Origin of the sequence: Pseudomonas sp. 22490 (assembly GCF_052044465.1) — a bacterium.
Taxonomy (GTDB): Bacteria; Pseudomonadota; Gammaproteobacteria; order Pseudomonadales; family Pseudomonadaceae; genus Pseudomonas; species Pseudomonas aeruginosa.
This window is the reverse complement of the sequence record NZ_JBQENS010000001.1, coordinates 395,161-452,068: the sequence shown is the minus strand read 5'-3', so window position 1 is coordinate 452,068 and position 56,908 is coordinate 395,161. Positions and strand designations below refer to the sequence as shown.

52 protein-coding genes (2 of these 52 running past the window's edge) are annotated in these 56,908 nt (G+C 64.7%); 26 read left to right on the top strand and 26 right to left on the bottom strand.

Annotated features, from left to right (window positions below):
* Positions 1-429, bottom strand: the 5' portion of a protein-coding gene (intI1, locus tag ACTJJX_RS02010) for a class 1 integron integrase IntI1 (RefSeq protein ID WP_000845048.1). 585 nt of this gene lie to the left of the window's left edge; the window shows 429 of its 1,014 coding nt (coding positions 1-429); its start codon is at positions 427-429; its stop codon lies beyond the left edge, outside the window.
* Between the two features lie 101 nt (positions 430-530).
* Between intI1 and sul1 the strand changes: the two genes are divergently transcribed.
* Complete coding sequence (gene sul1 / locus ACTJJX_RS02005) at positions 531-1,382, top strand: sulfonamide-resistant dihydropteroate synthase Sul1 (protein ID WP_000946487.1); 852 nt, start codon at positions 531-533, stop codon at positions 1,380-1,382.
* Positions 1,383-1,759: 377 nt separating this feature from the next.
* Here the strand turns inward: sul1 and ACTJJX_RS02000 are convergent, their stop codons facing one another.
* The 6 genes from ACTJJX_RS02000 to ACTJJX_RS01975 all read right to left on the bottom strand — a co-directional run bounded on the left by ACTJJX_RS02000 (position 1,760) and on the right by ACTJJX_RS01975 (position 7,938).
* Positions 1,760-2,596, bottom strand: coding sequence for an APH(6)-I family aminoglycoside O-phosphotransferase (locus ACTJJX_RS02000; protein ID WP_315050539.1), 837 nt, complete (start codon positions 2,594-2,596; stop codon positions 1,760-1,762).
* Entirely contained in the window at positions 2,596-3,399 is an 804-nt protein-coding gene (aph(3'')-Ib, locus tag ACTJJX_RS01995; protein WP_001082319.1) for an aminoglycoside O-phosphotransferase APH(3'')-Ib, read from the bottom strand. The genes ACTJJX_RS02000 and aph(3'')-Ib overlap by 1 nt, the downstream gene beginning before the upstream one ends.
* A 65-nt stretch (positions 3,400-3,464) precedes the next feature.
* Complete coding sequence (locus ACTJJX_RS01990) at positions 3,465-4,079, bottom strand: recombinase family protein (protein ID WP_000904906.1); 615 nt, start codon at positions 4,077-4,079, stop codon at positions 3,465-3,467.
* Positions 4,080-4,130: 51 nt separating this feature from the next.
* Entirely contained in the window at positions 4,131-5,324 is a 1,194-nt protein-coding gene (locus tag ACTJJX_RS01985) for a TniQ family protein (RefSeq protein WP_176600213.1), read from the bottom strand.
* 20 nt (positions 5,325-5,344) lie between these two features.
* Positions 5,345-6,253, bottom strand: a complete 909-nt coding sequence (locus ACTJJX_RS01980) for a TniB family NTP-binding protein (protein WP_000393453.1) — start codon at positions 6,251-6,253, stop codon at positions 5,345-5,347.
* Positions 6,254-6,255: 2 nt separating this feature from the next.
* Positions 6,256-7,938, bottom strand: coding sequence for a Mu transposase C-terminal domain-containing protein (locus ACTJJX_RS01975; protein WP_010791757.1), 1,683 nt, complete (start codon positions 7,936-7,938; stop codon positions 6,256-6,258).
* A gap of 313 nt (positions 7,939-8,251) precedes the next feature.
* Between ACTJJX_RS01975 and ACTJJX_RS01970 the strand changes: the two genes are divergently transcribed.
* Positions 8,252-9,082, top strand: a complete 831-nt coding sequence (locus ACTJJX_RS01970; protein ID WP_003157545.1) for a hypothetical protein — start codon at positions 8,252-8,254, stop codon at positions 9,080-9,082.
* Positions 9,083-9,195: 113 nt separating this feature from the next.
* On the opposite strand, the gene ACTJJX_RS01965 is transcribed toward ACTJJX_RS01970, so the two are convergent.
* From ACTJJX_RS01965 to ACTJJX_RS01940, 6 genes are all read right to left on the bottom strand, one after another.
* On the bottom strand, positions 9,196-9,879 hold the full coding sequence (locus ACTJJX_RS01965) for a hypothetical protein (RefSeq protein ID WP_143978178.1): 684 nt from the start codon (positions 9,877-9,879) through the stop codon (positions 9,196-9,198).
* Between the two features lie 579 nt (positions 9,880-10,458).
* Entirely contained in the window at positions 10,459-11,346 is an 888-nt protein-coding gene (locus tag ACTJJX_RS01960) for a ChaN family lipoprotein (protein ID WP_003141664.1), read from the bottom strand.
* Between the two features lie 10 nt (positions 11,347-11,356).
* The gene (locus tag ACTJJX_RS01955; RefSeq protein WP_003095098.1) at positions 11,357-12,124 is read right to left on the bottom strand and encodes a heme ABC transporter ATP-binding protein; all 768 of its coding nucleotides are present in this window, start codon (positions 12,122-12,124) and stop codon (positions 11,357-11,359) included.
* Entirely contained in the window at positions 12,124-13,107 is a 984-nt protein-coding gene (locus tag ACTJJX_RS01950; protein ID WP_003121063.1) for a FecCD family ABC transporter permease, read from the bottom strand. The genes ACTJJX_RS01955 and ACTJJX_RS01950 overlap by 1 nt, the downstream gene beginning before the upstream one ends.
* A gap of 50 nt (positions 13,108-13,157) precedes the next feature.
* Positions 13,158-14,051, bottom strand: a complete 894-nt coding sequence (locus ACTJJX_RS01945; RefSeq protein ID WP_003095100.1) for a hemin ABC transporter substrate-binding protein — start codon at positions 14,049-14,051, stop codon at positions 13,158-13,160.
* 9 nt (positions 14,052-14,060) lie between these two features.
* Complete coding sequence (locus ACTJJX_RS01940; protein WP_016852160.1) at positions 14,061-15,125, bottom strand: hemin-degrading factor; 1,065 nt, start codon at positions 15,123-15,125, stop codon at positions 14,061-14,063.
* Between the two features lie 180 nt (positions 15,126-15,305).
* Here ACTJJX_RS01940 and phuR point away from each other — a divergent pair, with 180 nt between their 5' ends.
* The 3 genes from phuR to ACTJJX_RS01925 all read left to right on the top strand — a co-directional run bounded on the left by phuR (position 15,306) and on the right by ACTJJX_RS01925 (position 18,643).
* The gene (gene phuR, locus ACTJJX_RS01935; protein ID WP_016852161.1) at positions 15,306-17,600 is read left to right on the top strand and encodes a heme/hemoglobin uptake receptor PhuR; all 2,295 of its coding nucleotides are present in this window, start codon (positions 15,306-15,308) and stop codon (positions 17,598-17,600) included.
* Positions 17,601-17,702: 102 nt separating this feature from the next.
* The gene (locus ACTJJX_RS01930) at positions 17,703-18,050 is read left to right on the top strand and encodes a Rieske (2Fe-2S) protein (protein WP_003121065.1); all 348 of its coding nucleotides are present in this window, start codon (positions 17,703-17,705) and stop codon (positions 18,048-18,050) included.
* An 80-nt stretch (positions 18,051-18,130) separates the two neighbouring features.
* Positions 18,131-18,643: a DUF4136 domain-containing protein gene (locus ACTJJX_RS01925; RefSeq protein WP_003100166.1), complete on the top strand. Its 513-nt coding sequence runs from the start codon at positions 18,131-18,133 to the stop codon at positions 18,641-18,643.
* Positions 18,644-18,646: 3 nt separating this feature from the next.
* On the opposite strand, the gene ACTJJX_RS01920 is transcribed toward ACTJJX_RS01925, so the two are convergent.
* The gene (locus ACTJJX_RS01920) at positions 18,647-19,096 is read right to left on the bottom strand and encodes a DUF4345 family protein (RefSeq protein ID WP_003095105.1); all 450 of its coding nucleotides are present in this window, start codon (positions 19,094-19,096) and stop codon (positions 18,647-18,649) included.
* A 248-nt stretch (positions 19,097-19,344) separates the two neighbouring features.
* Here ACTJJX_RS01920 and ACTJJX_RS01915 point away from each other — a divergent pair, with 248 nt between their 5' ends.
* Positions 19,345-19,794, top strand: coding sequence for a DUF411 domain-containing protein (locus ACTJJX_RS01915; protein WP_003095106.1), 450 nt, complete (start codon positions 19,345-19,347; stop codon positions 19,792-19,794).
* Between the two features lie 58 nt (positions 19,795-19,852).
* Here the strand turns inward: ACTJJX_RS01915 and alaC are convergent, their stop codons facing one another.
* Positions 19,853-21,088 carry an alanine transaminase gene (gene alaC, locus ACTJJX_RS01910; RefSeq protein ID WP_003100170.1) on the bottom strand — a complete coding sequence of 412 codons (1,236 nt, stop codon included), beginning with the start codon at positions 21,086-21,088 and terminating at the stop codon, positions 19,853-19,855.
* A gap of 169 nt (positions 21,089-21,257) precedes the next feature.
* On the opposite strand from alaC, the gene ACTJJX_RS01905 reads away from it, so the two are divergent.
* Positions 21,258-22,085, top strand: coding sequence for a PhzF family phenazine biosynthesis protein (locus ACTJJX_RS01905; RefSeq protein WP_440781862.1), 828 nt, complete (start codon positions 21,258-21,260; stop codon positions 22,083-22,085).
* Positions 22,086-22,152: 67 nt separating this feature from the next.
* Positions 22,153-23,046 (top strand): KPN_02809 family neutral zinc metallopeptidase, encoded by an 894-nt coding sequence (gene ypfJ / locus ACTJJX_RS01900; RefSeq protein ID WP_003095112.1) that lies wholly within the window; start codon positions 22,153-22,155, stop codon positions 23,044-23,046.
* 21 nt (positions 23,047-23,067) lie between these two features.
* Here the strand turns inward: ypfJ and ACTJJX_RS01895 are convergent, their stop codons facing one another.
* The gene (locus ACTJJX_RS01895) at positions 23,068-23,544 is read right to left on the bottom strand and encodes a SecDF P1 head subdomain-containing protein (protein ID WP_003100175.1); all 477 of its coding nucleotides are present in this window, start codon (positions 23,542-23,544) and stop codon (positions 23,068-23,070) included.
* A 412-nt stretch (positions 23,545-23,956) separates the two neighbouring features.
* On the opposite strand from ACTJJX_RS01895, the gene ACTJJX_RS01890 reads away from it, so the two are divergent.
* Together ACTJJX_RS01890 and trmA are read left to right on the top strand one after the other, a co-directional pair.
* Positions 23,957-25,252 (top strand): NCS2 family permease, encoded by a 1,296-nt coding sequence (locus ACTJJX_RS01890; protein WP_003095114.1) that lies wholly within the window; start codon positions 23,957-23,959, stop codon positions 25,250-25,252.
* Positions 25,249-26,340 (top strand): tRNA (uridine(54)-C5)-methyltransferase TrmA, encoded by a 1,092-nt coding sequence (gene trmA / locus ACTJJX_RS01885; RefSeq protein ID WP_003116071.1) that lies wholly within the window; start codon positions 25,249-25,251, stop codon positions 26,338-26,340. The genes ACTJJX_RS01890 and trmA overlap by 4 nt, the downstream gene beginning before the upstream one ends.
* A gap of 31 nt (positions 26,341-26,371) precedes the next feature.
* Here trmA and sfsA read toward each other — a convergent pair whose 3' ends face one another.
* Both sfsA and ACTJJX_RS01875 read right to left on the bottom strand, forming a co-directional pair.
* Positions 26,372-27,079 (bottom strand): DNA/RNA nuclease SfsA, encoded by a 708-nt coding sequence (gene sfsA, locus ACTJJX_RS01880; protein WP_003100180.1) that lies wholly within the window; start codon positions 27,077-27,079, stop codon positions 26,372-26,374.
* Positions 27,079-28,251: a pyridoxal phosphate-dependent aminotransferase gene (locus ACTJJX_RS01875; RefSeq protein ID WP_003113459.1), complete on the bottom strand. Its 1,173-nt coding sequence runs from the start codon at positions 28,249-28,251 to the stop codon at positions 27,079-27,081. Before ACTJJX_RS01875 ends, sfsA begins: the two co-directional genes overlap by 1 nt.
* A 192-nt stretch (positions 28,252-28,443) precedes the next feature.
* Here ACTJJX_RS01875 and dksA point away from each other — a divergent pair, with 192 nt between their 5' ends.
* The 16 genes from dksA (at position 28,444) to ACTJJX_RS01795 (ending at position 48,508) form a co-directional block, all read left to right on the top strand.
* Positions 28,444-28,890, top strand: coding sequence for an RNA polymerase-binding protein DksA (gene dksA / locus ACTJJX_RS01870; RefSeq protein ID WP_003095122.1), 447 nt, complete (start codon positions 28,444-28,446; stop codon positions 28,888-28,890).
* Positions 28,891-28,957: 67 nt separating this feature from the next.
* Positions 28,958-29,839, top strand: a complete 882-nt coding sequence (gene gluQRS, locus ACTJJX_RS01865) for a tRNA glutamyl-Q(34) synthetase GluQRS (RefSeq protein ID WP_016852162.1) — start codon at positions 28,958-28,960, stop codon at positions 29,837-29,839.
* A gap of 69 nt (positions 29,840-29,908) precedes the next feature.
* Complete coding sequence (locus ACTJJX_RS01860) at positions 29,909-30,085, top strand: hypothetical protein (protein ID WP_003095129.1); 177 nt, start codon at positions 29,909-29,911, stop codon at positions 30,083-30,085.
* A complete protein-coding gene (cbrA, locus tag ACTJJX_RS01855; RefSeq protein ID WP_003095132.1) occupies positions 30,069-33,020 on the top strand; it encodes a two-component system sensor histidine kinase CbrA in 2,952 nt (983 codons plus the stop codon). The genes ACTJJX_RS01860 and cbrA overlap by 17 nt, the downstream gene beginning before the upstream one ends.
* A gap of 26 nt (positions 33,021-33,046) precedes the next feature.
* Positions 33,047-34,483: a two-component system response regulator CbrB gene (gene cbrB, locus ACTJJX_RS01850; protein WP_003095138.1), complete on the top strand. Its 1,437-nt coding sequence runs from the start codon at positions 33,047-33,049 to the stop codon at positions 34,481-34,483.
* A gap of 900 nt (positions 34,484-35,383) precedes the next feature.
* Positions 35,384-36,787, top strand: a complete 1,404-nt coding sequence (locus ACTJJX_RS01845) for a polynucleotide adenylyltransferase PcnB (RefSeq protein WP_016852163.1) — start codon at positions 35,384-35,386, stop codon at positions 36,785-36,787.
* On the top strand, positions 36,784-37,272 hold the full coding sequence (folK, locus tag ACTJJX_RS01840; RefSeq protein WP_003095144.1) for a 2-amino-4-hydroxy-6-hydroxymethyldihydropteridine diphosphokinase: 489 nt from the start codon (positions 36,784-36,786) through the stop codon (positions 37,270-37,272). The genes ACTJJX_RS01845 and folK overlap by 4 nt, the downstream gene beginning before the upstream one ends.
* 249 nt (positions 37,273-37,521) lie before the next feature.
* Positions 37,522-38,322 carry a 3-methyl-2-oxobutanoate hydroxymethyltransferase gene (gene panB / locus ACTJJX_RS01835; protein ID WP_003095147.1) on the top strand — a complete coding sequence of 267 codons (801 nt, stop codon included), beginning with the start codon at positions 37,522-37,524 and terminating at the stop codon, positions 38,320-38,322.
* Positions 38,319-39,170, top strand: coding sequence for a pantoate--beta-alanine ligase (gene panC / locus ACTJJX_RS01830; RefSeq protein WP_003457159.1), 852 nt, complete (start codon positions 38,319-38,321; stop codon positions 39,168-39,170). The genes panB and panC overlap by 4 nt, the downstream gene beginning before the upstream one ends.
* A 93-nt stretch (positions 39,171-39,263) precedes the next feature.
* A complete protein-coding gene (gene panD, locus ACTJJX_RS01825) occupies positions 39,264-39,644 on the top strand; it encodes an aspartate 1-decarboxylase (protein ID WP_003095150.1) in 381 nt (126 codons plus the stop codon).
* 89 nt (positions 39,645-39,733) lie between these two features.
* Entirely contained in the window at positions 39,734-41,398 is a 1,665-nt protein-coding gene (pgi, locus tag ACTJJX_RS01820) for a glucose-6-phosphate isomerase (RefSeq protein WP_003100194.1), read from the top strand.
* A 193-nt stretch (positions 41,399-41,591) separates the two neighbouring features.
* Positions 41,592-43,529 carry an acetate--CoA ligase gene (gene acs / locus ACTJJX_RS01815; RefSeq protein WP_016852165.1) on the top strand — a complete coding sequence of 646 codons (1,938 nt, stop codon included), beginning with the start codon at positions 41,592-41,594 and terminating at the stop codon, positions 43,527-43,529.
* Positions 43,530-43,626: 97 nt separating this feature from the next.
* A complete protein-coding gene (locus tag ACTJJX_RS01810) occupies positions 43,627-44,508 on the top strand; it encodes an oxygenase MpaB family protein (protein WP_003113910.1) in 882 nt (293 codons plus the stop codon).
* 124 nt (positions 44,509-44,632) lie between these two features.
* Positions 44,633-47,899 (top strand): DUF748 domain-containing protein, encoded by a 3,267-nt coding sequence (locus tag ACTJJX_RS01805; RefSeq protein ID WP_320535452.1) that lies wholly within the window; start codon positions 44,633-44,635, stop codon positions 47,897-47,899.
* 4 nt (positions 47,900-47,903) lie between these two features.
* Entirely contained in the window at positions 47,904-48,197 is a 294-nt protein-coding gene (locus tag ACTJJX_RS01800) for a DUF2845 domain-containing protein (protein WP_003100541.1), read from the top strand.
* Positions 48,194-48,508: a DUF2845 domain-containing protein gene (locus ACTJJX_RS01795; protein WP_003100526.1), complete on the top strand. Its 315-nt coding sequence runs from the start codon at positions 48,194-48,196 to the stop codon at positions 48,506-48,508. The genes ACTJJX_RS01800 and ACTJJX_RS01795 overlap by 4 nt, the downstream gene beginning before the upstream one ends.
* A 59-nt stretch (positions 48,509-48,567) precedes the next feature.
* On the opposite strand, the gene ACTJJX_RS01790 is transcribed toward ACTJJX_RS01795, so the two are convergent.
* The 8 genes from ACTJJX_RS01790 to nusA form a co-directional block, all read right to left on the bottom strand.
* On the bottom strand, positions 48,568-48,765 hold the full coding sequence (locus ACTJJX_RS01790) for a CsbD family protein (protein WP_003095174.1): 198 nt from the start codon (positions 48,763-48,765) through the stop codon (positions 48,568-48,570).
* Between the two features lie 49 nt (positions 48,766-48,814).
* Positions 48,815-49,159, bottom strand: coding sequence for a BON domain-containing protein (locus ACTJJX_RS01785; protein ID WP_003095177.1), 345 nt, complete (start codon positions 49,157-49,159; stop codon positions 48,815-48,817).
* A 272-nt stretch (positions 49,160-49,431) separates the two neighbouring features.
* A complete protein-coding gene (pnp, locus tag ACTJJX_RS01780; RefSeq protein ID WP_003095181.1) occupies positions 49,432-51,537 on the bottom strand; it encodes a polyribonucleotide nucleotidyltransferase in 2,106 nt (701 codons plus the stop codon).
* Between the two features lie 173 nt (positions 51,538-51,710).
* Positions 51,711-51,980: a 30S ribosomal protein S15 gene (rpsO, locus tag ACTJJX_RS01775; RefSeq protein ID WP_003095184.1), complete on the bottom strand. Its 270-nt coding sequence runs from the start codon at positions 51,978-51,980 to the stop codon at positions 51,711-51,713.
* A gap of 95 nt (positions 51,981-52,075) precedes the next feature.
* Positions 52,076-52,990 carry a tRNA pseudouridine(55) synthase TruB gene (gene truB, locus ACTJJX_RS01770; RefSeq protein WP_003100522.1) on the bottom strand — a complete coding sequence of 305 codons (915 nt, stop codon included), beginning with the start codon at positions 52,988-52,990 and terminating at the stop codon, positions 52,076-52,078.
* Positions 52,991-52,992: 2 nt separating this feature from the next.
* Positions 52,993-53,382, bottom strand: a complete 390-nt coding sequence (gene rbfA / locus ACTJJX_RS01765) for a 30S ribosome-binding factor RbfA (protein WP_003095188.1) — start codon at positions 53,380-53,382, stop codon at positions 52,993-52,995.
* Between the two features lie 102 nt (positions 53,383-53,484).
* Positions 53,485-56,007, bottom strand: coding sequence for a translation initiation factor IF-2 (gene infB / locus ACTJJX_RS01760; protein ID WP_003113908.1), 2,523 nt, complete (start codon positions 56,005-56,007; stop codon positions 53,485-53,487).
* Positions 56,008-56,034: 27 nt separating this feature from the next.
* Positions 56,035-56,908: the 3' portion of a transcription termination factor NusA gene (gene nusA, locus ACTJJX_RS01755; protein WP_003095192.1), read on the bottom strand. Its footprint extends 608 nt past the window's final position; the window shows 874 of its 1,482 coding nt (coding positions 609-1,482); its start codon lies beyond the right edge, outside the window; the stop codon is at positions 56,035-56,037.

The following is a 56,908-nucleotide window of genomic DNA, read 5'->3' as shown; positions in this document are numbered from 1 at the left end:
CGTTCCATACAGAAGCTGGGCGAACAAACGATGCTCGCCTTCCAGAAAACCGAGGATGCGAACCACTTCATCCGGGGTCAGCACCACCGGCAAGCGCCGCGACGGCCGAGGTCTTCCGATCTCCTGAAGCCAGGGCAGATCCGTGCACAGCACCTTGCCGTAGAAGAACAGCAAGGCCGCCAATGCCTGACGATGCGTGGAGACCGAAACCTTGCGCTCGTTCGCCAGCCAGGACAGAAATGCCTCGACTTCGCTGCTGCCCAAGGTTGCCGGGTGACGCACACCGTGGAAACGGATGAAGGCACGAACCCAGTGGACATAAGCCTGTTCGGTTCGTAAGCTGTAATGCAAGTAGCGTATGCGCTCACGCAACTGGTCCAGAACCTTGACCGAACGCAGCGGTGGTAACGGCGCAGTGGCGGTTTTCATGGCTTGTTATGACTGTTTTTTTGTACAGTCTATGCCTCGGGCATCCAAGCAGCAAGCGCGTTACGCCGTGGGTCGATGTTTGATGTTATGGAGCAGCAACGATGTTACGCAGCAGGGTGACGGTGTTCGGCATTCTGAATCTCACCGAGGACTCCTTCTTCGATGAGAGCCGGCGGCTAGACCCCGCCGGCGCTGTCACCGCGGCGATCGAAATGCTGCGAGTCGGATCAGACGTCGTGGATGTCGGACCGGCCGCCAGCCATCCGGACGCGAGGCCTGTATCGCCGGCCGATGAGATCAGACGTATTGCGCCGCTCTTAGACGCCCTGTCCGATCAGATGCACCGTGTTTCAATCGACAGCTTCCAACCGGAAACCCAGCGCTATGCGCTCAAGCGCGGCGTGGGCTACCTGAACGATATCCAAGGATTTCCTGACCCTGCGCTCTATCCCGATATTGCTGAGGCGGACTGCAGGCTGGTGGTTATGCACTCAGCGCAGCGGGATGGCATCGCCACCCGCACCGGTCACCTTCGACCCGAAGACGCGCTCGACGAGATTGTGCGGTTCTTCGAGGCGCGGGTTTCCGCCTTGCGACGGAGCGGGGTCGCTGCCGACCGGCTCATCCTCGATCCGGGGATGGGATTTTTCTTGAGCCCCGCACCGGAAACATCGCTGCACGTGCTGTCGAACCTTCAAAAGCTGAAGTCGGCGTTGGGGCTTCCGCTATTGGTCTCGGTGTCGCGGAAATCCTTCTTGGGCGCCACCGTTGGCCTTCCTGTAAAGGATCTGGGTCCAGCGAGCCTTGCGGCGGAACTTCACGCGATCGGCAATGGCGCTGACTACGTCCGCACCCACGCGCCTGGAGATCTGCGAAGCGCAATCACCTTCTCGGAAACCCTCGCGAAATTTCGCAGTCGCGACGCCAGAGACCGAGGGTTAGATCATGCCTAGCATTCACCTTCCGGCCGCCCGCTAGCGGACCTGGTCAGGTTCCGCGAAGGTGGGCGCAGACATGCTGGGCTCGTCAGGATCAAACTGCACTATGAGGCGGCGGTTCATACCGCGCCAGGGGAGCGAATGGACAGCGAGGAGCCTCCGAACGTTCGGGTCGCCTGCTCGGGTGATATCGACGAGGTTGTGCGGCTGATGCACGACGCTGCGGCGTGGATGTCCGCCAAGGGAACGCCCGCCTGGGACGTCGCGCGGATCGACCGGACATTCGGGGGTCGTTTGCGGGAGAGGGCGAAATCCTACGCTAAGGCTTTGGCCAACGATATTCTCCGGTAAGATTGATGTGTTCCCAGGGGATAGGAGAAGTCGCTTGATATCTAGTATGACGTCTGTCGCACCTGCTTGATCGCGGCCGCGATAGCTAGATCGCGTTGCTCCTCTTCTCCATCCGCGTTCCAAGCTGCGGAAAGGCACCCATAAGCGTACGCCTGGTCGAGCAGGCGACGCGGATCGACGTCCAGCGCACGAGAGAATGCGTCCGCCATCTGTGCAATGCGTCTAGGATCGAGACAAAGGTCGTCTCTGTCAGCCGGATCGTAGAACATATTGGCGGCGCCAAAGCCCACTTCACCGACCAGACCGACGGGATCTATCACCAGCCAGCCGCGACTGGAGAACATGATGTTTTCATGATGCAGATCGCCATGTAGCCCACGCAGTTCCGAGGCATTGCTCATCATTTGATCGGCTATAATCGCCGCGTGGACGTAGTCAGCTTGACAACCTGCGTTTTGATCATCGCGCGCCCGCTGAAACAAAGCTGCAAAGCGATCCCGGATCGGGAGAAGGGCAGAAGGCAGGGGTTCCTCAGATGCGGCATACAGCTTCGCCATCAGTTCCGCTGCAATTTCGGTCGCCTGGTAGTCGCCGTGCTCGGCAACGATGTGAGAGAGCATTCGCTCCCCGGCATATTCGAGCAACATCAGATTGTTCTCACGACCGAGCAACCGGACTGCTCCCCTCCCATTGCGCCATACCAGATAGTCGGCCCCGCGCAGTTCATCAGCAACGTCTTCTATAGGTTTCAATCCCTTGACGATTGCAGGAGTCCCGTCTGGCAATGAAACTTTCCAAACGAGGCTGGAAAAGGTGTCCGCAATGAGAACAGGTTGCGAAACGTGCCAATGAGCAGGAAAAACAGGCGGCATGAACATCAACCCCAAGTCAGAGGGTCCAATCGCAGATAGAAGGCAAGGCGTTCGCGGTCGGGGGCTTCGATCCCCAATACATTGAATAGGACAGCGAAGGCGCGCTCTGCTTCATCTGGCGCTGCCCAGTTCTCTTCGGCGTTAGCAATCATGAGTGCCAAATCGGCATAGCGATCTGCTGTTCCGAGCCGCCCAAGGTCGATCAGACCCGTGCATTGAAGAGTTTTAGGGTCCACCATGAAGTTCGGCATGCAGGGATCACCATGGCAAACAACCATATCGGTGCGCTCTTGGTCGAGCCGCACCGGTAGCTCTCGTTCGACACGAGCCAAAAGATCGAGCTGCGGCGTACTCTTGTCCTCGTCCGGTAAGAAGTCGGGATTGACGGCATTGCGGGACACCACATCAACGGCGCGTCCGAACATTCGCGACAGCCTGCGCTCAAACGGACATTGATCAACCGATAGGCTGTGAACAGCGCCAAGTTGCTGCCCCATTGACGGCCACGCTTTGAGCAAATCCGCTCCAGACAGATCAGCCGCCGGTACTCCCGGAATTGCCGTTATCACCAAGCATGCACCCTCCTGTTCCTCCTGCCAGTTGATCACCTCGGGGCAAGCCACACCTCGACCTTTGAGCCAAATGAGGCGGTCACGCTCTCCAGCGAGCTCACCGCGGCGGGAAGCAGGTGCGATTTTCGCGAAGGCATGCCCGTCACCACGTCGAAAAACAAAATCACCGGATTCTCCGCCTCTGACAGGCAACCAGTCAGAATGCGATTCACCAAAAAAAATATTAGTTCGATTCAATGGAGGTTCCTTCAGTTTTCTGATGAAGCGCGGAGGTGGCTCAACCTGCGAAAAGAAACGAGTTGCTACGTAAGTCCGAGAACATGCTTTCCATGGTCTCTGAGCTCGCCTTTGGGACCGACATATCGGTAGAGAGTGACGCGCTCGATGCCGAGTTCCTTGCAGAGATCGGAAACTGAAGTATCGCGCTGGGCCATGGCGGCTTGCGCGAGACGCACCTGAGCTTTGGTGAGCGCGAATTTTCGTCCGCCCTTGCGACCGCGCGCTCTCGCGGAGGCGAGACCCGCCATGGTGCGCTCTCGGATCAGATCCCGCTCGAACTCGGCCAAGGTGGCGAAGATTCCGAACACCATGCGACCGGACGCAGTCGTGGTGTCGATCTGAGCGCCCTTTCCAGTCAGAACCCGCAGGCCGATCTTGCGGTCTGACAGCTCCTTCACCGTGTTGACCAGATGGGCAAGCGATCGTCCGAGGCGATCGAGCTTCCAGACCACCAGCACATCGCCGTCACGCAATGACTTGAGGCAGGCGGTCAAGCCAGGGCGATCATCACGACCGCCGGAAGCAAGATCATCATAGATATTGTCCCGTTCGACACCTGCGGCGCGCAAGGCGTCGTGCTGCAGGTCGAGAGACTGCGAGCCATCGGCTTTGGAGACGCGGGCATATCCGATCAGCATGTATCACAAACGTTCGATTATGTGACAGTGTGCACCGGAAAGTTCTGGTCGTCAAAATTTGTCACTTAACCCGTCATTCTGTCTAAGACATGCAAAGGGTCCATCAGGCACGTAATGTGACAGGAATTCCGGGGGGATGCCTTCCTTTGCGAAGGTGGCGCGCAACTGTTCCAGGGAAGCGGGGTCGCGCCGACCATAGGAAGCCAACGCGAACAGCGAGCGTGCCGTCTCGGGGTCGTGCCGCGCTTCAATGATGGCCTCATCGATGGCCTGGACTGCCCGTTGCCAGTGATCGACGGGTTCGGGCTTCGGCGTTTTCGCCGACAGGCCACTGGTGAAACCGGTTTGGGGTTCGGACCAGAACAGCTTTGCATGCTCGCCCGGCGGGCTTATATCCCTCATCTCAATCAAGCTGATTGCCGTTGCCGCCGCCTCCAGCATCTGCAACCGTACTGCCGGGTTCAGGGTTTCATACGGTCGCCACAGACTTTGCCCAGCACGCAGCGGATGCCCGCAGCCTTCCCAGACTTGGCGGAGATACCCCGCGCAGGTTCCGCACGTCGAAAGCGGGGTGTTCAGCTCATCGAGCAGCGTGCGTAGTAGCCGAAACCACAATCCAGCGTGGATGCGTCGGCGCGGCAGCTCCACATGGCCGGTCGTCAGTGCCTGCCAGGTGCGCCGGTCCATCACCGTAATCGCGTCGCTGGCGGTGCGCGGCGCAGTGTCGGCGTTCTCCCAGCCGAGAAACCGCCCAGGCACGCCCCAATAGGATTCCAGCCAGCAGCCATGCAGCGGGCAGCTCAGCATCAGGGGCAGCTTCCATGCAAGCAGTACGGCTTGGTTTGCCGGGTCGTTCAGACAGAGCGGGCAGGCGCGATGTATCGGCTGGCTGGGCAGCCAGGCACGCCAGCTCGTGATGAATCGCGTCCTACGGCGGAGTTTCGGCAGCAGCACCGAGAGCTGGAACGCATAGGTTTCCAATGCGTCTGGAATCTGATCATCAAGGCTGTCCAGTAGCCAAGGCACCCAGCCGGCGAAACTCATGCAACGCAGCCGGTCCGGCTCGATGCCGCTCCGCTGGGAGAGCATCGCCAGCAGCGCCAGTGGTGGCGCGGTGTCCAGGTCATCAACCTGGCCGTGACCAAGATCGTGCTCCAGCAGCTCGGACACCTCCATGTGATAGCAAAGGGCCACGCGGTTGAGCCACGAAGACAAGGCTTCGCCTTCCCTGGGAGCCGGATGCAGTGGCCAGTGTGGCGCTGGCTTCACATCAGTTCCCGCTCGAATTGCCGCCGCCGCTCGCTGGGACCGGTGTAATCGGCCATGCTGAGCGTGCGATGGTTGATCGCTTCCTCACCGCTCTCCACGGCAGCGACGGCCGCCGCCATCAACAGGTGCGCCAGCTCGCCGATGGTGCCCTCGCTGCGCGTGAGCAGGTAGCGGGCCATATCCAGCGTGGCAATCGACGAGGGTCGCCGCAGCGGGAGCGAAGCCGCGAAGCTGGCCAGCAGTGAGCAGCAATCGTCGTTGGCCTCCCACACCGGCAGCATCATCGGCTCGAAGCGGTTTTCCAACTGGTCGTCCGAGCGGATCGCCAAGTAGGCATCGCGTGTGCCGACCCCGACCAGCGGGATGCGCAGCTCGTTGCCGAGGAAACGCAGCAGGTTGAGGAATTCCCGGCGGTTGACGCTGTTGCCGGCCAGGACGTTGTGCAATTCGTCGATCACCAGCATGCGCACGCCGACCTTGCGTAGCAGTGCCAGCGCCAATTGCTCCATTTCCGGCAGCCGTGGGCGCGGGCGCAATGGCGCGCCCATCGCGGCAAGTAGCGCGACGTAGAAGCGGATTACCGACGGTTCGGATGGCATCTGCACGACCAGTACCGGAATGTGCTCCTGGTCGGCGTCGGAGCTGGCCGGGTGGGTGCGGCGGAATTTCTCGACGATCATCGACTTGCCGTTGTTGGTTGGACCGACCAACAGCAGGTTGGGCATGCGTTGTTTGTTCGGCCACGCATACAGGGCTTCCAGCCGATTCAGCGCCTCGACTGCTCGCGGATAGCCGATCCAGCGGTCAGCGCGAAGGCGATGGATGCGTTCGTCCGCCGGAAGACGGGCCAAGCCCTGGGCCACCGGCATCAGGTGGGACAAGTCGATGATGGGATATTCTTCCACGGCTACCACTCCTCAATCTGGTCGAACGGTTTGGCAGGTGGCTGGTTGTCTGCCTGCGGGTCAGCCATGTCCGCGTCCGGTGGTGGCGTGGTTTTGAAAAGAACTGCCGTTGCCTTGAGATGCTGGCGTCGATCCGCGTCGCGCCGCGCCTTGCGCGTAGCTTTCTGCGCGGTGGACACGATTTCGCGCATCTGGCCGATCATGCGAAACAGCGCCGACTCATCCACCTGTTCGCGCCCTTGCTGCCGCAATTTCGCCAGCGCCTGTCGTTGTTCCCAGAGGGTGACAGCCGGGTGCGACAAGGTGCGGTATGGAATTTCCAGATAGTGCTGCCCCTCCGGCTCCAGCACCCAAATGCGGCTGATGTCGCGCGGGTCGCGCCGGATCAGGAACGCAGGCAAGCGGTCGCGCCGAGCTATCCACGGCTTGAGCGCATCGGCGTAGTAATGGATGTGGTCGATGACGAAGCCGGTGCGGGTCAGCGTGCGGCGGATGATGGGCAGAAAATCGACCAGAAAAGCCGTGGTGCGAGTGATGACGGTTGGCACGCCGGTCCGCGCGATAGCTTCGGCCCAGCGCGCTGCCGGCGGCTGGAGCAGGCCGTTGTGCACGGAGCCGTGGTAGGTGCCGACCGCCAATGTGAGCCAGCGCTCCAGCTCACGCAGCGTCAGGGCGGCCTTGTTTTCGGAATCGTAGTCGCCGCGCTGGTCAGGGTTGGAGAAGGTCGTCCCTGGCAATTCGTCGTGGATCATCTGCATCGCCGTGCCGATGATCCGTTCCACGATGCCGCCGTAGTGCGGCTGCCCGAGCGGGCGATAGTCAAGCCGGATGCCATGCTGCTCGCAGCCTCGGCGTAGCGCTTCGCTCTTGAACTCGGCCGCGTTGTCCAGGTAGAGCAGCCTGGGCTTGCCGCTCATCGGCCACTCCATTTCTATGTTCAGACCCTCCAGCCAGGGACGCTTGTCGCAGGCGACATGCACAAGGCACAGGCCGACCGAAACAGATGACGGCGCTTCCAGCGTGACGACCATGCCGAGCACGCAGCGGGTAAACACGTCGATGGCGATGGTCAGATACGGACGGCCAATCGGTTGCCGGTCGCGCTCGTCCACCACGATCAGGTCGATGACCGTGTGATCAATCTGCACTTGTTCCAGTGGCGCGGTCACGGCGGGAGGCTCACCACCGACACCTTGCAGGCTGCGGGACGCATCCTGACCTTCCCGGCGGCGAGTGGCCTTGAGCGGATCGAGGCCGGCGATCCGCAGAGCCACGGTGTTGCGCGCCGGCGCCCGCAGCTTTTGCGCTTTGCAAGCCTGCGCGACCTCGCGGTGGAACGCTGCCAGGCTACGCTTCTGCTTGGTCAGGAAGCGCTTTTGCAGCAACTCGCGGATGATGCGCTCAACTGATTCCGGCAAGCGTCCCTTGCCTTTTCCGCCGCCGGATCGGCTGCGAGCCAGGTCCGTCACAAGCCCAGCACCTTGCCGGGCACGGCGGATTAGGACATACACCTGCCGCCTGGACAGGCCAAGCGCGTGAGCAGCGGCATCGGCGGCTTCATGCCCGACCACATCAAGCGCTGCCAGCGGCCCGATGATTTCCGCCCGTTGCCGGGCCTGCGCCCAAGCCGCATCGGGCAGGGTGGCCACGCCTTGCTCGGCAATCAATGATGTGTCTGACGCCATGCTCACACCTCGCTTTGGTGCACACGAGTATTGAGCATAGTCGAGATTGGTGCAGATGACTTCTGATATTGCGTTGTCAGGAGTCGCCTGCACATCTGGCGTTACGCCCCGTCAATTGGTGCAGTCGTCTTCTGAAAATGACACCGGGGTGGTTTTGAGGTGATGCCGAGGGCGTAAAGAAAACGGTCGTTTTCTTGCGCAAGACGCATACCTCTTGCCTGGCAAGGCCTGGGCTGCATATGTAGACTCCAGGTCGCTGCACAAAAAAGCATGCATTAAGGGACTATCCATGAGCACAAAGGAACGAATCAGTATGAGCAAGAGCCTGATTGCCGTAGCAGTCATAGCCGCTGGCCTTCTCGCCAGTGCTGGGCAGGCGTCCGCCGCAGCGACCTACTCTGGCAATGCCGCTCCAGCTTTGCTGGTGATTCAGGATGAAGATGTCTTACGGGATCTCACCGGCAAGATCGGGAGCAGCACCGAGCAGCGCGTAAAGGCAGGCCAAATTGGCTACTTCGCCAATCCCTCAGCAGAGTTTGTTGCCAGCGTATGGTTCCAGCAGCCGTTCAAACATGCCGGCACCGACTATCACGTTGCTTTCGTTAAGCTACGCGAAATTGACCCACAAACTGGCAAGCCCTACGAGTCCCATGCAGCTGGAGCATCAGTCAGCGCAATCACCTACAAGAAAATCGGCAACGACTGGGAAATCGTATCGCGTCAAAGCAGCCCATTCACAGAGGCAGGAAACTGGGGTGACGCTACAGTACCTGAGAAGGTCGGCCAACTGGAGTTGAGCAACACCAGCACTGCCCTGTTGGTTCCCACCTTCGAAAGCGGTCAAGGGACGGCTTACGAGGGCGAGCAGCTCATCGCCTTCGACGGCGTGCATTGGACATCCCTAGGGATTATCAATACTAGCGGCAACAATGAGGGAACCTGCGACGATACCATCCCTGACATGCCAGCCTGCTGGTCTTACACCGGAACAATTCATGTAGCCCCGAGCAAAAACGCCAAAATGCCTGACCTTCTGGTTGTACGCACGGGGACCGATTACTCGGGGTATGGCAGTAAGCCCACGCCAACAGAAAACATCGTCTACAGGCTCAAGGACGGTGCTTACACCTCACTCTCAGAATAGCAGCACCGACCGCAGGCTCACGATCCCATCCATAGCTTTGAACTGGCCAGGGCAAGGGATCAGTGAGCCATTTGATTTCGTTACAAATTCAACTGACCAGTTAGCACTGATGATCAACGGGCAGTAAGAGCTGGCACCAGCCGCAGCAGATCAAGCCGGCTCATCAACTTGCCGTAGTCCTCGGCCCAGTGGCAGTAGCTCTGGAGATCGCCATCAACAAGCGCGACCAGAACCTTCTGGTGGTACACGAGGCCAGTCATCATTGGTATGTGCCGGATGACTGGAGTGCCCGGCTTCCCGGTGTAATAGACAGCTTCCTCAAAAGACAGCAGCTCTTTGGCGCTCGGGCTTTTACGATGCTGAGACGCGAGAACAGTGGCATCAATGACACAGCCGTTCTCCAAGGTGATCCAGGCATGGGCATGGATTGGCTTGCCCACGGGCCGTCCATCCTTGAAGTCGAGCTGGTAGCCATCCGCCACATCCTGCAAGAGCTGATCCACGGTCACGCCGACATAAAAGCCATCCACCAGCTCCACATCGCCGACCGTAACGGTATGCCGGACACCCTGCTCAAACAGGACATAGGACAGCTCCCGAGCCACTCGGAAGCACATACCCGGCAGCACGTCAGTGTGCGGAAGGAACTCCGAAAAGTCCTGCGCGATGGCAGAGACCACTGCTGGCAGATCAATGAACAGTGCTGGGTCAATGTCGAGTGGGTAGTTCGACATCCCCCTTGTAAGCGCGCTGGTCCGGTCCATAGCCCGCCGAAATGATTCGATGTATTCCTGCATGTCGATGTCGTCGCTCTGTCAGTGCTAGCAGGAAAGGACGATACAGATAGGGCACCCTCCTTGCGAGCGCTCAGCACCGCCGAGAATTCAAACCCATAAGCCCCCTGGCAGACAGCGGTGCAGCAGAAAGCACCCGCACGGTTTGAGGAGGAGTGGCTAGCATGCAAAAATGATCCTATCCCCTCAGCGCCCCCCGTGCGGGAGCACCTTGATCGTGACCCTGTGCAGCCCTCCCTTACTGCTTGTTGGCTCCCCTACACACCCCTTCAGCAGGGCAATAGTTCATCCTTCCTCAAGCAATAGTTCACCTATCCGGTTTTGCCTGCGATTCGGCCGGAGACGACCGTTCATCGGCTGGCGATGGAATGAATGAGAACCGGCTTGACCTGATAATGAGAATAGTTATTATTACAACAACTGGTCGCGAGGCCAGCAGGTAAGCTGAGAGACCAAGCAGTCGGACTCTTCAGATTATCTCCTCATCAGGCTAATCACGGTTTCGACCCGGCACTTTGCCGGGTCTTTTTTTGCCCGCGAAAACGTAGCGCGATACACGGCTCCAGGCCTCGCGCCCTTCCTTCAACGTGCCTTCTTCATCTCCGCGCAATAGTCCTTGTCCGGCTGTGCCGGCGTGTACCAGGCGTAGTCGGCCTCACGCGTCGTTACCGCCTGCCCGGCCTCGACCAGCATCAGTACCTGCGCACCCTTCTCCGCACCAAGGTCGCGCAGGTGGACCGGTACGCCGAGGTCGCGTCGGGCGTGGAAGCTGCCGGCGACGAGCATCGCCGGCAGTGGCGCATCGCGAAAACGCTCGGCCATACGGCGGTCACGTTGCTGCTGGACGGCGAGCATCGCCGGCAATTGATCGTCGGGAAGCATGCCGCAGTGGGATTCGCGAATCTGCGCAAGCAGCGGCAGGCGCACGCTGTCACGCCTGGAGGCCGTTCCGGGAAGCGGCGGACGCTCCCTGTAGATGCGCATGATCTCGCTCCGCTGGAGGTTCGCCGCCAGCAACGGCGCGGGTTGCGCAACCGCCCAGGACACCAGGGGTCCGTACTGCGTCCAGTCCCAACCTTTCTGCCAGTCCAGGGCCTGCTCCAGGTTCGCCACCGGCTTGCCGGTCCCGAGTTGTGCGCGGACCGCATCCACCCGTGGTTGCTGGCCGGGATCGAGCATTTCCAGCAGCAGGCTGCCCTGCGCCCGATATTCGCCCAGGGCCTGCGCCAGCCACAGTTCCACGGCATGATGATCGGGATTGTCGTGCTTCTCGCCGACGATCACTCGCGGCGCGGCCGCCAGGCGTGCGACCAGTTGCTGCGGGCTCAGCGTCACGCCGCTGCGCAATTCGACGATTCGTCCCGTCTGCGGATCGTCGCGCCCTTCCGGGCTCTGCCAATCAGGCAGCGGCGGCAGTTGGGACTGGCAGCCGCCCAGCAGCAGACAGAAAGCGAACAGGCGAATGCGCATGGCGACTCCTTCAACGGGCGACGATCAGCGGATGACCTCGCTCGGGATGACGCTGGACCAGGACCTCGAGGCCGAACACCGCGCGCAACGGCTCGGGGCGCAGGACTTCCTCGGGCGTACCGAGCAGGTGCGGGCGACCATTCTGCAACAGCAGCAGGCGGTCGCAATAGCGCGCGGCCAGGTTGAGATCGTGGAGGATCACCAGCACCGAGGCACCGCGGCGGGCGAAATCATGCACCGCCTGCAGGGTAGTGTGCTGGTGCAGCGGGTCGAGCGCCGAGGTCGGTTCGTCGAGCAGCAGCACCTGCCCCGGCTCGCCCGGCCACAGCTGCGCCAGCACCCGCGCCAGGTGCACGCGCTGGCGTTCGCCGCCGGACAGCGCCAGGTAGCTGCGCCCGGCCAGATGGCTGGCGTCGGCCGCCGCCAAGGCCTCGGCGACGATCTGCACATCGCGCTCGCGGCCGCTGGAATGGGGCAGCCGACCGAAGCCGACCACCGCCTCCACCGGAAAGGCGAAGCCCAGCGACGAACTCTGCGGCAGCACCGCCAGGCGCTGCGCGCGAGCGACGCCCGGCCAGTCGTCGAGGCCGCGCTCGTCGAGCAGCACCAGCCCTTCGGCCGGCTCCAGTTCGCCACAGAGAGCGCCAAGCAAGGTGCTCTTGCCAGCGCCGTTGGGGCCGAGTACGCCGAGCATCTCGCCAGGCCGCAGCTCCAGTTCGAGGCCTTCCAGTACAGTCTTTCCGCCACGGCGGATGGACAGGTTCTCCACGCGCAGCATCAGGCCCGCCCCCGCAATAGCAGATAAAGGAAGAACGGCGCGCCGATCAGTGCCGTGACGATGCCGATCGGCAACTCCGCCGGAGCCAGCGCCAGGCGCGCCAGCAGGTCGGCAAGCAGCAGGAGAATGGCGCCGGCCATCATCGAGGCCGGCAGCAACGTCCGATGATCCGGACCGGCAACCAGACGGATCAGGTGCGGCACCACCAGGCCGATGAAGCCGATCATCCCCGCCGCCGCCACTGCGGCGCCGACGCCAAGGGCAGTGCAAAGCACCAGTTCGGCCTTCAATCGCTCGACGTCGAAGCCCAGGTGACGGGCCTCGGACTCGCCGAGCAGCAGTGCGTTCAGCGCATCTGCCCGGCGCGGTAGCCAGCAGGCCACCAGCAGCGCCACCAGCAGCAGCGGCCAGAGTCGTGGGTAGCTGGCGCCGTTCAGGCTGCCCAGGTTCCAGAAGGTCAGGGTACGCAAGGTGGCGTCATCGGCGAGATAGGTAAACAGTCCGATCACCGCGCCGGACAGCGCGGTCAAGGCGATCCCTGCCAGCAACATGGTGGCCACGCTGGTCTGGCCATCGCGGCGGCCAAGTCGATAGACCAGCCAGGTCACCCCCAGGCCGCCGCCGAAGGCGCACAGTGACAGCAGGTAAGGCGCGAGGAACGCCGGCAAGCCACCCAGCGAGGCGCCGAACACGATGGCCAGCGCCGCGCCGAGGGCCGCGCCGCTGGACACCCCGACCAGCCCTGGATCGGCCAGCGGGTTGCGGAACAGGCCCTGCATCGCCACCCCGGACAGCGCCAGCACCGCGCCCACGGCCAGGCCGAGCAGGGTCCGCGGCAGGCGGATCTGGCCGAGGATCATTTCCGCCTGGGCCAGGCCCGTTCCATCGAGCGGCAGCCCGGCCAGGCGCAGCGCGGCGCGCAGGGTATCGCCCAGCGGCAGGCTGACGGGACCGAGGGCGAGGGACAACCAGAGGACCAACACGAGCGAAATCCCCAGCGCACCGAACAGTGCGCGGGGGCGAACAACCGATTTCAATGGGCGGCTTCCGTACTCAGCGGTTTCGCGGAAGGATAAAAGGCTGCGGAGAGAGCCGCCAGGCCATCCGGCAGACGCGGACCGAGGCCGCCCACCAGGAGCGTCGGGTCAAGCACCAGCAGACGTCCGTCACGCGCCGCGCGGGTCGCGGCGAGCCCGGGGTTCTGCTTGAGCAGCGCGGCACGCGCCGCATCACCTTCGAGGCTGCGGTCGGCGATCACCACCGCGACCGGATCGAGCGCTGCCAGGGCTTCCACCGAGATCGGCTTGTAACCCTCATGGGTAGCCAGGTTGCGTGCTCCGGCTCGGTTCAGGACCCAATCGCCGCCGGTATTGCGCCCGGCTACCAGCAACTGACCGCCGGCGTTGCCGATCACCAGCAGGACGCCCGGGGCCGGCTGACTCTTCTGCGCGGCCGCGATCCAGTCCGCCTGGCGCCGCAGCCGCTGACGATAGTCAAGTTCGGCGGCCTCGGCGCGCTGGGGCACGCCGAGCCAGTCGCCGAGCTTCTTCAGGTTGCTTTCCAGTGCCTCCAGATCCGGCTTGGCGGAGAGGGTCTCGACCCGCACGCCGGCGCCTTCGAGCTGCTTGAGTACCGGCGGAGGCCCCATTTCCTCGGTGCCGATGAGGATATCCGGACGTAACGCCAGCACGCCCTCGGCAGCCAGTTGGCGCTGGTAGCCGACGCTCGGCAACTGTTTCAGCGCCTGCGGATGCTGGCTGGTGGTGTCCACCCCGACCAGCTTGCTCTCGCCGCCCAGCGCCACCACCCATTCGCTCAGCGAGCCGCCCGCGCTCACCCAGCGTTGCGGCAGCTCGGCGGCCTGGGCCATGCCGGTGCCGAGCAGGATGCCCAGCGCCAACCCGTTGAATAGTCGATCGATACGCATGATCTCTCCTCAGAGCGCCTTGAAGGATTCGGCCAGTTCGCGCCAGTCGTCGCGCTCGGGCTCGCCGGGCTTGCGCGCGCCGAACAGTTGCACGATCAGTTCGCCGTCGGCGTCGAAGGCCTCCCAGCTGGTTACGATGCCATCGGTGCTCGGCTTGCGCACCCGCCAAAGTTCGGCGATGCCGGTGGTCTTCAGGTGCAGGTTGAATTCCGGATCGAGCACGTTGAACCAGTCGTCCAGCCACTTCAGGTTGCACACAGGCCCGGTATGGATCTGGATGCAGTGGGCGTTGCCGACGAACACCATGATCGGCAACCCGCTTTCGGCCGCCGCTTCGAAGAGTTTCGCCAGGTCGCCATTATCCAGGCGCTCGGCCCATTCGCCGCCAGCCAGGCGCAGCGCCTGGGTGCGCTGCGCGCCATGCTTCTTCAGCAGGGCGTGGAAATGATGGGTGTCCTTCAACGCGGCCCAGCCTTCGCGCAAGGCGGCGGCATCGATCTGCGCATCGACGAGCGCCGCAGCCGGTGCGCGGGGTTCGTGCAGCGCCAGCACGGCATCCTGCTCGGCAGCCCGCAGGCGCTCGACCAGCGGTTCCCAGGCGCGGACGTCGCTGGCCTCGGTAAGGAACACCTTGTGCACCGCCACGCCCTGCTGGTCGAACACCTGGATGCTGCGCTGGGTACCCCGCGCTGTCTCCTCGGCAATGGCGAAGACGGCGTTCCAACCCCCCAGGAACAGGCGCAGGTCGATATCCGGCGAGACCACCAGGCCCATCTGCCCATTGGCAGAGACCGTCACTTCGCGATACGGCCCCTTGCGTTCGTGGACGCAATGCTCGTTGCGGGTCAGCGCCATGATCGGCCCCAGTTCGCCGAGCGCCGGCAGCAAGGCGGCCCAGTCCGGCCGCAGGCGCACGGCATCGATGCCGACCCGGCTGGCGACCAGCTCGCCTTCGCTGACCTGCAACAGCGCGGCGGCGTCGCGCGCGCGTAGCTGCGGTCGCTCGGCGCGCAGGTCCTGCCAGGCGCGGTAAAGCTCGGCAGGGGAATGGGAAAGGCTGGGAGTGCTGCTCATCGACGGTTCCTCGGGCATATCCGGTTCGGTCGCGCTACGCGCAAAAACAGGTGAACTTTGCCACAAAACGCATATCTGAATCCATTTGATAATTATTTGCATTAGCGTTTTTCTGGCAGTACCTTGTGCGCCCGACGTCCCCCTGGCTATTCGCCACCGGCCCGACCCAAGGAGTCCTACATGCCGCTCTCCCCGCCCTTCGCCCTGCGCCCCTGCCTGGCCCTGCTGTTGCTCAGCCCTTCCCTGGCCCTGGCGGGGAACGCCGTCCCGCTGACCCCGACCACCATCACCGCCACCCGTACCGAGCAGGCAGTGGATTCGGTGCCAAGCACCGTCAGCGTGCAGACCCGCGAACAACTGGACCGGCAGAACGTCAACAACATCAAGGAACTGGTGCGCTACGAACCGGGAGTCTCGGTCGGCGGCGCCGGCCAGCGTGCCGGGATCACCGGCTACAACATCCGCGGCATCGACGGGAACCGCATCCTTACGCAGATCGACGGGGTCGAACTGCCCAACGACTTCTTCAGCGGCCCCTACGCGCAGACCCACCGCAACTACGTCGATCCGGACATCGTAAAGCGCGTGGAAATCCTTCGCGGCCCGGCCTCGGCGCTGTACGGCAGCAACGCCATCGGCGGCGCGGTGAGCTACTTCACCCTCGACCCGTCGGACATCATCAAGGACAGCAAGGACGTCGGCGCCCGGCTGAAGGCCGGCTACGAGTCGGCCAGCCACTCCTGGTTGACCTCGGCCACCGTCGCCGGCCGCGCCGACGACTTCGACGGCCTGCTGCATTATGGCTACCGCCAGGGCCACGAGACCGAATCCAACGGCGGCCACGGCGGCACCGGGCTCTCGCGCAGCGAAGCCAACCCGGAAGACGCCGACAGCTACAGCCTGCTCGGCAAGCTGGGCTGGAACTACGCCGAGGGCAGCCGCTTCGGGCTGGTCTTCGAGAAGTACAAGAGCGACGTCGATACCGACCAGAAGAGCGCCTATGGCGGCCCGTACGACAAGGGCAAGCCGGCCATCCCGCCGAGCATGCTGCCGGGCGGCATGTACCAGTGGCGCAAGGGCAACGACACCCTGACTCGCGAGCGCTACGGCCTGGAGCACCATTTCCTGCTCGACAGCCCGGTCGCCGATCGCATCCAGTGGAGCCTGAACTACCAGTTGGCGAAGACCGACCAGGCGACCCGCGAGTTCTACTACCCGATCACCCGCAAGGTCCTGCGTACCCGCGACACTACCTACAAGGAACGCCTGTGGGTCTTCGACAGCCAGTTGGACAAGAGCTTCGCCATCGGCGAGACCGAGCACCTGCTGAGCTACGGGATCAATCTCAAGCACCAGAAGGTCACCGGCATGCGCAGCGGCACCGGCACCAACCTGGACACCGGCGCGGACAGCCCGCGCGATGCCCTGGAACGCAGCAGCGACTTTCCCGATCCGACGGTGAAGACCTACGCCCTGTTCGCCCAGGACAGCATCAGCTGGAACGACTGGACCTTCACTCCCGGCCTGCGTTACGACTACACGCGCATGGAGCCGCACATCACCGACGAGTTCCTGCGCACCATGAAGCAGAGCCAGAACACCGCGGTCGACGAGTCGGACAAGAAATGGCACCGGGTTTCGCCCAAGTTCGGCGTGACCTACGACTTCGCCCAGCACTACACCTGGTACGGCCAATACGCCCAGGGCTTCCGCACGCCCACCGCCAAGGCGCTGTACGGTCGATTCGAGAACCTGCAGGCGGGCTACCACATCGAGCCTAACCCCAACCTCAAGCCGGAAAAGAGCCAGAGCTTCGAGACCGGGTTGCGCGGCAAGTTCGACGAAGGCAGCTTCGGCGTAGCGGTGTTCTACAACAAATATCGCGACTTCATCGACGAAGACGCCCTGAATACCGATAGCACCGGCGGCAACGGCCAGACCTTCCAGTCCAACAACATCGAGCGGGCGGTGATCAAGGGCGTCGAGCTCAAGGGCCGCCTGGAGCTGGGCGCCTTCGGCGCGCCGCAGGGACTCTACACCCAGGGCAGCGTGGCCTACGCCTACGGTCGCAACAAGGACAACGGCGAGCCGATCAACAGCGTCAACCCACTCACCGGAGTGTTCGGCCTGGGCTACGACGAAGCAGACGGCAACTACGGCGGGCTGCTCAGCTGGACCCTGGTCAAACGCAAGGATCGCGTCGACGACAGCACCTTCCACACCCCGGATGGCACCGCCAGCCAGTTCAAGACCCCGGGCTTCGGCGTCCTCGACCTCAGCGCCTACTACAGGCTGAGCAAGGACCTGACCCTCAACGCCGGTCTCTACAACCTGACCGACAAGAAATACTGGCTGTGGGATGACGTGCGCGGCTACGACAGCGTCGGCGAGGCTTCGGCGCTGGCCCCGGCCAACATCGACCGACTGTCCCAGCCAGGCCGCAATTTCGCGGTCAACCTGGTCTGGGACATCTGACCCGTTACCCCTTCGCACACGGAAGTGCCCCCATACCCAGCGCCTGGCCATGCCGGGCGCTTTCCATGCCACAGGTGAAAGCCGTCCTCCGGATCAGGGATAATGATCCCGGCAAACGGAGCGCCCATGATCCACCTGTGTCCCTCTTCCCATCTCGCCGAAGGCAACAGCCGCGGCTTCCTCGTCGATGAGCGGCGGCTGTTCGCGGTGCGTCGCGACGGCCGCGCCTACATCTACCTGAACCGCTGCCCGCATCGCGGCATCCCGTTGGAGTGGCAGCCCGATGCCTTCCTCGACGACAGCGCCAGCCTGATCCGTTGCGCCAGCCACGGCGCGCTGTTCCTCATCGAGTCCGGCGAGTGCGTCGCCGGCCCCTGCGCTGGCGAGCGCTTGCGCGCCCTGCCCTGCCGGGAAGACGCCGAAGGCCTCTGGGTGGAGCTGGACGACTGACCCAACGGGGGATGGGCGGCAAGCCGCGAAGCAACGGCTAGGCTTGCGGCACAAAGATAAAAAAGAGGAAGGAACGCGCCATGCGCCGATTCAGCCTGCGCTTCGTCCTGCTGCTCCTGTTCGGCCTGCTGCTCTATGCCTGCCGCAATGAACCGGGCCCCGTACGGCTCGCCCCTGGCGTAACAGCGGCGGATTACCGGACTTTCTTCATCCAGGCGGTACGCGCCGAGGGGCACCGCATCGACTTCGAGGAGCGTTTCGATACGGCCGTGCGCCGCGCCCTGGAGGCCAAGGGCTATCGCTACCACGCGGAACACGGCGACCTGCGGGTGATCTACGCCCTCGGCCTGCAACGCCAGCCGGGCCTGGAAATGCGCCCGGTGATCACTCAGGATGGCGTCTTCACCCAGACCCAACTGACCGAAGACACCGAGGCCAGGCTGGCGCTGCGCATCCTTGACGAAAGCAACGGCAGGGTCCTTCTGGAAAGCGTGCTGAGCCGCCAACTGCACGATCCGGCGCTGACCCAGGAAGCGTTCGACCGCGGCGTCGCGCAGTTGCTGAAGGACTTCCCGAGCCGCAGTCAACCTTGAATGTCACAGGCCGTCGAAGTCGTCCTCGCGACGCTCGGCGCTCTCGCCGGGTGCCGACAGCCGGGGCGGCCGCCGTTGCAGCCACCACAGGGCGGCGATCCCCAGGGCAGCCATTGCGCCGCGGAACAGCAGGCCGAACAGGTTGCCGTCGGCCTCCATCCCGCCCTCGATCCAGGCAATCAATAGCCGCGACAGGGTCAGGATCGATTGCAGCAGCACTACCAGGATCAACGCCGGCTGCACCAGCGAAGCCCGGCGCAGGGCGAACAGCAGGAACAACGCCAGGGCGAACTGATGGCCGCCATAGAACACCCGCGCATCGCTGACCGCCGAAGGCTCCATCAGCAGCATGCCACTGAGATTGGCCATCTCGTAGGGACGCACCCAGTACAGCACTCCCAGCGCGCCCCATACCAGCGCCTGAACCAGCAAAACCAAACGGGCGAAGAGCATCCCCTTTCTCCTCGGGCCTGTTGCCCCAGCGGTCAGTTCGACACCGGCGGCGAACGCCCCGGCAACCCTAAGGACAGCAGACCCAAACCGCGCCGACGAGTTCGCTGCGACAATCCGTCCCTGCCCAACGGCAACCCGGCGCGGCGGGCAGCGCATCGCTTCGTCATAAGTGGATACAGCTCACCGGCTGGGTGGCGGCGGGTGCCAGCGGTATGCTCCCGGCATTCGCTCGCAGCAAGGAGAATCCCATGCGCCGCTTCGCACCCCTGGCCGTCCTGGCCGCCACCCTGCTCCACGGTTCCCTGGTCCAGGCCGCCGAACCGCTGGCCATCGACGTCCACCGCGACGCCAACTGCGGCTGCTGCAAGGACTGGATCAAGCACCTCGAAGCCAACGGTTTCAAGGTCACCGACCATGTGGAAGCAGACATGAGCGCAGTCAAGAGCCGTCTCGGCGTGCCCTACAGCATGGGCTCCTGTCATACCGGAGTGATCGACGGCAAGTTCGTCGAAGGCCACGTGCCGGCAGCCGACATCCTCAAGCTGCGCGAACGCGCCGACCTGGTCGGCGCCGCCGTACCGGGCATGCCGGTCGGCTCGCCGGGCATGGAAATGGGCGACCGCCAGGACGCCTACCAGGTCGTCGGCCTGACCAGGAGCGGCCAGGCCTCGGTACTGGCGGAGTACCCGGGACGCTAACGAAAACGCCGTTTTCCCCAGGGAAAACGGCGTTTTTCCTTGTAGCAGGACGTGAGGATCACTCCGCCAGGCTATCGACCTTCCTCTGCGGCGACAGCAGCCCGTCGGCGCGGAACATCGCCTTGATCCCGCGCACCGCCTGGCGCAGGCGGTCGCGGTTCTCGATCAGGGCGAAACGCACATGATCGTCGCCGTAGTCGCCGAAGCCGATCCCCGGCGACACCGAGACCTTGGCGTCCTGCAACAGCTTCTTGGCGAACTCCAGCGAGCCCAGATGCGCGTAGGGCTCGGGGATCTTCGCCCAGACGTACATCGAGGCCTTCGGGTTCTCCACCATCCAGCCGGCCTCGCGCAGCCCCTTCACCAGGACGTCGCGGCGCTGCTGGTACTGCCGGGCGATATCGCGGACGCACTGCTGGTCGCCTTCCAGAGCGGCAATGGCCGCCACCTGCAGGGGCGTGAAGGTGCCGTAGTCGTGGTAGCTCTTGATCCGCGCCAGGGCCGAGACCAGCTCGGGATTGCCGACCATGAAGCCGATCCGCCAGCCGGCCATGTTGTAGCTCTTCGACAGGGTGAAGAACTCCACGGCGATATCCTTGGCACCCGGTACCTGCATGATTGACGGCGCTTTCCAGCCGTCGTAGACGATGTCTGCATAGGCCAGGTCGTGCACGACCATCACGTCGTACTGCTTGGCCAGCGCCACCACGCGCTCGAAGAAGTCCAGCTCGACGCACTGCGCGGTAGGGTTGGAGGGGAAACCGAGAATCATCATGCGCGGCTTGGGAATCGATTCGCGGATCGCCCGTTCCAGCTCGTTGAAGAAATCGATGCCCGGCACCAGCGGCACCGAGCGCACCTGGGCGCCGGCGATCACCGCACCGTAGATGTGGATCGGATAGCTCGGGTTGGGCACGAGGATGGTGTCGCCATGGTCGAGGGTCGCCAGCATCAGGTGCGCCAGGCCTTCCTTGGAGCCGATGGTGACGATGGCTTCGCTTTCCGGGTCGATCTGCACGTCGTAGCGGTCACGGTACCAGTGCGAGATGGCCCGGCGCAGGCGCGGGATGCCACGCGAGGTGGAGTAGCCATGGGTGTCTTCGCGCTGGGCGACGGTGCAGAGCTTCTCGACGATATGCGGCGGGGTCGGCCCGTCGGGATTGCCCATGCTCAGGTCGATGATGTCCTCGCCACGGCGACGAGCGGCCATCTTCAGTTCGGCGGTGATATTGAAAACGTAGGGGGGAAGGCGGTCGATGCGCGCGAAACGGCGCGCAGGGCGTGATTCAGCCATGCTGTCCTCGGAGTAACGTAAGCGCCCGGAACCGTCCGAGCGACGCCGACCGCTGCGGCGGCCTGGAAAGCGCCAGCCAGGCGCTTTCTTGTCGGCGAACATAAAGGCCGATAGGCTGCTTGTCGAGTCCCCCCTCGCGTTTTTCATTCCATTTCACAGGAAAAGGCCCATGTCCCGACGCTACTGGCAACTCGATGTGTTCGCCGAGCGTCCGCTCACCGGCAACGGTCTGGCCGTATTCGACGACGCCAGCGCCCTCGATGACGCCGCCATGCAGGCCTGGACCCGCGAACTGCGCCAGTTCGAGTCGATCTTCCTGCTGCCGGGCGACGACCCACGGGCCTTCCGCGCACGGATCTTCACCCTGGAGGAAGAACTGCCGTTCGCGGGCCACCCGCTGCTCGGCGCCGCCGCCCTGCTCCATCACCTGCGCGGCGGCGACAACGAACAGCACTGGACGCTGCACCTGGCCAGCAAGTCGGTGGCCCTGCGCAGCGTGCGGGCGGGCAGCGGTTTCTACGCCGAGATGGACCAGGGCCGCGCCGAATTCGGCGCCACCCCGGACGCCGGGACCTGCCGCTGGTTCGCCGAAGCCTTCTCGCTATCGGCCAACGACCTGTCCGGGCATCCGCCGCGGGTGGTGAGCACCGGCCTGCCCTACCTGCTCCTGCCGGTGACCGCCGAGGCACTGGGTCGAGCCCGTCAGGTCAACGATTTGCAAGAAGCCCTGGATAAACTCGGCGCGGCGTTTGTCTATCTGCTCGACGTCGACGGGCGCGAGGGCCGCACCTGGGACAACCTGGGGCTGGTGGAAGACGTGGCTACCGGCAGCGCTNAATACGGGCTTGCCGCGCGCGGCGAACCCTTCGTCCTGCACCAGGGACGCTTCCTCGACCGGCCGAGCCGACTCGACGTCCAGGTCGCGACAGACGGTAGCGTAAGGGTCGGCGGCCACGTCCAACTGCTCGCCCGCGCCGAGCTGCTGACCTCGGCCTGACGGTCGGGGTGGCGCTGGCGGCGGACGACGACAACACTGAAGAAGCGAAACGTACAGGAGAACCGCCATGCTCTGGCGCAAAGGACGACGCAGTGACAACGTGATTGATGCCCGGGGCGAAGGAGGCGCAGGCGGCGGTGGCGGCATGCGCATCGGCGGCAAGGGCCTCAGCCTGGGTGGGGTGGCCATCGTGGTGGTGGTCGGCCTGCTGATGGGCCAGGACCCGATGCAGATCCTCGGGTCGCTGCTCGGCCAGATGGACAGCCCGGCGCCGGCCACCCAGCAGCAGGCCGGCGGTCGGGCCCCGGCGGCCAATGACGAGCAGAGCGAGTTCGTCCGCTCGATCCTCGGCGACACCGAGGACACCTGGGAACAGATCTTCGCCAGCGGCCAGGCACAATACCAACAGCCCAAGCTGGTGCTGTTCAGCAATGGGGTGAATTCCGCCTGCGGCTTCGCCTCGTCGGCCACCGGGCCGTTCTACTGTCCGGCCGACCGCCGGGTCTACCTCGACCTGGAGTTCTTCCGCGAGATGGAACAGCGCTTCTCCGCCGCCGGCGACTTCGCCCAGGCCTATGTGATCGCCCACGAGGTCGGCCACCACGTGCAGAACCTGATGGGCATCTCGGCCAAGATCAACGCAGCCCGCCAGCGCGGCGCGCGCATGGAGGGCGCCAACGGCCTGTCGGTACGCCAGGAACTGCAGGCGGACTGCTTCGCCGGGGTCTGGGCCAACCGTGCACAGCAGCGGCTGAACTGGCTGGAGCCGGGCGACATCGAGGAAGCCCTGAACGCCGCCAACGCCATCGGCGACGATCGCCTGCAACGCCAGGGCCGCGGCATGGTGGTGCCGGATTCCTTCACCCATGGCTCCTCGGCGCAACGCATGCGCTGGTTCAAGACCGGCTTCGAGAGCGGCTCGCCGGCCAGTTGCGATACCTTCAAGGCCCAGACGCTCTGAGCCTCGCCGCCAGCCGGGCGCTTAGCGCCCCGGCTGGCTTCCCAGCGCATTCAACTGATCGGCCAGTTCCCTGGCCTCGTAGACCGAAGCCAACCCGTCGAGATAGACCTTGCCGTTGCGGATCGGCTCGCGCACCCGCGGCGCCAGGCGCAGGCGCCCGTCCACCAGTACCGCGAGAGTGCGCCCCCGGGCCTCGCCGGTCAGCGCGGCCAGGCGGCGGGCGGCCGGTTCGGTGAAGGTGACTTCGACGCCGGGTCGACCGTTCTGGTCGTACAGGACCTCGGCGCGGAGTACGTCAGCCTGGGTCAGGCTGGGCTTCAGCGCCACCAGCATGGCCTTGCCCTGCGGGTCGGCCAGGGTGCGGAACGCCGCGGAAGGCGTGCTGGCGGTGGCATAGACCCCGAAGCTGTGCTGCGGGATCGGCAGCGGATCGCTGGCGCAGGCGGCCAGCAGCAGCGCCAGGCCCAGCGGAAGGAGTGCGAGTTTCGAGCGTTTCATGATGAGGTACTGCAGAAAACTGGGCGGAGCGTCCGTCCGGACGCCAACGCCTATGTTAACGCCGCCCGCGCCGGGCGGGCGAGCAGGCCCTTCCGCGAGGCGACGATCGACTAGACTGGCGGAAATTCACCCCTCTCCCGCGAACTGGTATGATGCGCGCCTTTTCGAGCCGTATGAACCCCACGCAGGCCGCCGCGAGGCCCCTGGCGTGCGTGGGTCGTTTCATGCGGCTCGCGCATTTTCGGGACTCAGCCGTCTGCCGGGATCGTTCGCGATACCGCGCCGACGAGACAGCGATGCAACGCCCGCCACGCGGAAATTCGGTTTTCCCTGGTCGGCGGCCGGCTCCGCGGCCGGCCACTTCTGCTGGCGCCATGGGGATCGTTGCAGAGCACATTCAGGGGAATCCAACATGCTGGAAAAGCTGTTTCAATTAAAGGCGCACAACACCACGGTGCGCACCGAGATCCTGGCGGGGATCACCACCTTCCTGACCATGGCCTACATCCTCTTCGTCAACCCGAGCATCCTCGGCGAGACCGGCATGGACAAGGGCGCGGTGTTCGTCGCCACCTGCCTGGCAGCGGCCATCGGCTCGACCATCATGGGCCTGATCGCCAACTACCCGATCGCCCTGGCCCCCGGCATGGGCCTCAACGCCTTCTTCACCTACACCGTGGTGCTGCACATGGGCCACAGCTGGCAGGTCGCGCTGGGCGCAGTGTTCATTTCCGCCACCATGTTCTTCCTGCTGTCGATCTTTCGCATCCGCGAATGGATCATCAACAGCATCCCCCTGCCGCTGCGCTCGGCGATCGCCGCCGGCATCGGCCTGTTCCTCGCACTGATTGCCCTGCAGAACGCGGGCATCGTGGTGGACAACCCGGCAACCCTGATCGGCATGGGCGACCTGACCAAGCCGGCACCGATCCTCGCCACCCTCGGCTTCATCCTGATCGTCGCCCTGGAGGCGCGTAGCGTCACCGGCGCGGTGCTGATCGGTATCCTGGTGGTCACCGCCATCGCCATCCTGCTCGGCGTGACACAGTTCGGCGGCGTGGTCTCGATGCCGCCGTCGCTGGCGCCGACCTTCCTCCAACTGGACATCAAGGGCGCGCTGGACATCGGTCTGGTCAGCGTGATCTTCGCCTTCCTCTTCGTCGACCTGTTCGACAACTCCGGCACCCTGATCGGCGTCGCCAAGCGCGCCGGACTGATGGGCAAGGACGGCCACATGCCGAAGATGGGCCGCGCGCTGATCGCCGACAGTACCGCCGCCATGGGCGGCTCGCTGCTGGGCACCTCGACCACCACCAGCTACATCGAGTCCGCCGCGGGCGTCAGCGCCGGCGGCCGCACCGGCCTGACCGCCATCGTCGTCGCCATCCTGTTCCTCCTCGCGCTGTTCTTCGCCCCGCTGGCCGGCAGCGTACCGGCCTTCGCCACCGCCCCGGCGCTGCTCTTCGTCGCCGTACTGATGGCCTCGGGCCTGGCAGAGATCGACTGGGAAGACATCACCGTCGCCGCGCCGGTGGTCGTCACCGCGCTGGCCATGCCGTTCACCTATTCGATCGCTACCGGCATCGCCTTCGGCTTCATTTCCTGGACCGCGATCAAGGTGCTGTCCGGGCGCTGGCGCGAACTGAACCCGGCGCTGGTGATCCTCTCCGTGCTGTTCGTGATCAAGCTGGGCTTCTTCAACGCATGAGCCGTCCACAGTTCGACCCCAGCGCCTACGCCGCGCAACTGGAAGACAAGAAGTCCCGCCTCGCCGGATTGCTGGCCCCGTTCGCGGCACCCGCGCCGGAGGTCTTCGAGTCGCCGCGCGAACATTACCGGCTGCGCGCCGAATTCCGCCTGTGGCGGGAAACCGGCAACGAGAAGCGTCACTACGCGATGTTCGAGCAGGGCGACAAGCACACGCCGATCCTGATCGAGGATTTCCCCATCGCCAGCCGCCGCATCAACGAACTGATGCCGCGCCTGAAGGCGGCCTGGGCCGACCCGGCGCTGGGCTTCAAGCTGTTCCAGGTGGAGTTTCTCACCACCCTGGCCGGCGACGCGCTGATCACCCTCTGCTACCACCGGCCAATCGACGACGCTTGGCGACAGGCAGCGGAAAAGCTCGCGGCGGAACTGGGCGTGAACCTGGTGGGGCGTTCGCGCGGCAAGCGCATCGTCGTCGGACGCGACTATGTGGAGGAGGAACTGTCGGTCGCCGGCCGGCGCTTCCGCTACCGCCAGCCCGAGGGGGCTTTCACCCAGCCCAACGGCGAGGTCAACCAGAAGATGCTCGGCTGGGCCTACGAGGCGCTCGGCCAGCGCGACGACGACCTGCTCGAACTGTACTGCGGCAACGGCAACTTCACCCTGCCCCTGGCCACCCGGGTACGCAAGGTGCTGGCCACCGAGATCAGCAAGTCCTCGGTCAATGCGGCGCTGGCCAACCTGGCCGACAACGCGGTGGACAACGTCAGCCTGGTGCGCCTGTCGGCCGAAGAGCTGACCCAGGCGCTGAACGAGGTTCGCCCGTTCCGCCGCCTGGCCGACATCGACCTGAAGAGCTACGCCTTCGGCAGTGTCTTCGTCGATCCGCCACGAGCCGGCATGGATCCGGACACCTGCGAGCTGGCCCGACGCTTCGAGCGCATCCTGTACATTTCGTGCAACCCGGAAACCCTGGCGCAGAACATCGCCCAACTGCACGACACGCACCGGATCAGCCGCTGCGCGCTGTTCGACCAGTTCCCCTACACCCACCACATGGAAAGCGGCGTCCTGCTCGAACGCCGCTGAGAGTGGCCGCGCCCCACGGCGCGGCCGTGCCTCAGAGTCGCACCGGGAGGCGCCGCGCCAGGTGCAATCCTTCCGTCGTCACCTCGGCGCCATAGGCCAGCACCTCGACGCCCGCTTGCGCCGCCTCGCGCAACGCCTTGCCATAGGCTGGATCGATCTCGTCGGCGGGGCGCACCGCCTCGACCCCGGAAAGGTTCACGCAGTACAGCTGCACCGCGCGGATCCCCTCCCGCGCCAGCGCCGCCAGTTCGCGCAGGTGCTTGGCGCCGCGCAGCGTCACCGCGTCGGGAAAGGCCGCCACGGCGGTTTCGTCGAAGCCCAGGGTGACGCTCTTCACCTCGATGAACAGTGCGCCCGTGGGGTATTCCAGGCGAAAGTCGGCGCGACTGTTCTCCACGCCGTAGGCCACTTCCCGGCGCAGAGCGGTGAAACCGGCAAGCTCCGCGATGTCCCCGGCCAGCAGCGCCTCCTCTACCAGGCGGTTGGCCCGCGCCGTGTTGACGCAGGCCAGGCGGCCCTGCGGAGTCTCGCTCAGCTCCCAGGTCCCCGGCAGCTTGCGCTTGGGGTCGTTGGAGCGGCTGAACCAGACCCGGCAACCTTCGCTCATGCAATTGAGCATCGAACCGGTATTCGGACAGTGGATGGTCAGGCGCTCGCCGCCGGCGCTCTCGATATCGGCGAGGAAACGCTTGTAGCGACGCAGCAGGCGGCCTTCTTCCAGTGGCTGCTCGAAACGCATCAGGGCCGCCAGTTCTTCAGGCCGCGGGCGATCCGCTCCACCGCTTCCTGCAGGCGCGGCAGGTTCTGGGTATAGGCGAAACGCACGTGGTGGCCGGCCTGGTGGCGGCCGAAATCCAGCCCCGGAGTGAAGGCCACGTGCTCGGTCTCGATGAAGTGCTTGCAGAAGGCGTAGGCATCGCCGCCGAACGCGCTGATATCGGCGTAGAGATAGAAGGCGCCTTCCGGCTCCACGGCGATTCCGAAACCCAGCTCGCGCAGGGCCGGCAGGAGGAAGTCGCGACGGCGGGCGAACTCTTCGCGACGCTCTTCGAGAATGGCGATGGTGGTCGGCTCGAAACAGGCCAGCGCGGCCTGCTGGGCCATGCTCGGCGCGCTGATGTAGAGGTTCTGCGCCAGCTTCTCCAGTTCAGGCACCGCCGCTGTCGGCGCCACCAGCCAGCCCAGGCGCCAGCCGGTCATGCCGAAATACTTGGAAAAACTATTCAGGACGAAAGCGTCGTCGTCGACTTCCAGCACCGACGCGGCGTCCACGCCATAGGTCAGCCCGTGATAGATCTCGTCCACCACCAGGTGCCCGCCGCGGGCCTTCAAGGCGCCCGACAGGCCGGCCAGTTCGTCGCGATCGAGCAGGGTCCCGGTCGGATTCGCCGGCGTCGCCACCAGAGCGCCTACACTGTCTGAATCCCAGTGCCGCTCGATGAGATCCGGTGTCAGTTGGTAACGGCTGTCCGGCCCCACCGGCACCAGTTGCGCGGCGCCTTCCACCAGGCGCAGGAAATGCCTGTTGCACGGGTAGCCCGGGTCGGCGAGCAACCAGTGGCGGCCGGGGTCAACCAGCAAGCTGCTGGCCAGCAGCAGGGCTCCGGAACCGCCCGGAGTGACCAGCACGCGCTGTGGGTCGAGGTCGACCCCGTAGCGTTCGCCGTAGAATTTCGCGATCGCCTCGCGCAGCGCCGGCAGGCCGCGGGCGGCGGTGTAGCGGGTATGCCCGGCGGCCAGGGCGGCGCGCCCGGCCTCGACGATCGGCTCGGCCGTGGTGAAGTCCGGCTCGCCGATCTCCAGGTGGATCACATCGTGGCCGGCGGCCTGCAACTCGTTGGCCCGCGCCAGCAGGGCCATGACATGGAAAGGCTCGATGGCCCGACTGCGCGCGCTATAGGAGGTAGCCATGGATATTCCGAACTTTGCGAGGAAAAACCGATTCTAACCAAGCCATTACGCGGGCGACACCAGCCTCGACAACCGGGAGTAGCGCCAAGGTTATCGTTCTGGTAAGTTCGCCCGCTTGCGACCGCGGGGCCGGAGAGCCGGCGAGGGAACCCTGCCGCGGACAGGATTAGCGAAAGTGAGAGGCGGCCATTCATGTCCACCAAAGCAAAACAACAGAGCAGCCAGCAGATGACCCGCGGCTTCGAACCCTATCAGGAAACCAAGGGCGAGGAGTACATGAGCGAGCGCATGCGCGCGCACTTCACCGCGATCCTGAACAAATGGAAACAGGAGCTGATGGAAGAAGTCGACCGTACCGTGCATCACATGCAGGACGAAGCGGCCAACTTCCCCGATCCGGCCGACCGCGCCAGCCAGGAAGAAGAATTCAGCCTGGAACTGCGCGCCCGCGACCGCGAGCGCAAGCTGATCAAGAAGATCGACGAGACCCTGCAACTGATCGAAGACGAAGAGTACGGCTGGTGCGACTCCTGCGGCGTCGAGATCGGCATCCGTCGCCTGGAGGCGCGCCCCACCGCGACCCTCTGCATCGACTGCAAGACCCTCGCGGAAATCCGCGAGAAGCAACTCGGCTCCTGAGCCGGACCGACGGGGCGCCAAGGCGCCCCGTTTCGTTTCCGCCGTTCCCCGCCGCACCGCCCGCGCCATGACCTCTTCCTATGTAGGCCGCTTCGCCCCGACGCCCAGCGGCTACCTGCACTTCGGTTCCCTGGTGGCGGCCGTCGCCTCCTACCTGGACGCGCGTGCCGTCGGCGGCCGCTGGCTGGTGCGCATGGAGGACCTCGACCCGCCCCGCGAAGTCCCGGGCGCCCAGCAGGCGATCCTGGAAACCCTGGAGCGCTACGGCTTCGAATGGGACGGCGCGGTGGAGCGGCAGAGCGAACGCTTCCCGGCCTACGCCGCAGTGGTCGAGCAACTGCTGCGCAGCGGCCTGGCCTACGCCTGCAGTTGCTCGCGCAAGCAGCTTGAGGGATTCGCCGGGATCTACCCGGGCTTCTGCCGCGATGCCGGGCACGCCCGCGAGGATGCGGCGATCCGCCTGCGCGTGCCGGAGCTGGAATATCGCTTCGTCGACCGCGTGCAGGGCGAAGTCCGCCAGCATCTCGGCCGCGAGGTCGGCGATTTCGTCATCCAGCGCCGCGATGGCTTCTACGCCTACCAACTGGCGGTGGTGCTGGACGACGCCTGGCAGGGCATCACCGACATCGTCCGCGGCGCCGACCTGCTCGACTCGACCCCGCGCCAGCTTTACCTCCAGGAATTGCTGGGGTTGAGCCAGCCGCGCTACCTGCACGTGCCGCTGATCGTCCAGCCGGACGGGCACAAGCTCGGCAAGTCCTACCGCTCCCCGCCACTGCCCGCCGAGCAGGCCGCCGCGCCGCTGACCCGCGCCCTGCGCGCGCTCGGCCAGCGGCCGCCGGCCGAACTGGCCCAGGCCAGCGCCAGCGAGGCGCTGGCCTGGGGCGTCACGCACTGGGACGCCACGCGCATCCCGCGCTGCGCTACCCTTCCCGAGGAACGCCTGTAGCCCGCCCGGCGGCTTGCCGGCACCCACCCGCAGCCTGTAGCCTGCCGGCCCAAGCATGAGGGAAGCGGCATGTACATCTACCGACTGGTCCTGCTCCTGGTCGTGGGCATCTATCTCTTTTCCCCCGCCATCATGGACTGGTGGATCGACCCCAACGGCGCCTGGTACCGCCCGTACCTGCTGTGGCTGATCCTCATCGTGGTCACTTTCATCCTGCAGAGCCAGCGCGATGCTGACGAGCTTTAGCCTGACCCAGCTGATCCTGATCAGCGTCGCCTACCTCTCCACCCTCTTCGGCATCGCCTGGATCACCGAGCGCGGCTACGTGCCGCGCCGGCTGGTACGCCACCCGCTGGTCTACACCCTGTCGCTGGGCGTCTACGCCAGTGCCTGGGCGTTCTACGGCACGGTAGGCCTGGCCTACCAGTACGGCTACGGGTTCCTCGCCATCTACCTGGGGATTTCCGGGGCCTTCCTGCTCGCCCCGGTGCTGCTCTATCCGATCCTCCGGGTGACACGCGCCTACCAGCTGTCCTCGCTGGCCGACCTCTTCGCCTTCCGTTTCCGCAGTACCTGGGCCGGCGCCCTGACCACGCTGTTCATGCTGATCGGCGTGCTGCCGATGCTGGCCCTGCAGATCCAGGCGGTCACCGATTCGATCAGCATTCTCACCCGCGACCCGGCCCAGGAGCGGGTCGCGTTCGTCTTCTGCACCCTGATCACCCTGTTCGCGATCCTCTTCGGCGCTCGCCACATCGCCACCCGCGAACGCCACGAGGGACTGGTGTTCGCCATCGCCTTCGAGTCGCTGGTCAAGCTGGTGATGCTCGGCAGTATCGGCCTCTACGCCCTGTACGGCGTCTTCGGCGGGCCGGAAGGCCTGGAAGTCTGGCTGCTGCAGAACCAGACCGCGCTGACCACCCTGCACACGCCGCTGGCCGAAGGTCCATGGCGAACGCTGCTGCTGGTGTTCTTCGCCGCGGCCATCGTGATGCCGCACATGTTCCACATGATCTTCACCGAGAACCTCAACCCGCGCGCGCTGATTTCCGCCAGTTGGGGCCTGCCGCTGTTCCTGCTGCTGATGAGCCTGGCGGTACCGCCGATCCTCTGGGCCGGGCTGCGCCTCGGCGCCTCGACCACACCGGAGTACTACACCATCGGCCTCGGCCTGGCGGTGGACAGCCCGGCCCTGGCCCTGGCCGCCTTCATCGGCGGCATCTCCGCCGCCAGCGGGCTGACTATCGTGATGACCCTGGCGCTCTCGGGAATGGTCCTCAACCACCTGGTGCTGCCGCTCTACCAGCCGCCGGCGCAGGGCAACATCTACCGCTGGCTGAAATGGACCCGGCGCCTGCTGATCGTCGCCATCATCATGGCCAGCTACGCCTTCTACCTGCTGCTGGGCGCCGAACAGGACCTCTCCAACCTGGGCATAGTGTCCTTCGTCGCCACCCTGCAATTCCTTCCCGGCGCCCTCTCGGTGCTGTACTGGCCGACCGCCAACCGCCGTGGCTTCATCTCCGGGCTGATCGCCGGCATGCTGGTCTGGGCGATCACCATGCTGCTGCCCCTGATGGGGAACGTACAGGGCCTGTACCTGCCGCTGTTCGACGTGATCTACGTGCTGGACGATTCGAACTGGCACCTGGCGGCGCTGTCCTCGCTGGCGGCCAACGTGCTGGTATTCACCCTGGTGTCGCTGTTCACCGAGGCCAGCGACGAGGAAAAAGGCGCCGCCGAGGCCTGCGCGGTGGACAACGTACGCCGTCCGCAACGCCGCGAACTGTTCGCCGGTTCGCCGCAGGAGTTCGCCAGCCAGTTGGCCAAGCCGCTGGGCGCCAAGACCGCGCAGAAGGAGGTCGAGCAGGCCCTGCGCGATCTCCACCTGCCCTTCGACGAACGTCGCCCCTATGCCCTGCGTCGCTTGCGCGACCGCATCGAGGCGAACCTTTCCGGGCTGATGGGACCCAGTGTCGCCCAGGACATCGTGGAGACCTTCCTTCCCTACAAGACCAGCGAAGAAAGCTACGTCACCGAGGACATCCACTTCATCGAGAGCCGCCTGGAGGACTATCACTCCCGGCTGACTGGCCTGGCTGCCGAACTCGACACCTTGCGCCGCTACCACCGGCAGACCCTGCAAGACCTGCCGATGGGCGTCTGCTCCCTGGCCAAGGACCAGGAAGTGCTGATGTGGAACCGCGCCATCGAGGAACTCACCGGGGTCGGCGCGCAGAAGGTCGTCGGTTCGCGCCTGTCGGCCTTGCCCGAACCCTGGAAGGGCCTGCTGGAACGTTTCATCGACGCCCCCGACGAGCACCTGCACAAGCAGCGCCTGGTCTACGACGGCCACACCCGCTGGCTGAACCTGCACAAGGCGGCCATCGAGGAACCCCTGGCGCCGGGCAACAGCGGCCTGGTGCTACTGGTGGAAGACCTCACCGAAACCCAACTGTTGGAAGACAAGCTGGTCCACTCCGAGCGCCTGGCTTCCATCGGCCGCCTTGCCGCCGGGGTGGCCCACGAGATCGGCAATCCGATCACCGGCATCGCCTGCCTGGCGCAGAACCTGCGCGAGGAACGCGAAGGCGATGGCGAGCTGACCGAAATCAGCGAGCAGATCCTCGACCAGACCAAGCGCGTATCGCGCATCGTCCAGTCGTTGATGAGCTTCGCCCACTCCGGCAGCCACCTGCAGGCCCTGGAACCGGTGTGCCTGAGCGAAGTCGCCCAGGAGGCCATCGGACTGCTGTCGCTGAACCGGCGTAGCGTCGAAGTAGAGTTCTTCAACCTCTGCGATCCGGCGCACTGGGTCGAGGGAGACTCGCAGCGCCTGGCCCAGGTGCTGATCAACCTGCTCTCCAATGCTCGCGACGCCAGCCCGCCGGGCGGCGCGATCCGGGTCCGCAGCGAAGCCTCGGAACATACCGTGGACCTGGTCGTCGAGGACGAGGGCAGCGGCATTCCGAAGGCGATCATGGACCAGTTGTTCGAACCGTTCTTCACCACCAAGGACCCCGGCAAGGGGACCGGGCTCGGCCTCGCACTGGTCTATTCGATCGTGGAAGAGCATTATGGACAGATAACCATCGAGAGCCCGACGGATCACCAGCGAGAAGGCGGCACCCGCTTCCGCGTGACCCTGCCGCGGCACCCTGGCCCGACGGCCGAGCTGTAGACGAGCACGTCGAGAGAGCTGAATACATGGCACATATTCTGATCGTCGAAGACGAAACCATTATCCGATCTGCATTGCGACGCCTGCTGGAGCGCAACCAGTACCAGGTCAGCGAAGCCGGCTCGGTGCAGGAAGCCCAGGAGCGCTACACCATCCCCTCCTTCGACATGGTGGTCAGCGACCTGCGCCTGCCGGGCGCCCCCGGCACCGAACTGATCAAGCTCGCCGAAGGCATTCCGGTTCTGATCATGACCAGCTACGCCAGCCTGCGTTCGGCGGTGGATTCGATGAAGATGGGCGCGGTGGACTACATCGCCAAGCCTTTCGACCACGACGAAATGCTCCAGGCCGTGGCGCGCATCCTCAAGGACCGCCAGGAGAACCGCAGCGCGGCCCCGGTCTCCGCCAACGGCGGCAAGGCCGGCGGCGAGCGCGGCGCCAGCCCGGCGGCAGCCGACGGCGAGATAGGCATCATCGGCTCCTGTGCGCCGATGCAAGAGCTGTACAGCAAGATTCGCAAGGTCGCGCCGACCGACTCCACGGTACTGATCCAGGGCGAGTCCGGCACCGGCAAGGAACTGGTCGCCCGCGCCCTGCACAACCTGTCGAAGCGCGCCAAGGCGCCGCTGATCTCGGTGAACTGTGCGGCGATTCCGGAAACCCTGATCGAATCCGAGCTGTTCGGCCATGAAAAAGGCGCCTTCACCGGTGCCAGCGCCGGGCGCGCCGGGCTGGTCGAAGCGGCCGACGGCGGCACCCTGTTCCTCGACGAGATCGGCGAACTGCCGCTGGAGGCCCAGGCCCGCCTGCTGCGCGTATTGCAGGAAGGCGAGATCCGCCGGGTCGGCTCGGTGCAATCGCAGAAGGTCGACGTGCGCCTGATCGCTGCCACCCACCGCGACCTGAAAACCCTGGCCAAGACCGGGCAATTCCGCGAAGACCTCTATTACCGCCTGCATGTGATCTCGCTGAAGCTGCCCGCCCTGCGCGAGCGTGGCAACGACGTGATGGAGATCGCCCGCGCCTTTCTGGCTCGCCAGTGCACCCGGATGGGGCGCGCGCCGCTCAGCTTCGCCCACGACGCCGAACAGGCGATCCGCCATTACCCATGGCCGGGCAACGTGCGCGAACTGGAAAACGCCATCGAGCGGGCGGTGATCCTCAGCGAGAGCCAGGAAATCCACGCCGACCTGCTGGGTATCGACATCGAGCTGGACGACCTCGAGGACGACTTCGCCGCCGACCTCGGCCTCGGCCCGGCGGGCGCCGCGGCCAGCAACCACGAGCCCACCGAGGACCTTTCGCTGGAAGACTACTTCCAGCACTTCGTCCTCGAGCACCAGGACCACATGACCGAGACCGAGCTGGCCCGCAAGCTGGGCATCAGCCGCAAATGCCTGTGGGAACGCCGCCAGCGCCTGGGCATTCCGCGGCGTAAATCAGGGGCCTCGGCCGACTCGTAACACCCTGCAACCTGTTACCGCGGACGTACCGCGTAACAGAAACCGGGTTCATCGGTAACGGGAACCCGGTTTTTTTGTGCCCTCCGCCGCCCCACCGAAAACCTCAACCCATTGATTTTACTGGGTTTCGAAAAACTGGCACGGCATCTGCTTATGTATTGGCACAACAACAATAACAAGCAACGACGAAGACAATAAAAACAACACGTAACGACTCCAGCACAACAAAAACAAAATCGCGGAGGCGCAGCTAACTGATTCTTTTGGAGAGGAGTTGCTGTCGGGACCCGTCCCGCAGCCAGTCGGAAGAAGAATAAAACTGCCTTGAGGCAGCGCACAGACTGGTTGGATCGCTCGACGATCATGGCAGCATCAGCGACCAAAGCAATCCGTTTGCTATTGAACTCCCAGCCTGGGAGATATCCCTGAAGCGACTGGCTCAAGGGACGGGTCGACAAACAAAAACAACAAGCCCGAAATCATAATAAAAACAAAGCACGCACCTACTTGGGGGGGAGCTTCGGCTCCCCCAGTAGCTTCACCCCCTCCCTCCGTTTTCCCCGTTTTTCCTTCGCCTTACACCATTTCCCCATCCAATGCTAGAATCCGCGCAGACTATGCGGCCATCCGCATGCCTTGCCAGATTCACCGCAGCCTTCCCGGCCCTCTCCCGCTTCGCGGGAACAGGATGTACGGCCCCTGTTCGTTTCTGTCAGGATGCATGGCGCAGTCGGTTCCGGCGCCCGGGACGCCCTGTGCGTCGCGGGGCCAAACATTCAACGGGTACAGAACACGCCTCGCCCGAGAGGTCCTGATAATGCCGCAGCATTACCCGACGTCCGTCCTGTTTGAGCAACGCAGGCGTGCAATCACCCACATCGTGCTCCCGATAACACATCCATGCTGAAAAAGCTGATCCAGACCATTCGTTCCCCCCTGCGCCGTCCGCGCGCCGTCCGTACAACCCCGGAAGTCATCGGTAACAACCAGCACTCCCTGCGCCGGGACCAGTTCAGCCGGAACGCCGTCAAGGTCGTCGAGATCCTCCAGCGGGCCGGCTACCAGGCCTACGTGGTCGGGGGCTGCGTACGCGACCAGATGCTCGGCATCGCTCCCAAGGACTTCGATGTCGCCACCAGCGCCACGCCGGAGCAGGTCCGCGCCGAATTCCGCAACGCGCGGATCATCGGCCGCCGCTTCAAACTGGTACACGTGCACTTCGGCCGCGAGATCATCGAGGTCGCCACCTTCCGCGCCCATCATCCGGAAGGCCAGGACGATGGCGATAGCCGCGCGTCCAGCAACGAAAGCGGCCGCATCCTGCGCGACAACGTCTATGGCAGCCTGGAAGACGACGCCCAGCGCCGTGACTTCACCATCAATGCCCTGTACTTCGACGTCACCAGCGAGCGGCTGCTGGACTACGCCAATGGCGTTCACGACATCCGCAATCGCCTGATCCGCCTGATCGGCGATCCGGAGCAGCGTTATCTGGAAGACCCGGTGCGGATGCTGCGGGCGGTACGTTTCGCCGCCAAGCTCGACTTCGAGATCGAGAAGCACAGCGCCGCGCCGATTCGCCGGCTGGCCCCGCTGCTGCGGGAAATCCCTTCGGCGCGCCTGTTCGACGAGGTGCTCAAGCTGTTCCTCGCCGGCCGGGCCGAGCGCACTTTCGAACTGCTGGTCGAGTACGAACTGTTCGCGCCGCTGTTCCCGGCCAGCGCCAAGGCACTGCAGGCCAACCCCGACTACACCGGCAAGCTGATCCGCCAGGCCCTGGCCAATACCGATGCGCGTATTCGCCAGGGCAAGCCGGTAACCCCGGCCTTCCTCTTCGCCGCGCTGCTCTGGCCGGCCCTGCCGGCGCGCGTCGCGCAGTTGCAGGAGAAAGGCATGCCGGCCATCCCGGCGATGCAGGAAGCCGCCCACGAACTGATCAGCGAACAGTGCCAGCGGATTGCCATTCCCAAGCGTTTCACCCTGCCGATCCGCGAGATCTGGGATATGCAGGAACGTCTGCCGCGACGCCAGGGCAAGCGCGCCGACCTGCTCCTGGAAAACCCGCGCTTCCGCGCCGGCTACGACTTCCTCCTGCTGCGCGAAAGCGCCGGCGAGGAAACCGAAGGGCTTGGCCAATGGTGGACCGATTACCAGGAAGTCAGCGACAGCGAGCGGCGCAACATGATCCGCGACCTGGTCAGCCAGGAAGACGGCAGCGCCCCGCGCAAGCGTCGCCGCGGCGGCAACAGCTGCCGTCGGCGCCGCGGGCCGCGCAAGGAAGGCAGCGGCGGAAGCGGCGAATGATCCAGCGCGTCTACGTGGCGCTGGGCAGCAACCTGGCCGAACCGCGCGAGCAGATCCAGGCTGCCCTCGATGCCTTCGAGCGGCTTCCCGAGACCCGCCTGGTCGCCGTCTCGCCGCTCTATATCAGCGACCCGCTCGGCCCCGCCGACCAGCCGCGCTTCGTCAACGGCGTGGCGGCCCTCGACACCAACCTGGCGCCGCTCGACCTGCTCGACGCCCTGCAGGCCATCGAACTGGAACAGGGGCGCGTCCGCGACCTGCGCTGGGGTCCGCGCACGCTCGACCTGGACATCCTGCTGTTCGGCGAACAATTGCTCGACCTGCCGCGCCTGAAGGTGCCGCACTACCACATGCAGGCGCGCGCTTTCGTGCTCTATCCCCTCGCCGATCTCGCCCCCGACCTGCGCCTGCCCGATGGCCGCCACCTGCCGGAGCTGCTCGCGGCCTGTCCGTTCGAGGGCATCGAACGCCTTCCGGGCGCCTGACCCTGCCTGCCCGCCGCTGCGCGGATACCTCGCGGCGGGCTCTTCACACTGTTACCGAAAAGCTGACGAAGGACGCCGCGGATGGGCGTACACTGCGCGCGCAACCGCAGGCGGCGCGGCGTTCGGCAGTGGCAGTAACGCCGTAACAATGCGGTAACACCTGCAATTGACTTCGAGCCACCCCATCCGGACTATAAGTGGCCGTTTGCCCCGCGCCGGCTCATCACCGGCCCAACGAGGAGCCTTTCCATGCCTGATGTAACCCTGACCACCCTGCAAGGGTTGAAGCAGAGCGGCGAGAAGATCGCCATGCTGACCTGCTACGACGCCACCTTCGCCCACACCGCCAGCCAGGCCGGCGTGGACGTGCTTCTGGTCGGAGATTCGCTCGGAATGGTATTGCAGGGTCACGACAGCACCCTGCCGGTCAGCAACGAGGAAATGGCCTATCACACGGCCTGCGTGAAACGCGGTAACAAAGGTTCCCTGATCGTCACCGACCTGGCCTTCGAATCCAGCCATTCCGTGGCCCAGACCCTTGCCGACGCGGTCCGCCTGATGCAGGCCGGCGCACACATGGTCAAGCTGGAGGGTGGGGCCTGGCTGGCGGAGCCGATCGCCCGCCTGGCACAGATGGGCGTGCCGGTCTGCGCGCATCTCGGCCTGACCCCGCAGGCGGTCAACCTGTTCGGCGGCTTCAAGGTCCAGGGCCGCCAGGAAACCCAGGCGCGCCAGTTGCGCGCCGATGCCATCGCCCTGGAGCAGGCCGGCGCCGCCATGCTGCTGCTGGAGTGCGTGCCCAGCGTGCTGGCCGAAGAGATCACCCAGGCGGTGAAGATCCCGGTGATCGGGATTGGCGCCGGTGCGGCGACCGATGGCCAGGTGCTGGTCATGCACGACATGCTCGGTCTCTCGCTGACCGGCCGCTCGCCCAAGTTCGTCAAGGATTTCATGCAAGGCCAGGAGAGCATCCCGGCCGCCATCGCGGCCTATGTCCGCGCCGTCAAGGACGTGTCCTTCCCCGCCGCCGAACACGGATTCAACGCATGAACACCGTCAAGACCGTCCGTGAACTGCGCGCCGCGGTGGCGCGCGCCCGCAGCGAAGGCAAGCGCATCGGCTTCGTGCCGACCATGGGCAACCTCCACGCCGGCCATGCCGCGCTGGTAAAGAAAGCCGGCGAACGCGCCGACTTCGTGGTCGTCAGCATCTTCGTCAACCCGCTGCAATTCGGCCCCAGCGAAGACCTCGACACATACCCGCGGACCCTCGCAGCCGACCAGGAACGCCTGCTCGAAGCCGGCTGCCACCTGCTGTTCACCCCGACCGTCGAGGAAATGTACCCCGACGGCATGGACGGGCAGACCCGCATCCATGTTCCCGGCGTCTCCGAAGGCCTTTGCGGCGCCAGTCGTCCCGGCCATTTCGAAGGCGTGGCGACCGTGGTCAGCAAGCTGCTGAACATGGTCCAGCCGGACCTCGCGCTGTTCGGCGAAAAGGATTTCCAGCAGTTGGCGGTGATCCGCAAGCTGGTCCGCGACCTCAACCTGCCGGTGCAGATCTTCGGCGAGCCGACGGTGCGTGCCGCCGATGGCCTGGCGTTGTCCTCGCGCAACGGTTACCTCGACGAGCAGCAGCGCGCCGCCGCCCCGGCGATCTACCGCACCCTGCGGCAGCTCGGCGAACGCATCCGCGCCGGCGCCGAGGACTTCCCGGCATTGCTCGCCGACGCCCGCCAGGCCCTGGAACAGGCCGGGCTGCGCCCCGACTACCTGGAAATCCGCGAGCCGATCAGCCTGCGCCCCGGGGTACCCGGCGACCGCCAACTGGTGATCCTGGTCGCCGCCTACCTGGGCAGTACCCGGCTGATCGACAACCTCTCAGTCCACCTCGATTGACGCATGCCGAGCCCCCGGTTCCCGGGGGCTTGAGCGCTCACCACGGACTCGCCATACTCTGCCGTCCCCCGCGGACCCGATAGGAGTCGCCCCATGCACGCCATAATGCTCAAAGCCAAGTTGCATCGCGCCGAAGTCACCCATGCCGTCCTCGACTACGAAGGCTCCTGCGCCATCGACGGCGATTGGCTGGACCTCTCCGGAATCCGCGAGTACGAACAGATCCAGATCTACAACGTCGACAACGGCGAGCGCTTCACCACCTATGCGATCCGCGCCGAGAACGGCTCGAAGATGATCTCGGTGAACGGCGCCGCGGCACACAAGGCCAAGGTCGGCGACCGCGTGATCATCTGCGCCTACGCACACTACAGCGAAGCCGAACTGGCCAGCCACAAGCCGCGCATGCTGTACATGGCGCCGGGCAACCAGCTCAGCCATACCAGCGAGGCGATTCCGATACAGGTCGCCTGACCTCGCCCCCTCTGGATAAAGCCCGGTTTCATCCGGGCTTTTTCATGTTCAAATAAGTGCGCCATCGAATTCCAACCAGAAGGTCAGCCATGAAGCACCACCTCACTCCGCTGGATGCCACGCAACTCGACAGTTGGCGCGCCCTGGCCGCCCATCGCCAGGAACTGCAGGACTTCAGGATGCGCCAGGCGTTCATCGACGATCCGGAGCGCTTCAAGCGGTTTTCCTTCAGCGCCTGTGGGCTGTTCCTCGACTTCTCGAAGAACCTGATTCGCCAGGACACCATCGACCTGCTGGTGAAGCTGGCCGAGGAAGCACGGCTGAGCGACGCGATCCGGGCGATGTTCGACGGCGAGGCGATCAATGCCTCCGAGCGCCGGCCGGTACTGCATACCGCGCTGCGTCGACCGATCGGCGACAAGGTGCTGGTCGATGGCGTCGACGTGATGCCGGAAGTCCACCGCGTCCTGCACCAGATGACCGAGCTGGTGGGCTACGTGCACAACGGCCTGTGGCGCGGCTATACCGAAAAGCCGATCACCGACGTGGTGAACATCGGCATCGGCGGCTCCTTCCTCGGCCCGCAACTGGTATCCGAAGCCTTGCTGCCGTTCGCCCAGAAAGGCGTGCGCTGCCACTACCTGGCGAACATCGACGGTAGCGAGTTCCATGAACTGGCCAGCCGCCTGAACGCCGAGACCACCCTGTTCATCGTTTCCTCCAAGTCCTTCGGGACCCTGGAAACCCTGAAGAACGCCCAGGCCGCACGCGCCTGGTACCTGGCCCAGGGCGGCACCGAGGAAGAGCTTTACCGCCATTTCATCGCCGTCTCCAGCAACAAGGAAGCCGCGATCGCCTTCGGCATCCGCGAGGAAAACATCTTCCCCATGTGGGACTGGGTCGGCGGCCGCTACTCGCTGTGGTCGGCCATCGGCCTGCCGATCGCCATGTCCATCGGCATCTCCAACTTCAAGGAACTGCTGTCCGGCGCCTACAACATGGACCAGCATTTCCAGACCGCGCCGTTCGAACGCAACATCCCGGTGCTGCTCGGCCTGCTCGGCGTCTGGTACGGCGACTTCTGGGGCGCGAACAGCCACGCGATCCTGCCCTACGACTACTATCTGCGGAATATCACCGACCACCTGCAACAACTGGACATGGAATCCAACGGCAAGAGCGTGCGCCAGGACGGCACGCCGGTCACCAGCGGCACCGGGCCGGTGATCTGGGGTGGTGTCGGCTGCAACGGCCAGCACGCCTACCATCAGTTGCTGCACCAAGGCACCCAGTTGATCCCGGCGGACTTCATCGTCCCGGTGAGCAGCTACAACCCGGTGGCCGACCATCACCAGTGGCTGTACGCCAACTGCCTGTCGCAGAGCCAGGCGCTGATGCTCGGCAAGAGCCGCGAGGAGGCCGAGGCCGAACTGCGCGCCAAGGGCCTGCCGGAAGCCGAAGTGCAGCGCCTGGCGCCGCACAAGGTGATTCCGGGCAACCGACCGAGCAACACCCTGGTGGTCGAGCGCATCAGCGCCCGCCGCCTCGGCGCGCTGATCGCCATGTACGAGCACAAGGTCTACGTACAGAGCATCCTCTGGGGCATCAACGCCTTCGACCAATGGGGCGTGGAGCTTGGCAAGGAACTCGGCAAGGGTGTCTATTCGCGCCTGGTCGGCAGCGAGGAAACCCCGGCCGAGGACGCCTCGACCCAAGGCCTGATCGACTTCTTCCGCGGCCGCCATCGCGGCTGATCCGCCTCTCCCCAAAGCCCGGCCCTAGGCCGGGCTTTTTCATTCCGTCCGGCGATTGACCCCGGCGCCTTCCCCGCTCGCGCCTTTGGCACTTGAACATGGCTCTCGCCTGGCCCACCCTTGGTCGAACCTGGAGAGGGGCCGCGTGCGGTCTCTCGACACCTTGCGGAGCAGAAAAACAAAGGAAACCGCCATGTTCGAGATCAGCGTCCACCCGGTGCCGGACGCCGTCCGCCAGCGTGCCTACCTGAACGACGACGACTACCAGCGCCTGTACCGCCAATCCGTCGAGAACCCCGACGAGTTCTGGGGCGAGCAGGCCAAGGCCTTCCTCGATTGGTTCAAGCCCTGGCACAGCGTCCACCACGGCGACCTGAGGAAAGGCCAGGCCACCTGGTTCAAGGGCGGCCAGTTGAACGTCGCCTACAACTGCATCGATCGCCACCTGGAACGCCGCGGCGAACAGATCGCGATCGTCTGGGAAGGCGACAACCCCAGCGAATCCGCGCACATCACCTACCGCAAGCTGCACCACAACGTCTGCCGCCTGGCTAACGTGCTGAAGAGCCGCGGCGTGGAAAAGGGCGACCGGGTCTGCATCTACATGCCGATGATTCCCGAGGCCGCCTACGCCATGCTCGCCTGCGCCCGTATCGGGGCGGTGCACTCGGTGGTGTTCGGCGGCTTCTCGCCGGACTCGCTGCGCGACCGCATCCTCGATGCCGACTGCCGCACCGTGATCACCGCCGACGAGGGCGTGCGCGGCGGCAAGTACATCCCGCTGAAGCAGAATGTGGAAAAGGCACTGAAGGACTGCCCGGACGTCTCTACCGTGGTGGTGGTCGAGCGCACCCAGGGCGACATACCCTGGGTCGAAGGCCGCGACATCTGGTACCACGAGGCGCTCCACGCGGCCTCAGCCGACTGCCCGGCGGAAGCGATGGACGCCGAGGACCCGCTGTTCATCCTCTATACCTCCGGCAGCACCGGCAAGCCGAAGGGCGTGTTGCACACCACCGGGGGCTACCTGCTCGGCGCGGCGATGACCCACAAGTACGTGTTCGACTACCACGATGGCGACGTCTACTGGTGCACCGCCGACGTCGGCTGGGTCACCGGACACAGCTATATCGTCTACGGCCCGCTGGCCAACGGCGCCACCACCCTCATGTTCGAGGGCGTGCCCAACTACCCGGACGCCTCGCGCTTCTGGCAGGTGATCGACAAGCACCAGGTGAATATCTTCTACACCGCGCCGACCGCGATCCGCGCGCTGATGCGCGAAGGCGACGCCCCGGTCCGCCAGACCTCGCGCAGCAGCCTGCGCCTGCTCGGCTCGGTGGGCGAGCCGATCAACCCGGAGGCCTGGGAGTGGTACTACCAGGTGGTCGGCGAGAAGCGCTGCCCCATCGTCGATACCTGGTGGCAGACCGAGACCGGCAGCATCCTGATCACCCCGTTGCCCGGCGCCACTGCGCTAAAGCCAGGCTCGGCTACCCGCCCGTTCTTCGGCGTGCAACCCGTGCTGCTCGACGAGAAAGGCAAGGAAATCGACGGCGCGGGCAGCGGCGTACTGGCGATCAAGGCCAGTTGGCCGAGTCAGATCCGCAGCGTCTACGGCGACCACCAGCGGATGATCGACACCTACTTCAAGCCCTACCCCGGGTATTACTTCAGCGGCGACGGCGCGCGCCGCGACGAGGACGGCTACTACTGGATCACCGGCCGGGTCGACGACGTGATCAATGTCTCCGGACACCGGATCGGCACCGCCGAGGTCGAGAGCGCGCTGGTCCTGCACGATGCGGTGGCCGAGGCGGCAGTGGTCGGCTGCCCGCATGATGTGAAGGGCCAGGCCATCTACGCATTCGTCACCCTGATGGCCGGCAGTCAGCCCAGCGAGGCGCTACAACAGGAATTGCTGGCCCTGGTCGGCAAGGAGATCGGCAGCTTCGCCAAGCCGGATCACCTGCAATGGGCGCCCAGCCTGCCGAAGACCCGCTCCGGCAAGATCATGCGGCGTATCCTGCGCAAGATCGCCTGCAACGAGCTGGACAGTCTCGGCGATACCTCGACCCTGGCCGATCCGGGAGTGGTGCAGGGGTTGATCGACAACCGCGTCAACCGCTGACCCACGCAACCGTCCCGCCGCCCTGCGGCGCGGGACGGTTCCAGTCTCTCCGGCGCCTGGGTTAAGCTCGTGCCTGCCCTGTCGTAGCGAGCCCCCCATGGAAAGCGTCCGTCGCCATATCGAAAGCCAGGTGCTGAGCCTTACCGGGCTCGCCGTCGGCGGTGTCGACTTCGAGTCGCCGAAAGGCGATCCGGGCCTGTTCGGCCCCGATGCCGCCTGCTGGAAGGTCCACGGCGACTTCAGCAGCATGATGATCGGCGGCATCGGCGCGCTGCTCCTGCAGATGCTCCATCCGCTGGCCCTGGCGGGGGTGTGGGACCACTCCAATTTCCGCGACGACCTGCTCGGGCGCCTGCGTCGCACCGGTCAGTTCATCTCGGCCACCACCTACGGCCCGCTGGCCGATGCCGAGCGACTGATCGAGCGGGTCCGGCGCATCCACGAAAGCGTCATCGGCCAGTTGCCCGACGGCACGCCCTACTCCGCCAGCGACCCGGACCTGCTGACCTGGGTGCATGTCGCCGAGGTCAGCAGCTTTCTCAAGTCCTACCTGCGCTATCTCAATCCCGACCTGCCGGGCAGCGAGCAGGACCGTTACTACTCGGAAATCGCCCTGGTCGCCGAACGCCTCGGCGCCCGCGCGGTACCGCGCGACCGCCAGCAGATCGCCGCCTACCTGGAGGCGATGCGTCCACGCCTGCGTTGCGACGAACGCACCCGCGAAGTGGTGCGGATTCTCTTCAACGCACCAGCGCCCAGCACCCTGGCCAGGCCGTTCGGCGCGCTGATGCTGCGCGCAGGCGCCGAGCTGTTGCCGGAATGGGCCGGATCGATGCTCGACCTCCCGTTCAGTCCGCTACAACGCCGCCTGATCCGCGGCAGCGTCAGGCGCAGCGTACCCTTGCTGCGCTGGGCGGTGCGCAACGCTTCGATGCATCGAGCCTGCCGGCGCATGGGTCTGCCGCCGGTGAGCCACTGAACTTTCGTGCCGTGACAGCGAGAATACCCGTCCAAAGGCTCTGAAACGGCGCGAATCACGGTCGGAACCTTGAGGCCGTGCCATACTCCAACGCACCGCTTAGAACGGAAAACGAAAGAGAGCCATGCCCAAAGGACTGAAACGCGCTGTCAGCGCCCTGCTGATCACCTTCCTCGTCTATTGCCTGCTGGGCTTTCTGCTCATACCCGGCATCGGGCTGCGCGTCGCCAACCAGCAACTGGCGCAATACGCCACCGTCCCCGCACGTCTCGAACGTATCGAATTCAACCCCTTCAGCCTGGAATTGACCCTCTGGGGTCTGCGCCTGGGCGAGGAGAAGAACCCCCAGCTCGCCTTCCGCCGGCTGTACGCCAACCTGCAGCTGGACAGCCTGTGGAAACGCCAGCTGCACCTGGCCGACGTCGAGCTGGAAGGTCCGCATACCGAACTGCTGTTCGACGAGAAGGGCCAGCTCAACCTGGCCAGACTGTTCAGGATCCCGCCGAGCGAATCGCCCGAGCCTGAACAGCCGAGCGACCCGTTCCCGCTGCGCATCGACCGCATCCAACTGGCCGAGGGCAGCCTGCACTTCCAGGACCTGCGACCGAGCGAGCCGGTGGACTTCAGCTTCGATCCGCTGGGCTTCGAGCTGCACAACCTCAGCACCCTGCCCGACGACGGCGCGAAGATGACCCTGGTCGCCACCGGCCCGAACGGCGGCCGCCTCGACTGGGAAGGCGACCTGACCCTGGTGCCGATCACGTCCAGGGGCCACCTGAGCGTCAAGGATATCCAGCTCAAGGCCTGGTGGCCCTATGTCCGCGACAATGCCCCGCTGGTGCTGGAGAACGGCGTGGTCAGCCTCTCCAGCGACTATCGCCTGGACCTGTCCAAGGACACCCAGCTGCTGCTCGACAAGGCCGCGCTGAAACTCGCCGACTTCAGCATCAATTCGCCCCAGGGCAAGCCGCTGGCCAAGCTCGCCAGCCTCGACGTGGCCGCTACCACCCTGGACCTGGCCAAGCAGGAAGTGGTGCTCGGCGAAGTCCGCAGCCAGGGCCTGGAGGCCTGGGCCGCGCGCGAGAAGGACGGCCAGCTCGACTGGCAGAAACTGTTCGCCGACTTCACTCCGCCGCCACGCAAGGCGCCTGCACCCAAGCCGGCGGAAAACACCGATCCCGCCGCTGCCCCGACCGACGCGGCGAAGACCACCAGCGAACCGGCAACCGACGGTGCCGCCAAGGCAGCCGTGATAGCCTCGGGCGAAGCGGGCAAGGACAGGCCGGCGGAGAAGGACGCCAGCGTCGCCGAGACGGAAAGGGCAACGGACGACAAAGAGTCCGCCAAGGTCGCGGAAGGCGCTGCCGACAAGGTAGCCAAGCAAGAGACGAGCAAGGCTCCGAAGACCGGCAAGGCAACCGGGCAGGAAACGGCCAAGACTGCGGAAATCGACAAGGCAGCCAGCGACTCTCCGCAACAGCTCGCCGACACTGCAAAGACGCCTCCGCCGGAAAGTACGAAAGCCGCCGCGGAGACGCCCGCCAAGCCCTGGCACATCGTCCTGCGCGACGCCCAGCTGCGCGGCTACAAGGCGCACCTGGTGGATCGCCAGCCGGCCACCGAGGTCCCGCTGGAAGTCGGCCCGCTGGACCTCGACCTGCAGAACGTCGACAGCCTCGGCAAGCCCCCCTTCGACCTCAAGCTCAAGACCGGCCTCGGCAACCGCGGCCAGGTCCAGGCCAGCGGCCAGGTGGTGCTCGACCCGGTCAGCGCCAGGCTCAAGGTCAGTACCCGCGACATCGACCTGCGCGTGGCCCAGGCCTACATCTCGCCGTTCATCCGCCTGGAACTGCGCAGCGGCTTCCTTGGCAGCGAGCTGGCGGTCGACCTGAAGAGCGTCGAGCCGCTGGCTTTCAGCGTCGACGGCAGCGCCGAAGTCAGCCAGTTGCATACCCTGGATACCATCAAGGACCGCGACTTCGTCAAATGGACCAAACTGACCCTCAACGGCCTCGCCTACCGGCACGAGGACAGCCTGTCGATCCAGAGCGTGTCCTTCGAGGAGCCCTACGCCCGCTTCATCATCAACGAAGATCGCAGCACCAACGTCAGCGAGCTGATCATCCCGCAACCGGCTAGTTCGTCCGGCAAGACCGCCGCCGAAAGCAAGAATGCGCCGGCGAGCAAGCCGCTGGGCATCCACATCGGCGGCGTACGGATCAACAACGGCTCGGCGAACTTCGCCGACCTGACCCTGATGCCGCCGTTCGGTACCGCCATCCAGCAGCTCAGCGGCGAAGTCGGCACCCTCGACACGCGCAACTCGCAGCCGGCCAAGGTGGACATCAAGGGCAAGGTCGACAAGTACGCACCGGTGACCATCGCCGGCGAACTGGACCCATTCGACCCGCTGAAGAAGCTCGACATCACCACCAGCTTCAAGCGCGTCGAGCTGACCACCCTGACGCCCTATTCCGGCAAGTTCGCCGGCTACCGCATCCGTAAGGGGCGACTCAACCTGGACCTGCACTACCAGATCGAACGTAGCCAACTGAAGGCGGAAAACAAGGTCCTGCTGGAAGGCCTGCAACTCGGCGAGAAGGTCGACAGCCCGGATGCTGTGGACCTGCCGGTGAAGCTGGCGGTAGCCCTGCTCAAGGACACCAAGGGCAACATCGATATCCAGTTGCCGGTGGCCGGTGATCTGAACAACCCGGAGTTCAGCGTCATGCCGATCGTCTGGCAGACCCTGCGCAACCTGGTCCTGCGCGCCGTGCAGGCGCCGTTCAAGTTCATCGCCGGCCTCGCCGCCGGCGGTAACGAGGATCTCGGCACGGTACCCTTCGCCGCGGGCAGCGACGAGCTGACGCCAGAAGCCCAGGCCAACCTCGACAAGCTCGCCGATGCGCTCAAGGAGCGGCCGGCGCTGCGCCTGGAAGTGGAAGGCGTGGCCTCCGCCGCGGCTGACGGTCCCTCGATCGGCGCCAAGCGTCTCGAACTGGAATACCAGAACACCTACTACCGCATGCTCCAGCGTCGCGGCGACAAGGTACCGAGCGACGCCAAGCAGCTCGAGGTGCCGGAGAACATGCAGGCACCGCTGCTCGAAGGCATCTACCGGACCCGCCTGAAGCAGCAGCCACCGGCCGAGTGGAAGGAACTGGACAGCGACGAACGCACCGCGAAGATGCGCGAAGCGGTGATCGCTTCCTGGGCCAAGAGCCAGGTGCTGCTGCGCCAGATTGGCCAGGCCCGGGCCACCCGGATCAAGGATTACCTGGTGGAGAAAGGCCAGTTGCCGGACGATCGCATCTACTTGATCGACGTCAGTTTCGCCGAAGGCGAAGACAAGGGTAATGTCGACACCCAACTGCACCTAGATAGCGAGTGATACCTTGCACAAGCGATTCGCCGCCCTCGCGGCCCCCCTGCTCTACCTTGCCTGCGCGAGCGCGCAGGCCGACACCATGCGTTGCGGCAGTGCGCTGGTCAGCGTCGGCGACCGGGCCTTCGAAGTACAGCAAAAGTGCGGCGATCCGGATCACCGCGACGACGTCGGCTATACCCTGGGCAGCTACGATCGGCGGGAATTCAAGGTCGAGGAGTGGGTGTACGGCCCGCGCAACGGCGTGACCTACATCCTGACCTTCGAAGCCAACAAGCTGAAACGCATCGAGTTCAAGCGTTGAATCGCTCGCTTCCGCGCACCGGGCTGGTGGCGTTGCTGTCCCTGCTGCCGTTGGCACATGCTCAGGCCGATTCGCTGCGTTGCGGCAGCCGCCTGGTGAGTACCGGCGACAGCAGCGCCGACGTCCTTGCGCGCTGCGGCGAGCCACGCAGCCGCGACAGCCTGGGTTATCGCGAGGTCGTCGGGGAATGGGGCAAGCGCTACGAGGTCGAGGTCCAGGAATGGGTCTATGGCCCATGGAACGGCATGCTGTATTTCGTCCGTTTCGAGGGCAACCGCCTCAGCGCCATCCAGAGCCGGCGCGGCGACTGAATCCAGCGCCCATGAAAAAGCCCCGCCGGGCAATCCCGGCGGGGCTTCTTTCTACCTGTTCACAGGCGGTCGCTGAAGTCGCGAACTTCCTGTTCGGCCCTTTCCTTGGACCAGCCATAGCGTTCCTGCAGCTTGCCGACCAGGTATTCGGCATGTCCGTCGGCAGCCTGGAGATCGTCGTCGGTCAGATCGCCCCAACGCTCCTTGATCTTGCCGGTGAGTTGCTTCCACTTACCTTTGATCACATCGGAATTCATCGGTCTTCCTCCTGGTGACGAGGGAAAAGGGATCGTTCGGCCCGGGCGCTTACTCGACCGATTTCAGGCCATCGGCGGAAACGGCTTTCACGCCCTTGATGCCCTTGGCGGTCTCGATCGCCAGGTCACGCTCGGCATCGCTCTTCACGTTGCCGGAAAGGGAAACCACACCTTTGTTGGTCTCGACCTTGATATCGACGCCACTGACATTCTTGTTGGCGATCAGGCTGGATTTCACCTTGCTGGTGATCCAGGTATCGGAAACCGCTTCTTCGGTTTTCTGCATAGTGTCGTTGGCCGCCAGGCTGATGGGTTGGGCAGCGAACGCATTGGCCATCGAGAAGCTCAGAGCAGTGGCAGTAGCAGCGGCAATAGCGAGTTTGCTGAATTTCATTGCGGTTTCTCCTATGGATTTCGAAAAACTGCAGCCATTCCTGGCGTCAGTTGCATAGTAGATATCGCAAGCGCTGTGCCAGTTTTCCTCTAAAATAAAATCCTTTAAAAACAATAGGTTAAAAAACAGGTCGGAAGCGAGACGGTTGCAGAATGCCGAATTGGCGATGACAGGGCTTGCAAAATGCAAGGATTCGCCCCCTTCGCCGAGAAGCGTGTCGCGGAAACGAAAACAGGGCCCGAGGGCCCTGTTTTCATCGATCACGACTCGACTTACACGCCGGAAGCTTCGGCGGCAGCCACGTCCTTGATCGACAGCTTGATGCGGCCACGGTTGTCCACGTCGAGCACCAGAACCTTCACTTCCTGGCCTTCCTGCAGCACGTCGGTGACCTTGTCGATGCGCTTGTCGCTGATCTGCGAGATGTGCACCAGGCCGTCCTTGCCCGGCAGGATGTTGACGAAGGCACCGAAGTCGACGATGCGCTCCACCTTGCCGACGTAGATCTTGCCGATCTCGGCTTCCGCGGTGATCGCCAGGACGCGCAGCTTGGCGGCCTCGGCGGCTTCCTTGGTTTCGCCGTAGATCTTCACGCTGCCATCGTCCTCGATGTCGATCGAGGCCTTGGTCTCTTCGCAGATACCACGGATGGTCGCGCCGCCCTTGCCGATGACGTCGCGGATCTTGTCCGAGTCGATCTTCATCTGCAGCATGGTCGGGGCGTTCTCAGACAGCTCGGCGCGAGGCTTGGCGATGACCTGGTTCATCTGGCCGAGGATGTTCAGGCGAGCTTCCAGGGCCTGGCCCAGGGCGATCTCCATGATCTCTTCGGTGATACCGTTGATCTTGATGTCCATCTGCAGGGCGGTGACGCCCTTGTCGGTACCGGCAACCTTGAAGTCCATGTCGCCCAGGTGGTCTTCGTCACCGAGGATGTCGGTCAGGACGGCGAACTTCTCGCCTTCCTTGACCAGGCCCATGGCGATACCGGCGACCGGCGCCTTGACCGGCACACCGGCATCCATCAGCGCCAGGGAGGCGCCGCACACGGAGGCCATCGAGCTGGAACCGTTGGACTCGGTGATCTCGGAAACCACGCGAATGGTGTAGGGGAACTCGTCCTGGGTCGGCAGCATGGCGGCGACGCCACGACGGGCCAGACGGCCATGGCCGATTTCACGACGACCCGGGCTGCCCATGCGGCCGCACTCGCCTACCGAGAACGGCGGGAAGTTGTAGTGCAGCATGAAGGCGTCCTTGCGCTCGCCTTCCAGGGTATCCAGCAGCTGGGCATCACGCGCGGTGCCGAGGGTCGCGACGACCAGGGCCTGGGTTTCGCCACGGGTGAACAGCGCGGAACCGTGGGTCTTGCCGAGCACGCCGACTTCGATGCGCAGCGGACGCACGGTACGGGTGTCACGACCGTCGATACGCGGCTTGCCGTTGACGATGTTCTCGCGAACGGTGCGGTATTCCAGCAGGCCGAATACGTCCTTGACCTCGGAAGCCGGGAACTTGCCCTCTTCCTCGCCGGCGAACAGGGCCACGGCCTGGTCGCGCAGCTCGCCCAGACGGTTGTAGCGGTCCTGCTTGATGGTGATGGTATAGGCCTGGGAGATCGCTTCGCCCAGCTCTGCCTTGATGGCGTTGACCAGCACGGTGTTTTCCGCCGGGGCTTTCCAGTCCCAGGCCGGCTTGCCAGCTTCGGCGGCCAGCTCCTTGACGGCACGGATCACCGCCTGGAACTCGTCGTGGGCGAACAGCACGGCACCGAGCATCTGGTCTTCGGTCAGTTCGTCGGCCTCGGACTCCACCATCAGCACGGCGTCTTCGGTACCGGCCACGACCATGTCGAGGCTGGAACTCTGCAGTTGCTCGTAGGTGGGGTTGAGGATGTAGCCGATTTCCGGGTGGAAACCAACGCGGGCGGCGCCGATCGGGCCGGCGAACGGAATGCCGGAGATCGCCAGGGCGGCGGAGGTGCCGATCATCGCGGCGATGTCCGGATCGGACTTCTTGTTGGTGGAAACGACGGTGCAGACGACCTGCACTTCATTCATGAAACCTTCGGGGAACAGCGGACGGATCGGACGGTCGATCAGGCGCGAGGTCAGGGTTTCCTTCTCGGAAGGACGTCCTTCACGCTTGAAGAAACCACCGGGGATACGGCCTGCGGCGTAGGTCTTTTCCTGGTAGTGCACGGACAGCGGGAAGAAGTCGCGGCCTTCGGCCGGCGACTTGGCGCCGACCACGGTGACCAGCACGCTGACGTCGTCCATGGTGACCAGTACGGCGCCGGTGGCCTGGCGAGCGATACGGCCGGTCTCGAGAGTGACGGTCGACTGACCGAACTGGAATTGCTTGGTTACCGGGTTCACGGTGTCTTTACCTTCTATGTTGCCTTGGGGGAAATCGGTGGAATGCCGGGAGTCGGACCCGAATCGATTCCTAGAAAGCGCGAAGCTGGAAGCCCGACGCCGATACCCGCCTCGTGTGCGGGTATCGACGCCAGACTTCCAGCTCCTTGCTTCAAGCTGCCGACCGGCGTCGCTTAGCGACGCAGACCCAGACGGCCGATCAGGGCAGTGTAGCGAGACACGTCTTTGCCCTTCAGGTAGTCCAGCAGCTTACGGCGCTGGTTAACCATACGGATCAGACCACGGCGGGAATGGTGATCCTTGCCGTTGGCCTTGAAGTGATCCTGCAGCTTGTTGATGTTGGCGGACAGCAGGGCTACCTGCACTTCCGGGGAACCGGTGTCGCCTTCAGCTTGCTTGTATTCGTTAACGATCTGCGCTTTTTCTTCAACGCTCAGTGCCATGATGGGCTTCCTCTGAGTGAACAGGCCGGGAATCGCTTCCCGTGTTTTAAAAGGAGGAATGACCGTGCCTGCTGACAGCCACCCTCGTATCGGTCTTATGACCGAATCAGTCGACGCGGGGCGATACGCCCGTCGTCGGTCACTTCACCGATACCGATGAAACGACCTGTGTGATCCTGCACCCGCAACCAGCCGAACTTCGGCGCTTCCGGGGCCCGCACCGGCTGCCCGTGCAGCCAGTAGTACGCACTGTGCTCGGACAACTGCAACACCGGCCAATGCAACAGGCCGCTGTCTTCCGGCATCAGGAATTGGTCCAGCGCTTCCGGACCACCTTCGGCATGCACGCGTTCGAGCGTCTCGAGGGTGATCGCCTGGGCCAGGGCGAACGGCCCGGCCTGGGTCCGCCGCAGTGCCGCGACGTGCGCGCCGCAGCCCAGGACCTGGCCGAGATCTTCCACCAGCGTACGCACGTAGGTGCCTTTGCTGCAGGAAACGGCCAGGGTCGCACAGGGCGGCTCGAAGGAGAGCAAATCCAGGCGCGTAATAGTAACAGAACGCGCCTCGCGCTCCACTACCTCTCCTGCACGGGCGAGCTTGTACAGCGGCTGTCCGTCTTTCTTCAGCGCCGAGTACATCGGCGGCACCTGCTCTATGTCGCCACGGAAGCGCGGCAGGGCCTGTTCGAGATCGTCCCGACCGACGGTCACGTCCCGCTCGGCGAGCAGTTCGCCCTCGGCGTCGCCGGTGGTGGTGGTGATGCCCATGCGCATCACCGTCTCGTAACCCTTGTCGGCATCGAGAAGATACTGGGAGAACTTGGTCGCCTCGCCGAAGCACAGCGGCAGCACCCCGGTGGCCAGCGGGTCGAGGCTGCCGGTGTGGCCGGCCTTCTCGGCATTGAGCAGCCAGCGGACTTTCTGCAGTGCCTGGTTGGAACTCATGCCGCGCGGCTTGTCGAGCACCAGGATGCCGCTGATGGAGCGGCGGATACGCTTCACCTGGGCCACGCTCAGTCCTCGGTCTCGTCGCCGTGGCGGCGGCCGTCTTCGGCCACCGCACGCTCGATCAGCGCCGACAGCTCGGCGCCGCGGCGGATGCTTTCGTCGTAGTGGAAATGCAGTTGCGGCACGCTGCGCAGCTTCATCGACTTGCCCAGCAGCATGCGCAGGTAGCCGGCGGCGTCGTTGAGGATTTCCATGTTCAGGGCGATCTTGCCGGCATCGTCCTGGCCCATGACGGTGATGAACACCTTGGCGTGCGCCACGTCGCGGCTGACCTCGACACCGGTGATGGTGACCAGGCCCAGGCGCGGGTCCTTGATCTCGCGCTGGATCAGTTGAGCCAGTTCGCGTTGCATCTGATCGCCGATACGCTGGGTACGGCTGTAGTCTTTTGCCATTTTTCAACCTGCCTCCAGCGACACCCGGTCACTGGAAAAAAAAGCGACAAACGCCCGGGACAGCTGGAAGCCGGCCCGGGCGCTGTGGTTACGCACTCGCCATCAAAGGCTGCGTGCGACTTCGACCTTCTCGAACACTTCGATCTTGTCGCCGACCTTGACGTCGTTGTAGCTCTTCACGCCGATGCCGCACTCCATGCCGGCACGCACTTCGGCGACGTCGTCTTTGAAGCGACGGAGAGACTCCAGCTCGCCTTCGAAGATGACCACGTCGTCGCGCAGCACGCGGATCGGACGGTTGCGGTGCACCATGCCCTCGGTGACCATGCAGCCGGCGATCGCGCCGAACTTCGGCGAGCGGAACACGTCGCGCACCTCGGCGATGCCCAGGATGTTCTCCCGCAGATCGCTGCCGAGCATGCCGGTCAGGGCCTTCTTGACGTCCTCGATGATGTCGTAGATCACGTTGTAGTAACGCATATCCAGACCTTCGGCTTCGACGATCTTGCGCGCGCCGGCGTCGGCGCGCACGTTGAAGCCGAACAGCACCGCGTTGGAAGCCAGCGCCAGGTTGGCGTCGGACTCGGTGATGCCACCGACGCCGCCACCGACCACGCGGACCTGCACTTCGTCGTTGCCCAGGCCGCTGAGCGAGCCTTGCAGAGCCTCGAGCGAACCGCGCACATCGGCCTTGAGGACGATGTTCAGGGTCTTCTTCTCTTCCTGGCCCATGTTCTCGAAGATGTTTTCCAGCTTGCCGGCATGGGCACGCGCCAGTTTCACCTCACGGAACTTGCCTTGACGGAACAGGGCGACTTCGCGGGCCTTCTTCTCGTCGGCGACCACGGTCATCTCGTCACCGGCATCCGGCGTACCGTCCAGGCCGAGGATCTCGACCGGGATCGACGGGCCGGCTTCCTTGATCGGCTTGCCGTTCTCGTCGAGCATGGCGCGGACACGACCGTAGTTGATGCCGACCAGCACCATGTCGCCCTGGCGCAGGGTACCGTCCTGGACCAGCACGGTGGCCACCGGGCCGCGTCCCTTGTCCAGGCGCGACTCGACCACCACGCCACGGCCCGGGGCCGACGGAGTGGCTTTCAGTTCGAGCACTTCTGCCTGCAGCAGGACCGCTTCGAGCAGTTCATCGACGCCAGTACCGAGCTTCGCCGAAACCGGGACGAAGGGAGCGTCGCCGCCCCACTCTTCCGGGATCACGTCGAGAGCGGCCAGGCCGTTCTTGATGTTGTCCGGGTTGGCCTCGGGCTTGTCGATCTTGTTCACCGCGACCACGATCGGCACGCCCGCCGCTTTCGCGTGCTGCACGGCTTCCTGGGTCTGCGGCATGACGCCGTCGTCGGCCGCGACCACCAGGATCACGATGTCGGTCGCCTGGGCGCCACGGGCACGCATCGCGGTGAACGCGGCGTGGCCGGGGGTATCCAGGAAGGTCACCATGCCACGCTCGGTTTCGACGTGGTAGGCACCGATATGCTGGGTGATGCCGCCGGCCTCGCCCGCGGCGACCTTGGCGCGACGGATGTAGTCGAGCAGCGAGGTCTTGCCGTGGTCGACGTGGCCCATGACGGTGACGACCGGCGCGCGGGTGACTGCCTCGCCTTCGAACTTCAGGGACTCGGCCAGTTGTTCTTCCAGCGCGTTCTCGCTGACCAGCTTGACCTTGTGGCCCAGCTCTTCGGCGACCAGTTGGGCGGTCTCCTGGTCCAGGACCTGGTTGATGGTCACCGGGGAGCCCATCTTGAACATGAACTTGACGACTTCGGCACCCTTGACCGACATCTGGGCGGCCAACTCGGCTACGGTGATGGTCTCACCGATGTTCACTTCACGCACGATCGGTCCTGTCGGGTTCTGGAACCCGTGCTGGTTGCGCTTCTTCAGCTTCGACTTGCCACCACGACCGCCGCGACGGTAACCATCGCTTTCCTCGTCGGTGCTGCGTGGAGCCACGCGCGGAGCAGGAACCTTTTCCTTCTCCTTGACCGAGGGACGGTGCTGGGTGTGCTTGCGGTCGCGGCGGTCATCGTCCTCGTCACGCTTGGGCACGCGGCGCGGCTCTTCCTTCTTGCGCTCTTCCACGGCGGCAGGCTTGGCCACTGGTTCGGCAACCGCGACATCCGCCACCACGGCAGGCTCGGCACCGGCAGTAGCCGCTGCTTCCTGGGCAGCCTTGGCACGCGCAGCTTCCTCGGCCTTGCGCGCTTCCTCTTCGGCACGCTGGCGGGCAGCGGCCTCTTCGGCCTTCAGACGCTCCGCCTCTTCCGCCGCGCGCTGCTCCTCGAGTTCGCGCTGGCGCTCGGCCTCGATCTCGTCGGGGCTGCGCTTGACATAGGTTTTCTTCTTGCGAACTTCGACGCTCACCGTCTTGCTGCCACCCACTTTCAGCGTGGTAGTGGTCTTGCGTTGCAGGGTGATCTTGCGCGGCTCGCTGGCGCGATCGCCATGGCTGCCTTTCAGGTGGGTCAGCAGGGCTTGCTTCTCGCTATCCGTTACAACTTGTTCGGCACTGGTGTGCGGCAGACCTGCGTCACGCATCTGCAGCAGCAGGCGCTCCACCGGTGTGTCGACCACCTGGGCCAGTTCTTTCACCGTGACTTGCGTCATGCACTTCTCTCCTCAGGCCGCGACTGCTTACTCGAACCAATGGGCCCGGGCGGCCATGATCAACTTGCCGGCACGCTCTTCGTCCATGCCGTCGATGTCGAGCAGATCGTCGATCGATTGCTCGGCCAGATCTTCACGGGTGGTTACGCCACGCAGCGCCAGGTCCAGGGCCAGCTCCTTGCTCATGCCATCGAGGCTGAGCAGGTCTTCTGCCGGTTGTGCGTCGGCGAGCTTCTCTTCGGTCGCAATGGCCTTGGTCAGCAGGCGATCCTTGGCACGGGAGCGCAGCTCGTTGACGATGTCTTCGTCGAAGCCATCGATGCTGAGCATCTCTTCCATCGGTACGTAGGCGATTTCCTCAAGAGTCGTGAAGCCCTCTTCCACCAGTACCTGGGCCAGTTCCTCGTCGACATCCAGCTCGTCGACGAAGCGCTGCAGGATATCCCCGGTCTCGGCCTGTTGCTTGGCCTGGATATCCGCCTCGGTCATCACATTCAGGGTCCAGCCGGTCAACTGGCTGGCCAGACGGACGTTCTGGCCACTGCGGCCGATAGCCTGCGCCAGATTGTCCTCGGCGACGGCGATATCCATGGTATGGGTATCCTCGTCGACGATGATCGCCGCCACCTCGGCCGGAGCCATGGCGTTGATCACGAATTGCGCCGGGTTGTCGTCCCACAGGACGATGTCCACCCGCTCTCCACCGATCTCGCCGGATACCGCCTGGACGCGCGAACCGCGCATGCCGATGCAGGCGCCCTGCGGGTCGATGCGCTTGTCCTTGGAACGAACGGCGATCTTGGCGCGCGAGCCCGGGTCACGGGCGGCGGCCATCACGTCGATCAACTGCTCGGCAATTTCCGGTACTTCGATGCGGAACAGCTCGATCAGCATTTCCGGC

Bases quoted from the DNA above. Each gene is read 5' to 3' on its own strand.
- sul1 (WP_000946487.1), top strand. From the start codon at position 531: ATGTTACGCAGCAGGGTGACGGTGTTCGGCATTCTGAATCTCACCGAG.
- ACTJJX_RS02000 (WP_315050539.1), bottom strand. From the start codon at position 2,596: ATGTTCATGCCGCCTGTTTTTCCTGCTCATTGGCACGTTTCGCAACCT.
- ACTJJX_RS01990 (WP_000904906.1), bottom strand. From the start codon at position 4,079: ATGCTGATCGGATATGCCCGCGTCTCCAAAGCCGATGGCTCGCAGTCT.
- ACTJJX_RS01975 (WP_010791757.1), bottom strand. From the start codon at position 7,938: ATGGCGTCAGACACATCATTGATTGCCGAGCAAGGCGTGGCCACCCTG.
- ACTJJX_RS01970 (WP_003157545.1), top strand. From the start codon at position 8,252: ATGAGCAAGAGCCTGATTGCCGTAGCAGTCATAGCCGCTGGCCTTCTC.
- ACTJJX_RS01965 (WP_143978178.1), bottom strand. From the start codon at position 9,879: ATGCAGGAATACATCGAATCATTTCGGCGGGCTATGGACCGGACCAGC.
- ACTJJX_RS01960 (WP_003141664.1), bottom strand. From the start codon at position 11,346: ATGCGCATTCGCCTGTTCGCTTTCTGTCTGCTGCTGGGCGGCTGCCAG.
- ACTJJX_RS01955 (WP_003095098.1), bottom strand. From the start codon at position 12,124: ATGCTGCGCGTGGAGAACCTGTCCATCCGCCGTGGCGGAAAGACTGTA.
- ACTJJX_RS01945 (WP_003095100.1), bottom strand. From the start codon at position 14,051: ATGCGTATCGATCGACTATTCAACGGGTTGGCGCTGGGCATCCTGCTC.
- ACTJJX_RS01940 (WP_016852160.1), bottom strand. From the start codon at position 15,125: ATGAGCAGCACTCCCAGCCTTTCCCATTCCCCTGCCGAGCTTTACCGC.
- phuR (WP_016852161.1), top strand. From the start codon at position 15,306: ATGCCGCTCTCCCCGCCCTTCGCCCTGCGCCCCTGCCTGGCCCTGCTG.
- ACTJJX_RS01930 (WP_003121065.1), top strand. From the start codon at position 17,703: ATGATCCCGGCAAACGGAGCGCCCATGATCCACCTGTGTCCCTCTTCC.
- ACTJJX_RS01925 (WP_003100166.1), top strand. From the start codon at position 18,131: ATGCGCCGATTCAGCCTGCGCTTCGTCCTGCTGCTCCTGTTCGGCCTG.
- ACTJJX_RS01920 (WP_003095105.1), bottom strand. From the start codon at position 19,096: ATGCTCTTCGCCCGTTTGGTTTTGCTGGTTCAGGCGCTGGTATGGGGC.
- ACTJJX_RS01915 (WP_003095106.1), top strand. From the start codon at position 19,345: ATGCGCCGCTTCGCACCCCTGGCCGTCCTGGCCGCCACCCTGCTCCAC.
- alaC (WP_003100170.1), bottom strand. From the start codon at position 21,088: ATGGCTGAATCACGCCCTGCGCGCCGTTTCGCGCGCATCGACCGCCTT.
- ypfJ (WP_003095112.1), top strand. From the start codon at position 22,153: ATGCTCTGGCGCAAAGGACGACGCAGTGACAACGTGATTGATGCCCGG.
- ACTJJX_RS01895 (WP_003100175.1), bottom strand. From the start codon at position 23,544: ATGAAACGCTCGAAACTCGCACTCCTTCCGCTGGGCCTGGCGCTGCTG.
- ACTJJX_RS01890 (WP_003095114.1), top strand. From the start codon at position 23,957: ATGCTGGAAAAGCTGTTTCAATTAAAGGCGCACAACACCACGGTGCGC.
- trmA (WP_003116071.1), top strand. From the start codon at position 25,249: ATGAGCCGTCCACAGTTCGACCCCAGCGCCTACGCCGCGCAACTGGAA.
- sfsA (WP_003100180.1), bottom strand. From the start codon at position 27,079: ATGCGTTTCGAGCAGCCACTGGAAGAAGGCCGCCTGCTGCGTCGCTAC.
- ACTJJX_RS01875 (WP_003113459.1), bottom strand. From the start codon at position 28,251: ATGGCTACCTCCTATAGCGCGCGCAGTCGGGCCATCGAGCCTTTCCAT.
- dksA (WP_003095122.1), top strand. From the start codon at position 28,444: ATGTCCACCAAAGCAAAACAACAGAGCAGCCAGCAGATGACCCGCGGC.
- gluQRS (WP_016852162.1), top strand. From the start codon at position 28,958: ATGACCTCTTCCTATGTAGGCCGCTTCGCCCCGACGCCCAGCGGCTAC.
- ACTJJX_RS01860 (WP_003095129.1), top strand. From the start codon at position 29,909: ATGTACATCTACCGACTGGTCCTGCTCCTGGTCGTGGGCATCTATCTC.
- cbrA (WP_003095132.1), top strand. From the start codon at position 30,069: ATGCTGACGAGCTTTAGCCTGACCCAGCTGATCCTGATCAGCGTCGCC.
- cbrB (WP_003095138.1), top strand. From the start codon at position 33,047: ATGGCACATATTCTGATCGTCGAAGACGAAACCATTATCCGATCTGCA.
- ACTJJX_RS01845 (WP_016852163.1), top strand. From the start codon at position 35,384: ATGCTGAAAAAGCTGATCCAGACCATTCGTTCCCCCCTGCGCCGTCCG.
- folK (WP_003095144.1), top strand. From the start codon at position 36,784: ATGATCCAGCGCGTCTACGTGGCGCTGGGCAGCAACCTGGCCGAACCG.
- panB (WP_003095147.1), top strand. From the start codon at position 37,522: ATGCCTGATGTAACCCTGACCACCCTGCAAGGGTTGAAGCAGAGCGGC.
- panC (WP_003457159.1), top strand. From the start codon at position 38,319: ATGAACACCGTCAAGACCGTCCGTGAACTGCGCGCCGCGGTGGCGCGC.
- panD (WP_003095150.1), top strand. From the start codon at position 39,264: ATGCACGCCATAATGCTCAAAGCCAAGTTGCATCGCGCCGAAGTCACC.
- pgi (WP_003100194.1), top strand. From the start codon at position 39,734: ATGAAGCACCACCTCACTCCGCTGGATGCCACGCAACTCGACAGTTGG.
- acs (WP_016852165.1), top strand. From the start codon at position 41,592: ATGTTCGAGATCAGCGTCCACCCGGTGCCGGACGCCGTCCGCCAGCGT.
- ACTJJX_RS01810 (WP_003113910.1), top strand. From the start codon at position 43,627: ATGGAAAGCGTCCGTCGCCATATCGAAAGCCAGGTGCTGAGCCTTACC.
- ACTJJX_RS01805 (WP_320535452.1), top strand. From the start codon at position 44,633: ATGCCCAAAGGACTGAAACGCGCTGTCAGCGCCCTGCTGATCACCTTC.
- ACTJJX_RS01790 (WP_003095174.1), bottom strand. From the start codon at position 48,765: ATGAATTCCGATGTGATCAAAGGTAAGTGGAAGCAACTCACCGGCAAG.
- ACTJJX_RS01785 (WP_003095177.1), bottom strand. From the start codon at position 49,159: ATGAAATTCAGCAAACTCGCTATTGCCGCTGCTACTGCCACTGCTCTG.
- rpsO (WP_003095184.1), bottom strand. From the start codon at position 51,980: ATGGCACTGAGCGTTGAAGAAAAAGCGCAGATCGTTAACGAATACAAG.
- rbfA (WP_003095188.1), bottom strand. From the start codon at position 53,382: ATGGCAAAAGACTACAGCCGTACCCAGCGTATCGGCGATCAGATGCAA.
- infB (WP_003113908.1), bottom strand. From the start codon at position 56,007: ATGACGCAAGTCACGGTGAAAGAACTGGCCCAGGTGGTCGACACACCG.